General features: G+C 58.2%; 46 protein-coding genes (1 of these 46 running past the window's edge). 25 read left to right on the plus strand and 21 right to left on the minus strand.

Translation table 11 applies throughout. The features are described from left to right. A protein-coding gene (locus tag DX909_RS22965; RefSeq protein ID WP_128547571.1) for a TonB-dependent receptor crosses the window boundary here: on the minus strand, positions 1-2,363 show its 5' portion. 61 nt of this gene lie to the left of the window's left edge; 2,363 of the gene's 2,424 nt are visible here — the first part of the coding sequence; its start codon is at positions 2,361-2,363; its stop codon lies off the left edge, out of view. Between the two features lie 206 nt (positions 2,364-2,569). On the opposite strand from DX909_RS22965, the gene DX909_RS22970 reads away from it, so the two are divergent. The 5 genes from DX909_RS22970 (at position 2,570) to DX909_RS22990 (ending at position 10,031) form a co-directional block, all read left to right on the plus strand. Next, the gene (locus DX909_RS22970; protein ID WP_128547572.1) at positions 2,570-3,916 is read left to right on the plus strand and encodes an NAD(P)/FAD-dependent oxidoreductase; all 1,347 of its coding nucleotides are present in this window, start codon (positions 2,570-2,572) and stop codon (positions 3,914-3,916) included. A gap of 38 nt (positions 3,917-3,954) precedes the next feature. After that, a complete protein-coding gene (locus DX909_RS22975) occupies positions 3,955-6,159 on the plus strand; it encodes a S46 family peptidase (protein WP_128547573.1) in 2,205 nt (734 codons plus the stop codon). An 83-nt stretch (positions 6,160-6,242) separates the two neighbouring features. Further along, entirely contained in the window at positions 6,243-6,935 is a 693-nt protein-coding gene (locus DX909_RS22980) for a cytochrome b/b6 domain-containing protein (RefSeq protein WP_128547574.1), read from the plus strand. Further along, positions 6,932-7,738, plus strand: coding sequence for a molybdopterin-dependent oxidoreductase (locus tag DX909_RS22985; protein ID WP_128547575.1), 807 nt, complete (start codon positions 6,932-6,934; stop codon positions 7,736-7,738). The genes DX909_RS22980 and DX909_RS22985 overlap by 4 nt, the downstream gene beginning before the upstream one ends. A 46-nt stretch (positions 7,739-7,784) precedes the next feature. After that, the gene (locus DX909_RS22990; RefSeq protein ID WP_128547576.1) at positions 7,785-10,031 is read left to right on the plus strand and encodes a S9 family peptidase; all 2,247 of its coding nucleotides are present in this window, start codon (positions 7,785-7,787) and stop codon (positions 10,029-10,031) included. Between the two features lie 38 nt (positions 10,032-10,069). On the opposite strand, the gene DX909_RS22995 is transcribed toward DX909_RS22990, so the two are convergent. Both DX909_RS22995 and DX909_RS29630 read right to left on the minus strand, forming a co-directional pair. Further along, positions 10,070-10,501 carry a hypothetical protein gene (locus tag DX909_RS22995; RefSeq protein WP_128547577.1) on the minus strand — a complete coding sequence of 144 codons (432 nt, stop codon included), beginning with the start codon at positions 10,499-10,501 and terminating at the stop codon, positions 10,070-10,072. Positions 10,502-11,016: 515 nt separating this feature from the next. Then, complete coding sequence (locus DX909_RS29630; RefSeq protein WP_164851372.1) at positions 11,017-11,178, minus strand: hypothetical protein; 162 nt, start codon at positions 11,176-11,178, stop codon at positions 11,017-11,019. Positions 11,179-11,432: 254 nt separating this feature from the next. Between DX909_RS29630 and aroB the strand changes: the two genes are divergently transcribed. Beyond that, entirely contained in the window at positions 11,433-12,458 is a 1,026-nt protein-coding gene (aroB, locus tag DX909_RS23005) for a 3-dehydroquinate synthase (RefSeq protein ID WP_128547579.1), read from the plus strand. Positions 12,459-12,822: 364 nt separating this feature from the next. After that, a complete protein-coding gene (locus tag DX909_RS23010; protein WP_206513036.1) occupies positions 12,823-13,359 on the plus strand; it encodes a DUF4136 domain-containing protein in 537 nt (178 codons plus the stop codon). A 102-nt stretch (positions 13,360-13,461) separates the two neighbouring features. On the opposite strand, the gene gldA is transcribed toward DX909_RS23010, so the two are convergent. After that, positions 13,462-14,400 carry a gliding motility-associated ABC transporter ATP-binding subunit GldA gene (gene gldA / locus DX909_RS23015; protein WP_128547580.1) on the minus strand — a complete coding sequence of 313 codons (939 nt, stop codon included), beginning with the start codon at positions 14,398-14,400 and terminating at the stop codon, positions 13,462-13,464. Positions 14,401-14,567: 167 nt separating this feature from the next. Here gldA and DX909_RS23020 point away from each other — a divergent pair, with 167 nt between their 5' ends. From DX909_RS23020 to DX909_RS23035, 4 genes are read left to right on the plus strand one after another with little or no spacing between them, the layout of a single operon-like run. Beyond that, the gene (locus DX909_RS23020; protein WP_128547581.1) at positions 14,568-15,020 is read left to right on the plus strand and encodes a lysozyme inhibitor LprI family protein; all 453 of its coding nucleotides are present in this window, start codon (positions 14,568-14,570) and stop codon (positions 15,018-15,020) included. A gap of 10 nt (positions 15,021-15,030) precedes the next feature. Further along, positions 15,031-16,707, plus strand: a complete 1,677-nt coding sequence (locus tag DX909_RS23025; protein ID WP_128547582.1) for an amino acid permease — start codon at positions 15,031-15,033, stop codon at positions 16,705-16,707. Positions 16,708-16,714: 7 nt separating this feature from the next. After that, positions 16,715-17,467 (plus strand): ABC transporter ATP-binding protein, encoded by a 753-nt coding sequence (locus DX909_RS23030; RefSeq protein WP_128547583.1) that lies wholly within the window; start codon positions 16,715-16,717, stop codon positions 17,465-17,467. A gap of 15 nt (positions 17,468-17,482) precedes the next feature. Beyond that, positions 17,483-19,048: an ABC transporter permease/substrate-binding protein gene (locus DX909_RS23035; protein WP_128547584.1), complete on the plus strand. Its 1,566-nt coding sequence runs from the start codon at positions 17,483-17,485 to the stop codon at positions 19,046-19,048. 55 nt (positions 19,049-19,103) lie between these two features. Here DX909_RS23035 and DX909_RS23040 read toward each other — a convergent pair whose 3' ends face one another. Next, on the minus strand, positions 19,104-19,847 hold the full coding sequence (locus tag DX909_RS23040) for a class I SAM-dependent methyltransferase (protein WP_128547585.1): 744 nt from the start codon (positions 19,845-19,847) through the stop codon (positions 19,104-19,106). A gap of 86 nt (positions 19,848-19,933) precedes the next feature. On the opposite strand from DX909_RS23040, the gene DX909_RS23045 reads away from it, so the two are divergent. Further along, positions 19,934-20,323, plus strand: coding sequence for a phage holin family protein (locus tag DX909_RS23045; RefSeq protein ID WP_128547586.1), 390 nt, complete (start codon positions 19,934-19,936; stop codon positions 20,321-20,323). 127 nt (positions 20,324-20,450) lie between these two features. On the opposite strand, the gene DX909_RS23050 is transcribed toward DX909_RS23045, so the two are convergent. From DX909_RS23050 to panC, 5 genes are all read right to left on the minus strand, one after another. Next, positions 20,451-21,137, minus strand: coding sequence for a zinc metallopeptidase (locus tag DX909_RS23050; protein WP_206513037.1), 687 nt, complete (start codon positions 21,135-21,137; stop codon positions 20,451-20,453). 107 nt (positions 21,138-21,244) lie between these two features. After that, complete coding sequence (gene rfaE2 / locus DX909_RS23055; protein ID WP_128547587.1) at positions 21,245-21,772, minus strand: D-glycero-beta-D-manno-heptose 1-phosphate adenylyltransferase; 528 nt, start codon at positions 21,770-21,772, stop codon at positions 21,245-21,247. Positions 21,773-21,783: 11 nt separating this feature from the next. Beyond that, positions 21,784-22,833, minus strand: a complete 1,050-nt coding sequence (locus tag DX909_RS23060; protein ID WP_128547588.1) for a lysylphosphatidylglycerol synthase transmembrane domain-containing protein — start codon at positions 22,831-22,833, stop codon at positions 21,784-21,786. Between the two features lie 154 nt (positions 22,834-22,987). After that, positions 22,988-23,338: an aspartate 1-decarboxylase gene (gene panD / locus DX909_RS23065; RefSeq protein ID WP_128547589.1), complete on the minus strand. Its 351-nt coding sequence runs from the start codon at positions 23,336-23,338 to the stop codon at positions 22,988-22,990. Between the two features lie 216 nt (positions 23,339-23,554). Next, entirely contained in the window at positions 23,555-24,397 is an 843-nt protein-coding gene (gene panC / locus DX909_RS23070; RefSeq protein ID WP_128547590.1) for a pantoate--beta-alanine ligase, read from the minus strand. Positions 24,398-24,610: 213 nt separating this feature from the next. Here panC and DX909_RS23075 point away from each other — a divergent pair, with 213 nt between their 5' ends. From DX909_RS23075 to DX909_RS23120, 10 genes are all read left to right on the plus strand, one after another. Beyond that, complete coding sequence (locus DX909_RS23075; RefSeq protein WP_128547591.1) at positions 24,611-25,420, plus strand: glycogen/starch synthase; 810 nt, start codon at positions 24,611-24,613, stop codon at positions 25,418-25,420. Then, entirely contained in the window at positions 25,377-26,756 is a 1,380-nt protein-coding gene (locus DX909_RS23080) for a DUF4270 family protein (protein WP_164851377.1), read from the plus strand. The genes DX909_RS23075 and DX909_RS23080 overlap by 44 nt, the downstream gene beginning before the upstream one ends. A gap of 215 nt (positions 26,757-26,971) precedes the next feature. Further along, positions 26,972-28,810 (plus strand): glutamine--fructose-6-phosphate transaminase (isomerizing), encoded by a 1,839-nt coding sequence (gene glmS, locus DX909_RS23085; protein WP_128547593.1) that lies wholly within the window; start codon positions 26,972-26,974, stop codon positions 28,808-28,810. 157 nt (positions 28,811-28,967) lie between these two features. Then, positions 28,968-29,339 (plus strand): Rid family detoxifying hydrolase, encoded by a 372-nt coding sequence (locus tag DX909_RS23090; RefSeq protein ID WP_128547594.1) that lies wholly within the window; start codon positions 28,968-28,970, stop codon positions 29,337-29,339. Further along, positions 29,339-30,895 (plus strand): glutamate--tRNA ligase, encoded by a 1,557-nt coding sequence (gltX, locus tag DX909_RS23095; RefSeq protein ID WP_128547622.1) that lies wholly within the window; start codon positions 29,339-29,341, stop codon positions 30,893-30,895. Before DX909_RS23090 ends, gltX begins: the two co-directional genes overlap by 1 nt. Before the next feature lie 54 nt (positions 30,896-30,949). Beyond that, a complete protein-coding gene (locus DX909_RS23100; RefSeq protein WP_128547595.1) occupies positions 30,950-31,195 on the plus strand; it encodes a hypothetical protein in 246 nt (81 codons plus the stop codon). A gap of 98 nt (positions 31,196-31,293) precedes the next feature. After that, on the plus strand, positions 31,294-32,073 hold the full coding sequence (locus tag DX909_RS23105; RefSeq protein ID WP_128547596.1) for a TIGR00266 family protein: 780 nt from the start codon (positions 31,294-31,296) through the stop codon (positions 32,071-32,073). 14 nt (positions 32,074-32,087) lie between these two features. Next, positions 32,088-32,378: a hypothetical protein gene (locus tag DX909_RS23110; protein WP_128547597.1), complete on the plus strand. Its 291-nt coding sequence runs from the start codon at positions 32,088-32,090 to the stop codon at positions 32,376-32,378. A gap of 123 nt (positions 32,379-32,501) precedes the next feature. Continuing rightward, positions 32,502-33,086 carry a gliding motility lipoprotein GldD gene (gene gldD / locus DX909_RS23115; protein WP_445480462.1) on the plus strand — a complete coding sequence of 195 codons (585 nt, stop codon included), beginning with the start codon at positions 32,502-32,504 and terminating at the stop codon, positions 33,084-33,086. A 143-nt stretch (positions 33,087-33,229) separates the two neighbouring features. Beyond that, complete coding sequence (locus DX909_RS23120; RefSeq protein WP_128547598.1) at positions 33,230-33,904, plus strand: hypothetical protein; 675 nt, start codon at positions 33,230-33,232, stop codon at positions 33,902-33,904. A 231-nt stretch (positions 33,905-34,135) separates the two neighbouring features. Here the strand turns inward: DX909_RS23120 and DX909_RS23125 are convergent, their stop codons facing one another. Beyond that, positions 34,136-35,107, minus strand: a complete 972-nt coding sequence (locus tag DX909_RS23125; RefSeq protein WP_128547599.1) for an aldo/keto reductase — start codon at positions 35,105-35,107, stop codon at positions 34,136-34,138. Positions 35,108-35,192: 85 nt separating this feature from the next. Between DX909_RS23125 and DX909_RS23130 the strand changes: the two genes are divergently transcribed. Then, a complete protein-coding gene (locus DX909_RS23130) occupies positions 35,193-35,504 on the plus strand; it encodes a putative quinol monooxygenase (protein ID WP_128547600.1) in 312 nt (103 codons plus the stop codon). Here DX909_RS23130 and DX909_RS23135 read toward each other — a convergent pair. Together DX909_RS23135 and DX909_RS23140 are read right to left on the minus strand one after the other, a co-directional pair. Then, a complete protein-coding gene (locus tag DX909_RS23135) occupies positions 35,490-36,596 on the minus strand; it encodes a c-type cytochrome (protein ID WP_128547601.1) in 1,107 nt (368 codons plus the stop codon). The genes DX909_RS23130 and DX909_RS23135 overlap by 15 nt on opposite strands. Before the next feature lie 81 nt (positions 36,597-36,677). Then, the gene (locus DX909_RS23140) at positions 36,678-37,232 is read right to left on the minus strand and encodes a Crp/Fnr family transcriptional regulator (RefSeq protein ID WP_164851378.1); all 555 of its coding nucleotides are present in this window, start codon (positions 37,230-37,232) and stop codon (positions 36,678-36,680) included. A gap of 58 nt (positions 37,233-37,290) precedes the next feature. Between DX909_RS23140 and DX909_RS23145 the strand changes: the two genes are divergently transcribed. Beyond that, entirely contained in the window at positions 37,291-40,875 is a 3,585-nt protein-coding gene (locus DX909_RS23145) for a carboxypeptidase-like regulatory domain-containing protein (protein WP_128547603.1), read from the plus strand. A gap of 12 nt (positions 40,876-40,887) precedes the next feature. Here DX909_RS23145 and DX909_RS23150 read toward each other — a convergent pair whose 3' ends face one another. The 8 genes from DX909_RS23150 to DX909_RS23185 form a co-directional block, all read right to left on the minus strand. Next, complete coding sequence (locus DX909_RS23150; RefSeq protein WP_128547604.1) at positions 40,888-41,406, minus strand: acyl-CoA thioesterase; 519 nt, start codon at positions 41,404-41,406, stop codon at positions 40,888-40,890. Between the two features lie 71 nt (positions 41,407-41,477). Next, positions 41,478-42,974 carry a capsule assembly Wzi family protein gene (locus DX909_RS23155; protein ID WP_128547605.1) on the minus strand — a complete coding sequence of 499 codons (1,497 nt, stop codon included), beginning with the start codon at positions 42,972-42,974 and terminating at the stop codon, positions 41,478-41,480. A 30-nt stretch (positions 42,975-43,004) separates the two neighbouring features. After that, positions 43,005-43,340, minus strand: a complete 336-nt coding sequence (locus tag DX909_RS23160; protein ID WP_128547606.1) for a hypothetical protein — start codon at positions 43,338-43,340, stop codon at positions 43,005-43,007. A 120-nt stretch (positions 43,341-43,460) separates the two neighbouring features. Beyond that, positions 43,461-44,651, minus strand: a complete 1,191-nt coding sequence (locus DX909_RS23165) for a DUF748 domain-containing protein (protein WP_128547607.1) — start codon at positions 44,649-44,651, stop codon at positions 43,461-43,463. A gap of 143 nt (positions 44,652-44,794) precedes the next feature. Next, positions 44,795-45,559 (minus strand): pentapeptide repeat-containing protein, encoded by a 765-nt coding sequence (locus DX909_RS23170; protein ID WP_128547608.1) that lies wholly within the window; start codon positions 45,557-45,559, stop codon positions 44,795-44,797. Between the two features lie 97 nt (positions 45,560-45,656). Further along, a complete protein-coding gene (locus tag DX909_RS23175) occupies positions 45,657-46,004 on the minus strand; it encodes a hypothetical protein (protein WP_128547609.1) in 348 nt (115 codons plus the stop codon). A 124-nt stretch (positions 46,005-46,128) separates the two neighbouring features. Beyond that, on the minus strand, positions 46,129-46,848 hold the full coding sequence (locus DX909_RS23180; RefSeq protein WP_229311158.1) for a PD-(D/E)XK nuclease-like domain-containing protein: 720 nt from the start codon (positions 46,846-46,848) through the stop codon (positions 46,129-46,131). Positions 46,849-46,859: 11 nt separating this feature from the next. After that, positions 46,860-47,528 carry a hypothetical protein gene (locus DX909_RS23185; protein ID WP_128547611.1) on the minus strand — a complete coding sequence of 223 codons (669 nt, stop codon included), beginning with the start codon at positions 47,526-47,528 and terminating at the stop codon, positions 46,860-46,862. A 281-nt stretch (positions 47,529-47,809) separates the two neighbouring features. On the opposite strand from DX909_RS23185, the gene DX909_RS23190 reads away from it, so the two are divergent. After that, positions 47,810-48,550 carry a tyrosine-protein phosphatase gene (locus DX909_RS23190; protein WP_128547612.1) on the plus strand — a complete coding sequence of 247 codons (741 nt, stop codon included), beginning with the start codon at positions 47,810-47,812 and terminating at the stop codon, positions 48,548-48,550. Positions 48,551-48,855 lie beyond the last annotated feature (305 nt).

Here is a 48,855-nt window from a genome sequence, read left to right on the forward strand (position 1 = left end):
ACGGTTTTCGTCGGCTGGCCCTGGCCCTGTTCCTTGGCATCCAGATCATAGAAGAACGGGTTACGCCGGTTGTAAAGGTTATATACGCTGAACTCCCAGGTCCGTTCGTGGTGCTTTTTCTTCTTGTGAAACTGAATGCTCAGGTCCATCCGGTGGTAAGGCTCGGCCCGGAAGGTATTCTTTTGGGAGCCGTATTCGTTCACCTCCTCCCCAAACGCGAGATAGGGAAGACTGCCTCCAAAATAAGGGTCTTTGATGGGAAGGTGCCGGTTGGCCTGATAACGGCCCGTCGGAACGGTCAGGGCCTGCCCGGTGCCGTATACCCAGGCGCCCGAGAGCGTAATCCGGGGGCTGAGTTCGTAGATGCCGACGATGGAAGCGTCGTGCCGCCGGTCGTAGCGCGGGTAGAACTTCTTCCCGAAGTTCAGTTCGGCAAACTGCCACTGCGTCCAGGAAAGCGTGTAACCGATCCAGCCCGAAAACCGCCCGACCTTCTTCTGAAGCAGCACCTCGGCGCCATATGACCAGCCTTTGCCGCTGGTTACGTTGTCTTCCCAGCGCACCTTGTCGGCCGAAGTGGGGTCGTTCACGAGCAGAAAGCTGGCTCCTTCGCGGTAGTTGATGATGTTTTTCATCGTTTTGTAGTAGCCCTCTACGGTCAGCGACAGCCCTTTTTCCGCAAAGTCCTTCGCTACCCCGACGGCCACCTGTTCGGACTGCTGCGGTTTGACGCGGTCGGTGGTCGGCACCCAAAGGTCGGTCGGCAGGCCGATGCCGGTATTGGACAGCAGGTGTACGTACTGGTTCATGAGGGCGTAGGAAGCCTTCAGCGAGAGGTTGGGCTTCAGCACAAAGGCCGCCGACAGCCGGGGTTCGGGCCGCAGGTAGTTCACCTGATCGTGCATGAAATGGCTTAGCCGGATGCCCCCGTTGATGCGCCAGCGGGCCGTGGGTCGCCAGATGTCCTCGGCATACAGGCCGGATTCCAGCACGTTGATCGCATCGACCTCCTGTTTGTACTGGTTGATGATCGTACTTTTCAGCACCACCGCGCTGGGCGTAAAGCGGTGCATCGTCGTCTGGGCCCCGAACCGGAGCGAATGCTGCGGAGACGGGTAGAAATCAAGATCGTATTTGAGGGAGTAATCGCGGATGCCGGAGTTGTACCGGAGCGAAAAGGCGTCGTCTCCCTCAAAGCTCTCCTCATCGGAGGAAATCTGAAATTTGTAATTGCTGAAAATGAGCGACGTATTGGCGAAGAGCTTATCCGAAAAAAGGTGGTTCCAGCGCAGCGTTCCGGTGGCGTTGCCCCAGTTCAGGCCGATGTTGACGCCTTCCTTCCGGTCGCGGGCGTAAAAGCGGTCCTGGCCGAAATACCCGCTGAGATACAGCTTGTTCTTCGGACCGAAGTCGTAATTCACCTTGGCGTTGAGATCATAAAAATAATACCCGGCAATGGTTTCCCCGCCCGACTGCTGTTTGATGATGGGCCGGGCTACGAAGTCGAGGTAGGTGCGCCGGGCCGATACCAGAAACGACGATTTGCCTTTCTGAATCGGCCCTTCGAGCGTCAGCCGCGAAGCGATCAGCCCGATGCCGCCCTCTCCGTGAAGCTGTTCCTTGTTTCCCTCCTTCATGTTCATCTCGATTACGGAGGAAAGCCGCCCGCCGTAGCGGGCCGGAAAACCGCCTTTGATCAGCTCGACGCTCTTGAGCGCATCGCCGTTGAACACCGAGAAAAAGCCGAACAGGTGGTTGGCGTTGTAGACCACGGCATCGTCCAGGATGATCAGATTCTGGTCGGGGCCGCCCCCGCGGACGTAGATGCCGGTGCTGCCCTCGGACCCTTTCTGGACGCCCGGCATCAGCTGCAGTACTTTCAACACGTCTTTCTCGCCCAGAAAAGCCGGTATTTTCTTGATCTGAGCCACCGGCACGTCGATGGCGCTCATCTGCGGACTTTCGCTGACCTTCTCCTCGCCGGTCCGGCTGCCCGTGACGGTCACTTCCGAGAGGACGCGCCCGGGCGTCAGCAGCACGTTCAGTTCGGTGTTTTTCCGGAAGGCGACGGTTTGCTGCACCGGCTCGTAGCCGACAAAGGAAAAAACCAGCCGGAGGCTGTCCTGCGCCGGGAGGGTGAGCGAATAAAAACCGTAGGTGTTGGTGGTGGTTCCGGTGGAGGTGCCGGGCAGATACACACTGACGCCGATCAGGGCCTCGCGGCTGCCCCGTTCATGAACGTAGCCGCTGACCGTGACCACGGATCGGGAAGCCTCCGGTCTTCGACCCGGAGCGGTCGGCTGGCCAAAGGCGGCCCCAGTCAGCAATAAACCAAGAGAAACGAGAAGGAAAGAATGCTTCATAAACGCGCAGGCCATTGGTAACGCGCAGGCCGGTGTGGTCCGCATGTATTACGAATAACAGACTCGGATTAGTATGCGGAAGTTGGAAAAGAGAGAATACTACTTCCCGCTTTCATTAACTTTTCCGGCAGGGAAAAAACAAATTTCAGCAAAATCATGTCATTGAAGGAAGAGACTGATCAAGACACGCTTGTCTTCATACTCCTATGCTGAAATTTGATAAACTTTCGCTCAATATACCTGAAACGACCAAACCCCGGGTGGTGGTAATCGGAGGGGGATTTGGTGGTATCAACCTGGTCAAGAAGTTGAAAAACAAAGGTTTTCAGATCGTGATGTTCGATAAGCAGAACTATCACGGGTTCTGGCCGCTGCTGTATCAGGTCGCCACGGCCGGGCTGGAACCGGACGCCATTGCCGAGCCGCTCCGCAAGCTGTTCGATGAGGATTATGACGACTTCCATTTCCGGCTCGTTCGGGTAACGGGCGTGGATCCCGCCCGGAAAGTGGTTACGACGCTGATCGGTGAACTGCACTACGACTATCTGGTCATCAGCACCGGCACCAAGGCCAACTTTTTCGGCAATGAGCAGGTGCAGAAATTTTCCTTTCCGCTGAAAACCATCCCGGAAGCGCTCAACCTGCGCAGCCAGCTGCTCCAGTCGTTCGAGCAGGCCAGCATCACCCGCGACCCCGTCGCACAGGAGAGCCTGCTGAATTTCGTTATCGTCGGGGGCGGGCCGACGGGCGTCGAGGTGGCGGGTTCCATCGCCGAGATGCGGAAACACGTCCTGCCGGGGGATTACCCGGGCCTGGATTTCAGCCGGATGAAGATCTACCTTATCGAAGGGCTCGACCGCGTGCTGCCCCCGATGTCGCCCGAGGCCAGTAAAAAAACGCACGAATACCTCGAAAAAATGGGGATTCTGATCCGGCTCAACACCCTGGTCGAGAACTACGACGGCGAAACCGTGACGCTGAAAGGCGGGGAGCAGATCCGTACGCAGACGGTGATCTGGGCCGCCGGCGTAACCGGCGCACTCATCGACGGCCTGCCGAAAGAGGTAGTCGCCCGCGGGGGCAGGCTCCTGGTCGACCGGTATAACCAGGTCGAGGGTTTCCCCGGCCTTTTCGCCATCGGTGACATCGCGCTGATGAAAACCGACAAATACCCGAACGGGCACCCCGGTCTCGCCCAGCCGGCCATCCAGCAGGGCCAGCACCTGGCGAAAAACCTCGTCCGGATGGTTCGCAACGAAAAGCCGGAGGAGTTCGAGTATTTCGACAAAGGCTCTCTGGCCATCATCGGCCGCAGCCGCGCCGTGGCCGACCTGCCCGGCAACGTCCACATGGGCGGTTTTCTCGCCTGGGTCACCTGGCTTTTCGTCCATATTTACTACCTCGTCGGCTTCCGGAGCAAACTCATCGTCCTGAGCAACTGGGCCTACCGACTTTTTACCTACGAACGCGGAACCCGTCTGATTATCCGGCCTTTCGTGCGGAAAGACGATAAAGAGGCTCAGGAGTTTGTAATGAAGAACGAATTAGGTTAATCTTGAACCACAGACCCTGTTCAAGACCTATTACTGGTATGATAAAACTGACCTTCCGGCCCTTCCTGACCACCCTCCTGCTGGGAGCCTGGCTGGTGGCGCCTGCCCAGCCTCCGCAGGCCGCCTTCAATCCCGACACCGTCAAAGCCGGCCCATTCGATATGGGCAAGATGTGGACGTTCGACACGCCCCCGAAAGACTATTTTCAGAAAACTTACGGCTTTACCCCCGACGACAAGTGGTTCGAGGAGGTCCGGCTGGCGTCACTGCGTTTCGCCGATTACTGCTCGGCCTCTTTCGTGTCGGCCGACGGGCTGGTCATGACCAACCACCACTGCGCCCGCGAGTCGGGAACGGGGGTGCAGCGGAGAGGCGAAAACCTGAACGACAACGGCTTTTTTGCCAAAACGCCGGCGGAAGAACGGAAAGTGCCTAATCTCTATGTGGATCAGCTGCTGAAGCTGGAGGACATCACCAAACGGGTGCAGACGGCCATGGCCGCCGGGAAATCCGAAGCCGAACAGCTTCAGCTCCGGGAACGGGAATTTGCCGCCATCAAGCAGGAGTATCAGTCCCGGCAGGGCTGGCAGGGGCTTGAACTGCAAACCGTTACGTTTTACAACGGCGGGCGGTATTCGCTGTACGGCTTCAAGCGGTATAACGATGTCCGGCTGGTGTTCATGCCTGAACTGCAACTGGGCTTCTTCGGGGGCGATCCCGACAACTTCACCTATCCGCGCTACGTGCTCGACTGCTCGTTCTTCCGGGTATACGACAACGGCAAGCCGCTGAAAACGACCCACTTCTTCAAGTTCAATCCGAACGGTATCCGGGAAAACGAGCCGGTATTCGTAACCGGTAATCCGGGCAGCACCGAGCGCCTGAAAACCGTCGCCGAACTGGAATACGACCGCGATCTCCGGATTCCCTACATCCTCCAGCTGCTGAAGAACCGTTCCAGCGCCCTCCAGGCCTACAACGCCACGGCAAAGAGCGACAGCATCACGAACGAAATCTTCAGCTTCGAAAACAGTATCAAGGCCTACGGCGGCCAGCTCGAAGGGCTCCAGGACCCGTATCTGCTCGCCCGGAAAGCCACGTTCGAAAACCAGTTCAAGGCCGATGCCCAGCGGCTGGAAGCCGGGCGGGGCGGCTCACGCGTCAGCACCGGTTCGGGCAACGGGTCCGGCTCGGCCACGAACACCAACGGAGCCGGCACCCCCAGCCCGGACAACCTCGCTTCGAAGATCGACATCAACCTGAAACTCTGGGAAAACATCGCTTCCAATGTGAGTGACCTCCGTAAGGTGTATAAGGACAATAATTATTTCAGCCCCAGCGGACTGGTCCGGGGCGACCTGCTGACCTTCGCGCATCTGCTGGTAACCTATGCGGCTGCCGCCCGCCAGAACCCGGCGCGGGCCGAGCAGATCAAAGGGATGCTCCAGACGCCGAAACTGACCGACCGCAAGCTGGAAGAAGCCTATCTGGCGGCTCACCTCGGCGAAGCGCAGACGGGCCTGGGCAGCGACGACCCCTACGTCAAAGCCGCCCTGAACGGAAAACCGCCCAAAGAAGCGGCCGCCTACCTGGTAAGCAATACTAAACTGACCGACCAGGGCTTCATCAACGACCTGATCACCAAAGGCCCGGCGGCCATCAGCGCCGATAATGACCCGCTGCTGGCGCTGGCCCGGATTTCGGTGCCGCGTTATCAGCAGGCTTCGGCCACCGTGAAGGAGGTCAATGCCCGGCAGGCCGTGCTGCGGAGCAACCTGGGCCGCCTGCTGTATGAAGTCTACGGGACCAGCATTCCGCCCGATGCCACCTTCTCGCTGCGCATCAACGACGGCATCGTGAAAGGGTATCCCTATAACGGCACCATCGCCCCGTATCAGACCACGTTTGCCGGGTTGTATGACCGGTATTACTCCTTCAACGGCAAGGATCCTTGGGCGCTGCCGAAACGCTGGCTGACGCCCCCGCCGGCCCTGCTCCGCCAGCCGATGTGCTTCGTTTCGACCAACGACATCATCGGCGGCAATTCGGGCAGCCCGATCATCAACCGCAACCGCGAGGCCGTGGGGCTGGTGTTCGACGGCAATATGGAAAGTCTGCCCGGCAGCTTCATCTTCGTGCCGGACCGCAACCGGGCCATCTCCGTCAATACCGGAGCCATCGTAGCCGCCATGCGGTATATCTACAAGGCCGACCGGCTGGTGAAAGAACTGGTCGGGATGTAAAACCGCTGCCGGCCGTGACGGCGTATATATCGCAGAATCCGTATCTTGCAGGAGGTACACGATTCTGCGATTCTTTTTTCGGAATGAAGAAACTCGTCTACAAACACCCGCCGGCGATCCGCTGGTTTCACTGGATCAACGTCCCGATCCTGTTCGTCATGATCTGGAGCGGTACGCTGATCTACTGGGCCTACGACCCCTATAAAATCCAGATCGGGGATACCGTGCTGATCCAGTTTTTCCCGGATTCGTTCTACCAGTTTTTCAGGCTGCGTCGCCGGCTGGCCGAGGGCATGGCCTGGCATTTCGTGTTCATGTGGCTGTTCATGCTCAACGGCCTGCTGTATGTACTGTACACGCTCATTTTCGGCGAATGGCGGTATCTGGTTCCGAACCGGCACTCGTTCCGGGAAGCCTGGCAGGTCACGCTGCACGACCTCGGCCTGCGGAAAACCGCCCCCCCGCAGGTCAAGTACAACGGCGCTCAGCGCATTGCCTACTCTGCCGTCATCCTGATGGGATTCGGTTCGCTGCTGACCGGCCTCGCCATCTACAAACCGACGCAATTTGCCGGTCTGACCGGCCTGCTCGGGGGGTATGAAACTGCCCGTCTCGAACATTTCATTCTGACCGTCGGGTACGTCCTGTTCTTCTTTGTCCACATCGCCCAGGTAATTCGCGCCGGCTGGAACAACTTCCGGGGCATGGTGGCCGGATTTGAAGTGCAGGAAGACCGTTCCGTCGTTTCCCCTCAACCCGCCGACCCGCAGCCATGACGCCCGAAGAAAACACCGGAGAGCGGCTTCCCGAAAGAAAGACGCATCGCGAAGAACTGACGACCGACCAGCAGATCCGGCGCCGGACTCTGAAGGCGTTTGCCTGGTTCGGGCTGGCGGCCCTGGTTCCGGCCGGAATCTGGAAATGGATCACGACCCGGCCGCGGGCAGGCGGGATTCCGGCTCCGTTCCGGAAAGCGCTTCAGGCCAACGAGGCCGTAGCCGGGAGTTATTTCAGCCCGACCCACCTGGCTCCAACCTTTCCGAAGGAAAGAGCGGCCCGGAAGGTCCGGGTCAACGGATGGGACGGTTTAAAGACCGCCCTGGACCCGGAGGCCTGGCGGCTCCAGGTCGAACAGCCGGGCAAACCGGCCCTGCAACTGACGCTCGACGACCTGAAAACCCTTCCTAAACAGGAGATTATCTTTCAGTTCAAGTGCATTGAAGGCTGGAGCCAGATCCAGCACTGGGGTGGGGTGCGGTTCGCGGATTTTGTCGAAAAATACGACCTGGGCCGTCGGCCCGGTTCCGGCGAACGGTTCGGTTATGTCGGCATGAAAACACCGGACGGCGGCTATTATGTGGGCATTGATATGCCCAGCGCCCTGCACCCGCAGACGCTGCTGGCCTATGAGATGAACGGCGAGCCGCTGACCGTTCCGCACGGCGCCCCGCTGCGGCTGATCATTCCGGTCAAATACGGCGTCAAGAACCTCAAGCGCATCGGCCATATCTGGTTCAGCGACGACCGCCCCCGGGATTTCTGGGCCGAACGCGGCTACGATTATCACGTCGGTTTATAAAAAGGATTCGTTATCTTCGAAGTGGATTGATCGAATCAACAACTTCATGAAGAAACTACTCCTCCTTGGAGCGGGCCTGTGGCTCCTGGGGCCGACCGGCTTTGCACAAATCAACAAACAGAAGATCGTTGTAACGGACCTGACACGCATCCGGCAGGTAGGCGGCATCGACGTTTCCCCGAACGGGCAGCAGGCCGTATATACGCTGACGACCATCGAGCCGAATGCCGAAAACAAAGCGGAAGGGAAGGCGGAGGAATATGACTACAAAACCCATCTCTGGCTGACCGGCCTCAAAGCCGACGACACCCGGGCGCTGACCCACGGAGCCGAAAGCGCCCGCCAGCCCGATTGGTCGCCCGACGGTAAATCCATCGCGTTTGCCCGGACGGTGAAAGGGAAATCGCAGATTTTCGTGATGCCGCTCGGCGGGGGAGAAGCCTGGCAGCTGACGAATCTGAAATACGGAGCCTCGGCACCCCGCTGGTCGCCCGACGGCAAACGCATTCTCTTCACGGCCAGTGCGTCCCTTTCCGAAATCCTGAAAGACTCTCTGCTGAACCCCGGCAAACGCGTACCGGCCTGGTCGCTGGAAAAGCCGGGTTTTGCCGGCAACGACTTTATCCGGCCCGACAAGGGGGTCAAACCCAACCCCGACGGCTCCCTGGCCGAAATCCGGGCTTACCTCAACAAAGACGTCGAAGACAAGAAGGCCAAAGTCATCAACCGGCTGAATTTTCAGGGCGAAGCCACTACCGAACCGGAACTGAGTTTTACCCACCTGTATGTGGTGGACGTAAGGGAAGGAGCCGCTCCCCAGGCCCTGACGCGTGGTTTTTACTCCTTCCAGGCTCCCGAGTGGATGCCCGACGGCAAGGGCTTGCTGACCGTGACGGACCGCGATACGCTGAAACATCCTGACCGTGAGCAGGATGCGGCCCTTTTCTGGCTGGCTGCCGACGGTTCTGGCCGGCGGGTGCCGATCCTGGCCGAACCGGGCCGGACGTATTTTTCGCCCGCCGTATCCCCCGACGGCCGCTGGCTCGTACTGCTGACCAGCTCGGCCCAGGGCGTCAATGCCGGCCAGATGGCCGTGGCCCGACTGAACGGCACCACCGTTTCGGACCTGCAGACGGTTTCGTTCGACCGTGCGGCTTCCGGAATGAAATGGGCCGTGACCACCGTGGCCGGAGGGAAGGGAAAGAAGCCTTCCACCGCTTATGCGGTGTATTTCACGGCGGCTTCGAACGGCGGTTTTCCGCTGTACCGGCTGGACCCGGTCACGAAGCAGGTGGCTCAGCTGTCGGACTTTGACAGTGGGGTGAGTGCCTTCGACGTATCCGGCGACCTGGTGGTTTTTGCCAAAACCGAGGTTGCCAACCCGTCGGAACTCTACCGGGCCGATGGATCGATGAAAAACGCCGTCCGGCTCAGTAAACACAACGAGTGGGTGGCGGCCAAAGCCCTTAGCATCCCGGAGAAACGGACCTACAAAAACTCGAAGGGACAGACCGTCGATTACTGGATTATGAAACCAACGAACCCCGTGGCCGGGAAGAAATACCCGCTGCTGCTCAATATGCACGGCGGCCCGACGGCCATGTGGGGTCCGGGCGAACCCTCGATGTGGCACGAGTTTCAGTATTTCTGCTCGCAGGGCTACGGGATCGTGTATGCCAACCCCCGCGGCTCGGGCGGCTACGGCATCGATTTTCAGCGGGCCAACATCAAAGACTGGGGCACCGGCCCGGCCGAGGACGTGCTGGCCGCGGCTACCGATGCCGCCCGGGAAGCCTGGGCGGATACCAGCCGGCAGGTCATAACGGGTGGTTCCTACGCCGGGTATCTGACGGCCTGGATCATCGGGCACGACAACCGTTTCAAGGCGGCTTTTTCCCAGCGCGGGGTGTATGAACTCAGCACGTTCATGGGGGAAGGCAATGCCTGGCGGCTCGTGCCGAACTATTTCGGCGGGTATCCCTGGCAGAAGTCCGCGCAGGAGGTGCTGGATGCCAATTCGCCCTATACCTTCGTCGAAAATATCAAAACTCCCTTGCTCATCAAACACGGCGAGAACGACCTGCGGACGGGAGTGATTCAGAGCGAGATGCTGTACAAGAGCCTGAAGATTCTGGGCCGGCCGGTTGAGTATGTCCGAATGCCGGGCGCCACGCATGAACTGAGCCGCTCGGGCAACGTCCGGCAGCGGATCGACCGGATGCTGCGGATTTATGAATTCTTTGAGCGGTATGTGGGAGAGAAGACCGACGGCCGGCTCGGAAGCAAGCAATAGCCGAAACAGAGAAGGCGCCCTGCAGGGCGCCTTCTCTGTTAAACATAGCCTTTGTCTTTCAGAACCTGATGATGCGCCATCAGGAGGTCGGTCATGGCACGGTAAGCCTTCTGCTGTTCGAGAGCCGAGTCATGCAGGTATTCCGTGCGGTTGTTTACCCCGACCAGAATATCCGTCTGTTTGGTCAGAACTTTGAAGTGTTTGTCGAGCGCTTTCGAATGCTTTTCAAGTACTTTCGAGTGTTTATCAAGTACTTTCGAGTGTTTATCAAGTATTTTCGAGTGAATATCAAGTATCACCGAATGTCGATCCAGTTCGACCTGCTGCTGTTTTACGGTTTCGTAAAGCTGCTGGATGTTCTCCTGGTTCATGGCCAGGATAGCGCTGTGCTGATCCAGGCGTTCGTTATGCTTATCGATGCGTTGAAGGGCCTCTACGAGCAGTTCGATGATGCGGTCCTCATTCTTCATAAAGTAAATATAGGCAACGGTTCTCAGTTCTTCTTCCCTTGAGACGATGAAAGCAGCCTGAAGCCACGAAATCGGCTCCAATTACTTTCCATTCCTTCGGATAGCGGCTTCGTCCTCGGTAGTCGGCCGTCTTTTTGTATTTTCCAGAGATTTTATTAAAGCCTGTAAAGGAATTATTTGGCAAAATGCTAATCCGTAAAAATTTTGTACGTATATATTCAAAATCTTAGCAATTAAATTTGGCTGATTGCTTGTTTTTCTTACTTTTGAAATGTCAACAAACCACAGCTTAATCATCTTCTGAAAAAGGCTGTTCGCCAGCCGTACCAAAGGACGGCCCCTACCGGGTAAAGACTCTTCCGACAAAGCGGGAGCGACCCGGTCCCTGCCCGATAAAAGCGGAGCAGGCCTATCATTCAGCACATAATTTATCCGAAAATACCACCGGTAAACCGACCGGCCCGGTCGTCCATTGCGTGTAGGGCTTCTGCGAAGGCCGCTGCCCGGAAAAGAGATCATCTGCCCTGAATCCGGATTACTCTGGATTCGGTCATTGCCATGCCCCCGGTTGCGAAGGGCGGTTCGGCGAAGCGGCCAGTGTCCGGCCGCCCGACGCGCCGGGGTTGCAGGGCAATGGCTTCATTTCCGGAAGAGATGGAGAAGCGGTTTTTCGACAAAACCAGTCTGGTCTATCTCTGCCCCCGAACGGTGTTCTCCTCAATCGTCAATGGAAGTTCGACGGGCAGTTCTGGTGCCGCGCCGGCCTCGGCACCATGCGGCAGATGAAGTATTTCGCCGACGCTCTGAAGGTGATATCCTGATTGTTGCCTATAGTGAACGCTATGCTTGTGGAGCCGGAGGGAATGACGGCCGGCCCGAAGGAAATCGCTCCTGAAGTTTTACCTTTGGGGGCGATTTTCCTTTAACGAACATGTCCGTTTCTATTTCACCCCTCTCAGAAAGTCTGCCGGCTTTCCTGAATGCCCATCAATATTCGGCCGTTGCCGTTCTGGTCGATTCAAACACGAAGCGTTTCTGCTATCCGGCTCTAAAAAATTTGTTACCGAAACATAAATTAATTTCGGTTCCGGCCGGGGAGGAACATAAGAATCTGACCACCTGCGAAACCGTCTGGCAGGCCCTGACGGACGCCCATTTTGACCGTCACGCGCTGCTGATCAACCTCGGTGGTGGCGTAATCGGCGATATGGGCGGTTTTTGCGCGTCTACCTATAAGCGCGGCATCGATTTTATTCAGGTCCCGACCACCCTCCTGGCCCAGGTAGACGCCAGCGTGGGCGGCAAGTTGGGTATTGACTTTCACGGATTTAAAAACCATATTGGGGTCTTCAAACAACCCGAAGCGGTCCTGGTCGACACCCATTTCCTTAGTACGTTACCGGAACGCGAATTACGGTCGGGATTTGCCGAAATTATCAAGCATTGCCTGATTGCGGATGCGGCCAAATGGGACATCGTTCGGCGTACGGACCTGCATGAGCAGAACTGGACTGACCTGGTGGCGCATTCGGTCGAAGTGAAAAAAAAGGTGGTGGCGCAAGATCCAACCGAGAAAGGGATTCGTAAGATTCTCAACTTCGGTCATACGCTTGGTCATGCACTGGAAACGCATTTTCTGGCGGATGCCAAACACCGGCTGCTTCACGGCGAAGCGATCGCGGCCGGGATGGTGGCCGAGGCTTTCATCGCCCACCGCAGGAAGATGATCGACGAAAGCCTGCTGGAACAGATCGAGGAGTACATTTTCTCGGTGTACGGGCGGGTCGCTCTGGCGGAGGCCGACATCGAACCGGTGATCCGGCTGACCCTTCAGGACAAGAAAAACCGGAACGGGCAGGTGCGGATGGCCCTGCCGGACGGGCCGGGAAGCTGCGCCTTCGATGTGGCGGCAACGGCCTCCGAGATGCGGAAGGCCCTGGCATATTACCGGGCCTGACCGGCCGGCAGCGCCGTTGGAGATCCGTCGCTTCGGCCAACCGGGAAGCCGGAAATTATTTTTCGGTCCGGAGTGGCCCGGAAGCAACCGGAAGGCGGTCCTTTCCGTATTGCAGCCGGTAACTGTTGTCGAACCGGTGAGGTTTCGGTCCGGACCATCAAAGAAAAAGTAAATCAGTTGCGCGGAATTCTGAAAAAATGTCAGGCTTGAGTAGAAATATTTCAACTTTATCTTAATCCTGTGCTGTTTGTCGGAATGGGTCCCGGGATTTGGGGGATTTTGAAAAAGATAGCAAAACATTCAATTTTTTAACCAGTTTGTCACTATAGATTCAATTTGTACAACCCTGTTAAACAGTATGTTTATGAAACATTTTTTCGGCGTTATCGTGCTGCTGGCTGTGGTTTCATTGGCCGGTTGTATGCCTGGTAAGTTATTCGTGGAACATGATTACAGCTACGAAGGGCACTTTAAAGATTACGAGTCATTCAATTTCCTGGAATGTGAATACGTCGACTCGACCCTGCTTTGTTCCGATATTCAGGAAGCGATTCGTCACCAGATGGAAGCCCGCGGCTACAAGGTCGCCAACCGGAGCCCCAATCTGTTGATTTCCTACAACATTTTCCGAAACGACCTCCGTTTCCGGGGCTATCAGCAGCCGGTCATCAAGGATTGGGTGGTTACGGAAGACGGCGACGCGACCTACAAGCGGATCGACTATAATCTCGACGAAGGAACCCTGATGATTTCGCTGATCGACGCCGAAACCTATCAGGTCATCTGGAAAGGCTATGCCTCCCGCGTGACCCGAAATCCGAATTTTAAGAACAACTACTTCAAAGGCATCGTCCGGTCGATCTTCGATCAGTATCCGCTGATGGCGACGGCCCGAAAGTAGCGGAAAAGCATTGAGTAAAACCGCGAATAGCGAATAACGAATTTTGTTTGAGGTGGCTCCGCCGTGCTGAATAGGCAACGCCATTTCGATATTTGTTATTCGCTATTCGTTATTTTTAGTCAGTTCCCGGAATATCCCCTCCAGACTGTTTTCTTCCTGCTTGAGTCCGACCAGCGTCAGGTTGCGGTCGGCGGCCTGCCGGAATATGGCGGCCCGAAGCTCCGTCTGCCGGTTGGTGGTTAGCCGGTAACGACCCTGTCCGAGCGCTTCGACCCGTTGCACGCCCGGCAGCCCGCCGAGGAGCAGAGGATCGGTCAGTTCCTGCTCGAATTCCGCCACGACCGTAATCAGGCCGTCGGTGCCGGCCCGCAGATGGTTCAGGTCGCCGTCGGCCACGATCCGGCCCCGGTTGATGATGACCACCCGGTCGCAGAGCGCTTCTACTTCCTGCATGATGTGGGTCGAAAACAGCACGGTTTTTTCACGCCCGGCCTGCCGGATCACTTCCCGGATTTCGGAAAGCTGGTTGGGATCGAGACCGGTGGTCGGTTCGTCGAGAATCAGCACCGGCGGGTTGTGGATCAGCGACTGGGCCAGCCCGACCCGCTGCCGGTAGCCTTTTGACAGTTGCCCGATCTTTTTTCCCTGTTCCACCTCCAGCCCGACCAGGGCGATCATCTCCTGCACCCGGCGGTTCAGGCCGGCCCCCCGAAGCCCGTGCAGCGAACCCGCAAACTGCAGAAACTCCTTCACGTACAGGTCGAGGTAGAGCGGATTGTGTTCGGGCAGATAGCCCAGGCTCCGGCGGACGTCCAGCGACTGCGTCCGGACGTCGAAACCGTTCACTTCGACGGTGCCTTCCGTGGGCGGCAGGTAGCCGGTGGCAATCTTCATGGTCGTGGATTTTCCGGCGCCGTTCGGCCCCAGAAAGCCGACGATTTCGCCCGGACGGACTTCGAACGAGACGGCATCGACCGCCCGCTGGCTTCCGCTGCCGGGGCGGGAATAGACTTTGGTCAGGTTTTGTACGCGAATCGACATTTCAATACAAACGAAGGAGGGGCCGAAAATTGCCGGTAATTCGATGTAAATGTAACGATTGCGGCCGCAGTCGGGCGCAGACCCGGGAGAAAACCGCTTTTAATCCCGAAAACAATGTTTATTTTTAGCATTCAAAATCGCCGTAAATACCGGCAAATCCATCTGAAATGAATGCAAAACCGGCAGGGATCTTATTGGGCGTCCTGTGGGCCGCCACCGCCCTCGGCCAGCAGGCCGACCGGCAGGGGGTCCGGCCGACCGGACGCGAAAGGGTGACGACTTCGGGCCACCCTCCCGAGTTGTTTATCAACTGCGACAGCGCCCAGACCCAGTCGGAGCTGAACCTTTGTGCCCAGATGCGTTTCCAGAAAGCCGACGACGAGCTGAACTCGATTTACAAACAGCTGATGGCGCTACTGCCGAAAGAAGACAGAACCATGCTGGTGCAGGCGCAACGGCAGTGGATCGTGTACCGGGATGCGCACAGCAAAATCTACGAGAAGATGTACGAGGGCGGTTCGATGATGCCCATGGCCGTTCTGAATTGCAAAGAGGAAACCACCCAGAGCCGCATCGGGGAGCTGAAAACCTTATTGACGGAACTTAAACTAAGACAATAATTTCGAACGCATGAGTGATTCGGTATTCCGGAAAAAGTCGGTTGTGAAAGCCGTGGCCGATGCCACCGAGGGCGAATCGTCGCACATGATCAAAGTCCTGGGGGTCCGGGATCTCACCTCCTTCGGGATTGCGGCCATCATCGGCGCCGGAATCTTCAGCACCATCGGCCGGGCCAGCGTAGCGGGCGGGCCGGCGGTGTCGCTGCTGTTCGTGTTCACGGCCATCGCCTGCGTGTTTACGGCCCTGAGCTACGCCCAGTTTGCCTCTACGGTGCCCGTCAGCGGCAGTGCCTATACCTACGCCTACGTATCCTTCGGGGAGATTTTTGCCTGGATCATCGGCTGGGCGCTGATTCTGGAATATGCCGTCAGCAACATGGTGGTGGCTATTTCGTGGTCCGAATACTTTACGTCCATGCTCAGGGGCTTCGGCCTGCAGTGGCCCGAATACCTGGCTACCGATTACGGCTCGGCCGCTAAAGCCTTTGCGGAAGTCCAGGCCACCGCCGACCCGGCCGGATTACCGGCCGGCACGCGGATGCTGGCCCAGGCGTTTCAGGACGCTCCCCGGCTGGGCGGCCTGCGGTTCATCGCGGACCTGCCCGCCGGGGTCATCACGATCCTGATCACCGCCCTCGTTTACATCGGCATCAAGGAGTCCCGGGCCGCCAGTAACCTGCTGGTGGTGCTGAAACTGGCCGTCATTCTGCTGGTCATCGTTGCCGGGGCATTTTACGTCAAACCGGAAAACTGGTCGCCTTTCGCGCCCAACGGCGTCGGCGGGGTGCTGAGTGGGGTGGCTTCGGTCTTCTTTGCCTTCATCGGCTTCGACTCCATCTCCACCACGGCCGAGGAATGCCGCAATCCCCAGCGCGACCTGCCCCGCGCCATGATCTACTGCCTCATCATCTGTACGGTACTGTACGTCCTGATCACGCTCGTGCTGACGGGCATGGTGAATTATAAGGAACTGGGCGTCGACGACCCGCTGGCCTACGTATTTCAGAAAGTGAACCTGGATTTCATTGCCGGGATCATCTCGGTCAGCGCCGTCATCGCCATCACGAGCGCCCTGCTGGTGTATCAGCTCGGACAGCCGCGCATCTGGATGACCATGAGCCGCGACGGGCTGCTGTGGAAGCGGTTTTCCAGGATTCATCCCCGCTACCGGACGCCCTCCTTCGCGACCATCGTCACCGGCGTCATGGTGGCCGTTCCTTCGCTGCTGCTGGATATGCAGTTTTTCATCGACCTGACCAGCGTCGGCACCTTCTTCGCCTTTATTCTGGTTTGCGCAGGGATTTTGTATCTGGACCGGATGGGACTTTCGCAGCACTCGAAATTCAGGGTGCCGTACGTCAACGGGAAATACGTGGTCGGTATCGGTCTGATCGTGACGCTGGTGCTGGTGGCGCAGGCCGGGACGCTGGCAACCAGCATCGGGGAAAAGCCGCTGCTGACGGTTTTCTGGCTGGTCTGGGCGGTGCTGTCCGTCCTGGCGTTCCGCTACAATTTCTCCCTGCTGCCGGTCCTCGGCATCCTGACCAACCTCTACCTGATGACCGAACTGGGCATCAGCAACTGGGCCATTTTTCTGGTCTGGCTGGTGATCGGACTCGTCATTTATTTCTCCTACGGATACCGCAAAAGCCGGCTCGCGACGGAAGAGGTCGTAAGCCGGGTATAGGCCCGCCATGATTGCCGTCCGGAACGTATCCAAACAATTCGGCGACCACCCGGCCGTCCGCGACGTGTCGTTCACGGTCGGGGAGGGCGAAACGGTCGTGCTGCTGGGTACGAGCGGCTGCGGCAAAACCACGACCCTGAAGATGATCAACCGGCTGATCGAGCCGTCGGCCGGGCAGATCGAGGTCGACGGGGTGGACGTTCGCCGGAAGCCCGCCCACGACCTCCGGCGAAAGATCGGTTACGTCATTCAGGAAACCGGTCTGTTTCCGCATTATACCGTTGCCGACAACATCGCCACCGTGCCCCGGCTGCTCGGCTGGGAACCCGACCGCATCGCCGACCGGACCCGGGAACTGCTGGCGATGCTGAAACTACCGGAGAACAGCCTGCGCCGGTATCCGTCCGAACTGAGCGGAGGGCAGCGACAGCGGGTGGGACTGGCCCGGGCGCTGGCGGCCCATCCTTCCATCCTGTTGATGGACGAACCGCTGGGGGCGCTGGACCCGATCACCCGGGCGGCCATCCGCCGGGAGTTTCGCCGGCTGGACGAGCTGCGTCATACCACCACCGTCATGGTCACTCACGACATTCAGGAGGCTTTCGAGCTGGGCGACCGGATCGGCCTGATGGACCAGGGGCGTCTGGTCCAGATCGGCACCCCGGATGAGTTGCTGCACCGGCCGGTCAATGCGTTCGTCGAGTCCTTTTTTGAGGAACAACGGCTGTTTCTGGAGTGGAAAAGCCGCCGGTCCGACTGAATTCTTAACCCGCCGATGGAAACCACCGATTTTTTTCGCTTTCTGGCCGAACAGTCGAGCCAGCTGGTCACGCAGACGCTGACCCATGTCGGGCTGACGTTCCTGTCGCTGGTGCTGGCGCTGCTGATCGGGCTGCCGGTCGGAATGGCGATCAGCCGGCAGAAACGGGTGGCGGCTCTGGTTCTGGGGCTGGCGGGTGTGCTGCAAACCATTCCGAGCATCGCCCTGCTCGGCTTTCTGATCCCCTTCCTCGGCATCGGCGTCGTTCCGGCCCTGCTGGCCCTGTTCCTGTACGCTCTGCTGCCGATCGTCCGCAACACCTACGTCGGCCTTTCAGAGGTCAGCCCAACGTTGAAGGAAGCCGCCTTCGGCATGGGCATGACCAGCCGTCAGGTGCTGATGCGGCTGGAAATACCGCTGGCGCTGCCGGTCATCTTTGCGGGTATCCGTACCGCCACGGTCATCAACGTGGGCGTAGCCACCCTGGCGGCCTACGTGGCCGGGGGTGGTCTGGGAGAGTTCATTTTCGGCGGGATTGCACTCAATAACACCGCCATGATTCTGGCCGGGGCCATTCCGGCGGCCCTGCTGGCGGTGGGGCTGGATGGGCTGCTGGCCCGGCTTCAGCGCCTGCGCGGGATGCGGCTTCGGCGGGCATCGATCCTGTTTCTGGCACTGGCGCCGGTGCTGTCGGCGTTTTACTGGCTACCTCGCAACGACCAGACCCGACTGGTGGCCGGTTTCGCCCACGAATTTTACGGCCGGGCCGACGGCTACCCCCAGTTGCGGAAGACCTACGGACTGCGGCTGACGACCCGCCTGATCGACCAGAACCTGATGTACGAGGCCGTGCGGCACCGGCAGGTGGACGTGATCAGCGGCTACTCGACCGACGGCCGGATTCAGGCGTTCGGGCTTCAGGTGCTGGCGGATGATAAACGGGCTTTCCCGCCCTATCAGGCGGCTTTCGTGGTACGGCAGGCGTTTCTGGACCGGCATCCGGAAGTGGCCCCGCTGCTGAACCGGCTTCGGGGGCTGCTGACGGACTCGGTAATGACGGCGCTGAACTACCGGGCTGATTACCACCATGAGACGCCTGAAACGGTCGCCCGGGAATTTCTGAGGAAAACCGGTCTTGACCGGCCCCGAAAGGCAGGCCCGCGAACCGGCACGCTGACGGTCGGATCGAAGATATTCACGGAGCAGTATATCCTGGTCGAGATCATCCGGCGGCTGGTGGAGGGGCATACGACGCTGGAGGTGGCGGCTAAAACCGGTCTGGGCGGCACGCAGATCTGTTTCAACGCCCTCCGGACCGGCGCCATCGATCTTTATCCCGAATATACCGGCACCGGTCTGCTGGTCATCCTGCAACCCGGCCCGGCGGTTTCCGACTCGCTCCGGGCCGACCCGGCCGCCACCTACCGGTACGTTTCGGATCAGTTTCTGCGGCAGTACGGTCTGGTCTGGCTGCCTCCGCTGGGATTCAACAATGCCTACGCCCTGATGATGCGAAGGGAGCAGGCCCGGCCACTGAAAATCAACACCATCTCGGATTTGCAGCGCTATCTCGAAAAGTAACCGGTCCGGTTGGCTCAGAATCGGACCGTTACAGTGAATTCGGGGGCCGGGGCCCTCAGCGGCCAAAAATCATGACGTGCTGCTGGGGAAGTTGCTTATAGACCTCTTTCAGCTCGAGCCCGACGGCTTTCATTTCCTTCGTCGCCTGAGCCACCGTCATCTTATGGCTGGGCTTGATCATGACGTTCGGGTCCTCGGCCCGGTATTCGACCAGTACCACCCGCCCGCCGGGCTTCAGGGCTTTGACAAGGTGTTCCATCATCTCGCGGGGGTGCGAAAACTCGTGATAGGCGTCGACCATGAGAGCCAGGTCGATGCTGTTGGCCGGGAGTTTCGGATTGGAGATGGTGCCCAGCACCGGAGTAACGTTGGGAGCTTTGTTTGTCTGTTTGTTCCGGTTCAGGTCGTCGATCATCTCCTGCTGAATCTCGATGGCCAGCACCTTTCCCCGCGGCACCTTCGGAGCGATCCGGAAGGTGAAATAGCCGGTTCCGGCCCCGATGTCGGCCACGACGTCCGTCTGCTTCAGACGGAGAGCGTCGAGCAGCAGGTCGGTGCGTTCCTCCTGTTCGCGTTCGGGCCGGTCGAGCCAGGCGGCTCCGAGGTGCCCCATCACCTGGGCGATCTCGCGGCCCATATAGACCTTGCCAATCCCGTCATAACCGGCTTCCCGGTATTGATAAGCCGTTTTTGAGGTGTCGGCCTCCCGGCTGGACCCGGGATTCTGCCGGGTGGTCTGGCCGCAGGACGTGAGGGCGGGGGAGAAGGTCAGGAGCAGGAAAAGAGCGGAAATCTTCATCTTGAAGCGGATTTGGACTCTTCCAAAGAACAAGTGCCGGACCAAACTGTTTATACTGCGACAACTACACCTCACATAACGCACTTATGAATCTGATTCTGCACCTCCTGCTGGACGCGGCCGTAATTTTCGGGCTGGCCTACATCATGCCCCAGGTCGACGTCAAAAGTTTCGGTACGGCTCTGCTGATTGCCGTCATTCTGGCGGTTCTGAACTTCCTGGTCGGCTGGATAGTTCGTTTCCCCCTGAATTTGGTGACGTTCTTCCTGCTGACGGGTCTGGTCCGGATTATAGTGACGGCGCTGCTGCTGAAACTCATCGATAAGATGATGAGCAGCTTCACCATCGTCGGCTTCTGGCCTGCCCTGCTGATTGCCGTGGCCGTGGCCGTCGTCGGCGGGCTGGTCGACGGTGCTCTTGCTCCGTCACCGGCGGTGCAGCAAGCCACTGACTATCAGGCCTTACTTCTCTTTTAAGCCGTACCGCCCGGCCGGAACCAAACCGTGGTTAAGCACCACGGTTTTTTTGTGCCTTCCCACTGGGAGAACATAAAAAAGGTGCCTCCGGCTTCGGAGGCACCCCACAAAGTGCATTTATTTCAGATTAGTCGCTCCGGCGACCCCCCAGCAGCAGACTGGCGTAGTACAGCAGAGTGGCCAGTGAACCCAGGGCCGCAACCACGTAGGTCATGGCCGCCCACCAGAGCGCATCTTTGGCGAAGCCGTATTCGCGCTGGTTGACGATTCCGCGATTCTGAACCCAGGCCAGGGCCCGGCGGCTGGCATCGAACTCAACCGGCAGCGTGACGAAGCTGAACAGGGTCGTGACGGCAAACAGCGCCACCCCGACAGCCAGCGGAATGATCGTCGTGTTGATCATGAAAATACCGATCAGGATGATCCACTGCAAGTAATTCGACGAGATCGTCAGGAACGGCACCATCGCCGAACGGAACCGGAGCGGAGCATAAGACGTAGCGTGTTGCACGGCGTGACCGCATTCGTGGGCCGCCACAGCCGCGGCTGCGACGCTCCGACCGTAATACACGTCGGCGCTTAGGTTGACGGTTTTGTCCTGCGGATTATAGTGGTCGGTCAGCATCCCTTCGACGGAAAGAACACGGACGTCGTGAATACCGTTTTCGGTGAGCATCCGTTCGGCAATGTCCTTACCGCTCATGCCGTTGCCCAGCCCGATCTGCGAATATTCATTAAACTTACTGCGCAGCCTCCAGCTGATGCCGGCGCTAAGCAGTGCGAAAATGATGAAAATAAGCCAATATCCAGGCATAGTCCAAGTTTAGAATTTAAGGTTGTTTTGAAAAGTCAGGGTGAAGTAACTAATCATTAGATAAACAAATATGAGCAAAAAAACGGTTCCCTGTTCATCCTTGTCCGTCACCGCTGGTCAGGGCCGGAGACCCTTTGCCCGGCTCCGTCGTACGCTTTCCGGATCTTCTCGATGAGCGCCGTAGTGGAATAACCCCTGACGAGCGGAATGGTTTGAACCGACCCGCCGTTTTGGATCACGAAGTCGGCTCCGACAATGTCCTTTACCGCATAGTCGTCGCCCTTGACCAGGATGTCGGGCCGGACGGCCTGAATCAGTTCCAGAGGGGTGGATTCGCCGAAGAGCGTCACGGCATCGACGAAGGCAAGGGAAGCCATGATGCGGGCGCGGGCGTATTCGTCGACGACGGGCCGCAGCGGACCCTTGATGCAACTGACCGACGCGTCGGTGTTCAGCCCCAGAATGAGTTTGTCGCCCAGCTGACGGGCTTTTTCGAGGTAATCGATATGCCCGAGGTGCAGGATATCGAAGCAGCCGTTGGTGAAAACGATCCGCAGCCCTTCGGTATGCCATTGGCCGGCCTGCCGGACGGCTTCCTGGCGGGTGAGGATTTTGGTTTCAGCCGGTGAATTCATACGTTTTTCCGTTAGCGTCTGGCGTTGACGGTTTCCTGTGCCCCGACCGGCCGGACAGGCTGCCGGTTCCGGCCTTTCAGCATAACGATCAGGAAGCTGAGCGCCCCCAGAATGACCACATAAAACCACTGCGTAAACAGCATCAGCGTCGCCAGCGTGGCCCCATCCTGGTTGCTCAGGCCATAAAGCGCCAGGGCCGCTCCAACCAGGATATTGAACGTTCCGGCTCCTCCCTGAACGGGGGCGGCCATGCCGAGCGCGCCCATGATCAGAATGGTCAGGCCGGCCCGCCAGCCGAGGTCGGCCGTCTGGGGCATGGCCTGAAACAGCACGAAGGACATGAAGTAATACATCGTCCAGATCAGGACCGTGTGCAGGAAGAACGCCCCCGGGTTTTTCAGCTTCCGGATACTCAGCAGCCCTTCCATCAGGCCGCCGGCGAATTTTTCCACCTTCTGGTAAAACGGTTTCCGGCGCAGCACCTCCTTGTAACGCCCGAACAGAAACCACACCAGCACGGCAGCCCCGGCCAGACAGCCGCCCAGAATGACCAGTGGCCAGGAGTTGTCGCGCAGGCCGGCAACGTTAAATTTCGACGAGAAAAAGTCCGTCAGGAAAGTGCTCAGCCGGTTGAACTCGATCAGAAAGGTGGCTCCGATGAGCAGAAAGAGCATCAGGACGTCGAAGATTCGCTCGGCAACCACCGTCCCGAAGCTGACATTGACCGGAACGCCTTCGAGCCGGTTAAGCGTACCACAGCGGGTCACTTCGCCCATCCGCGGCACCACGAGGTTGGCAAAGTAGCCGGTCAGCACCGCCAGCAGCGTATGGAAGGGAGCCGGGCGATAACCGACCACCGGTTCCATCAGCAACCCCCAGCGGTAGGCGCGGCTCCAGTGGGCCACCACCGTCAGCAGTCCCGACACGACGATCCAGGTGTAGTCGGCTTTCCGGAAGGCGTCGAACATGGCGACCCGGTCGATGTCCTTGAACACATACCATAACAGCCCGGCGGCTATGCCGAGCGAGATCACGTATTTCAGAATGTTTTTTGGATTCATATCAGGGAGATTCAGATCGGCTTTCCGGGGTGGTTTTCTTTAGAAGAAATGGCCGAATCCCGTACAAAGTAACGGAAATCAGCCATTTCTGCGGTATTATTTTCAGGATACCGTCCGGCGGAAGCGGATAAAGGCACCGGGTTCTGAGACCTGTTTACCGAACGAGACGGTTGTTTTCGTCGGGAAAGATAACCTGGGGCTTATGCGTTCTGGCTTCCTCCGTCGTCATCATGCCGTAGGAGATGATGATGATGATGTCGCCTACCTGCGCCCGTCGGGCGGCCGCTCCGTTGAGACAAATGATGCCGGAGCCGCGCGCTCCCTTGATCACATAGGTAATCAGCCGCTCCCCGTTGTTATTGTTCACGACGTGGACCTGCTCGTTTTCCATTAACCCGGCAGCGTCCATCAGATCCTCGTCGATGGTAATACTGCCGACGTAGTTCAGTTCCGCCTGTGTCACCCGGACCCGGTGGATTTTCGATTTTAAAAGATTGACAAACATGGTTGTATGGCGTACCCGGTTCGGATGGGCCGCCAAAATTAATCAATTTGGTCCATCCGTCACCAGTCACTGCAAAAACAGGCCGGCCGGGGAGTTAGTTCGTCTGAGCCTGGGACCACCCCCCGACCCCCTCCTGTTTTAGGAGGGGGAGTGCGCTGCCCGATTCAAACCCTGCGAAGCCTCCCCCTCCTTGCTAAGGTGGGGGTTGGGGGGTGGTCAAAACACCAGGTTGTCGATGAGCCGGACAGGGCCGAGAAAGGCGGCAATGCAGAGCGCGGTCATGCCGGGGGCCTGCGTCTGTCCGACCGGCTGGAGCGTCTCGGCGTTTGCCACTTCGAAGTAGTCGGGCCGGAAAGCCGGGAAGCGGTGCAGATGGCCGGTTACGGCCGCTTTGGCGGCCTCGACGGTGTCCTCGCTGCGCAGCATTTCGCGGGCGATTAGGAGGGCCTGATGGAGCTGCGGGGCCAGCGCCCGGTCTTCCGCACTCAGGTTTCGGTTGCGCGACGACATGGCCAGCCCGTCGGCTTCGCGCAGCGTCGGAACGCGAACCAGTTCGAGCGGAAAGCCCAGGTCCCGGATCAGCCGCCGGACCACCGCTACCTGCTGCAGGTCTTTCTGGCCGAAATAGGCCCGGTCCGGCTGGACGATATGGAACAGTTTCGAAACCACAATGCCGACGCCGTTGAAATGGCCGGGGCGGAACGCACCTTCCATGACGGTCTCCAGTTCACCGAAGTTCAGTTTCAGGACCGGCGCCGTCGGGTACATCTCATCGACGGAGGGCGCAAAGACCAGATCGCAGCCGGCTTCGTCCAGCATCCGGAGGTCTTCCTCCAGCGTCCGCGGATACCGGGCCAAGTCGTCGGGGTTGTTGAACTGGGTCGGGTTAACGAAGATGCTGCAAACCGTGAGGTCGTTGGCGGACCGGCAGGCTTCAATGAGAGAGAGGTGGCCGGCGTGCAGGGCGCCCATGGTCGGTACGAAACCGACGGCCCTTCCGGCCTTCCGGTGAGAATCAAGTATTTGTCGTATATCGGCAACGGTTTCGGAGACGTGCATAGCGGTGTTCGGATTAGGGATCGGCCCGGTTCTGACAGAAGTCCCGGCAGTGTAAGGATCGGTGAATTTCGGGAGGCAAACGAAAAAGTTCAGCAAAACAGGAGTTTTTCCGGCGAAATTCTATTGAATTCCAAAAAAAATTTATATAATTTTGCAGATTTTTAAGATGTTCCGCTACGGCGGTGTGATCCACTCAAGCCCCCTGATTGTGTTATGAGCAAACTTCGGATTCTCTACGTTGCCAGTGAAATTAACCCCTTCCTCCAAACCTCTGACGTAGCTGATTTTGTCCGGAAGCTCCCGCAGGCCATGCAGGAGCGCGGGATGGAAATCCGTATCTTGGTGCCCCGTTTCGGTCTGATCAACGAGCGCAAGAACCGGCTGCATGAGGTTGTCCGTTTATCGGGCATTAACATCACGGTAGGCGACGAAGAAAAGCCGCTGATCATTAAAGTGGCCTCGATTCCGAACGCGAAGCTCCAGGTGTATTTTATTGACAACGAAGACTATTTTCAACGCAAACACGTTTTCTTTGACAAGGATGACCGATTCTACGAGGACAATGACGAGCGGGCGATTTTCTTCTGCAAAGGCGTTCTGGAAACCGTAAAAAAACTGGGCTGGTCGCCCGACATCGTCCATTGTAACGACTGGATGACGGCACTCATTCCGCTGTACCTGAAAACCACCTACAAGAACGATCCGATGTTCAAGGATACCAAATCGGTGTTTTCCGTGTACAATAACTCGTTCTCCTACCGCTTTGATGCCGGTCTGGTTGAAAAGGCTAAAGCCATGGATGTCGACGACGACATGCTGAAGTACCTTAAATCCGCCGATTTTGAAGGGTTTATCCGAATGGGATGTACGTATGCCGATGTCGTTGTGAAGGCCGATGAGGACTACAGCGAAAGTTTAAATACAATTCTGAATGATCTTTCCGACAAAAAAGTTGAACTCACCGAAGAAGACGAACAAGTTGCAGAACGGTATTACAACCTCTACACGGAACTGGCCGGCTAAATTGGGCCTGCTGGCGGGTGTCGTGTCGTTGCTGGCCGCCTGTGAAGAACCCAAGGATATCGGCTTGCCCCCGACGACCCCCGTCGGGGTTCTTTATACCGACACGCTGACCGTCACTTCCAGTACCATCCAGCTGGATTCGGTCGTCACCGACCGCAACAGCCGGCTGCTCGTCGGCCAGTACAATGACCCGGTTTTCGGGAAGGTCCGGGCGCGGAGTTTCGGCCAGCTCTATGTGAACGGCGGCAGCTTCAAGACCGACGGCGAAGTAGTGTTCGACTCGCTGAAGCTCCTGATCGGATACGCCTATTTGTACGGCGATACGTCGAAGGTGCAGGAGCTTTTCGTCCATCGGCTGACGGAGGACCTCGACACGACCAAACAGTATACCAACACCAACTCGGCCCTGTTTGCGGCTGAACCCCTGGCGAAGCTGCAACTGACGCCGACGGCCGCGGGCGGCTCCCAGACCGTCCGGCTGCCGGATGCCCTGGGCCGTGAACTGCTCGAACTCTCGAAGGGCAGCGGGGTGACCCAGGCCGACTTCGCGAAGGTGTTCAAGGGAATCGCCATCCTGCCCGGCGCGGCCAATACCACCGTATTCGGCTTTTCCAACAACGTTTTCTTCGAACTGTTTTACCACAAGGGCACCGAAACCACCTCGACCGAGAAGGATTTCTATACGACGGCCGGGCTGCCGTCGTGGAGCCAGGTCACCTCGGACCGTACCGGCACCAAGCTGGCCGGCCTGAGCCTGACTAAACCCCTGCCTACCTCCGCGACCGGGGGCGAAGCCTACGTGCAGGCGGCAACGGGCGTTACGACGAAACTGACGTTCCCGACGGTCGTCAATCTGCGCCGGGAGAAGGGCCGGATCGCCATCAACCGCGCCGAACTGAACGTTCAGGTGAAAGGAAGCAGCCCCGGCGGGCCGATTTCGCCCCTGATGACGATGGCCGAAGTCAATGCCGATAACCGGATTCAGTACACCTACGAGTCCTCCACGAAGAAGCGGTTGTTCCACTTTCTGCAAACGCAGATCGGGACGTTCCAGACCGTCAACCAGTGGTATTTTCCGCAGGTGACCGGTTACAGCAGTCGTCTGAAAAATTATACGTTCGACGTGACGACGTACCTGCAGGCGCTGCTGGTCGACTTCCGGCCCAACACCGGTCTGGTGCTGGTTCCTGCCTCGAACAGTTCGCTGGTCCAGACGGCAACCACCGGACTGACGACCTATCAGGCACAGGCCTACATGAATAACCAGTTGAACGGCAATATTCTGAACGGACCCATGACGGCCAAGCTGGTGGTTTTTTACACCTACACGCCCTGACGACGGCGTTACCGATTTTAGGAAAGCCGGTTCCGAAAGGGCCGGCTTTCGTGTTTAGCTACCGTTTACTGCCTTTTCCGATTACTGCGCTTCCGGCTTCCTCAAATCTTCGTATCTTTCCCGGCAAATCGACACTTTCCGTGACCGGCTCCGTCTCAATCATAGCAATACGCTGGAAATTGAATTCTTTAATCACGCTTTGACTCCCAACGACTATGTGTGGAATTGTTGCTTATGTAGGCCATCGCGAGGCCTGTCCCCTGATCCTGAAAGGGTTAAGGCGGCTGGAATACCGTGGTTACGACAGCGCCGGACTGGCCCTCCTGAACGGAGACGGATTGAAAATCTATAAAAAGAAAGGCAAGGTTTCAGACCTAGAACAGGAACTGTCCGGCAAAGACCTGCATGCCACGATCGGAATCGGTCATACGCGCTGGGCCACCCACGGCGCGCCCAACGACGTCAACTCGCACCCGCATTATTCAAATGACCGACGGCTGGCCATCATCCACAACGGGATCATCGAGAACTACGCGACCATCAAGCAGAATCTGGTCCGGAAAGGGCATGAATTCCGCTCGGAAACGGATTCCGAAGTGCTGATCCAGTTTATTGAGAACATCCGGAAAGAAACCGGCTGTTCCCTCGAAGAGGCCGTGCGGCTGGCCTTGCAGGAAGTGGTCGGGGCCTATGCCATCGTCGTGATTTCGGCAGACGATCCGACCCAGCTCATTGCCGCCCGCAAGGGCAGCCCGCTGGTGATCGGGGTGGGCGACGACGAGTACTTCTTTGCCTCCGACGCCACGCCGATCATCGAATACACGAAGGACGTCGTTTACCTGAACGACTACGAAATCGCCGTCGTCCGCGACGGAGCACTCCGGATCATCACCCTCGAAAACGCCCAGACGACTCCCTACATCCAGAAGGTGGAACTGGAACTGGAAGCCATCGAAAAAGGCGGTTTCGACCATTTCATGATGAAGGAGATCTTCGAGCAGCCACGTTCCATCGCCGACAGCATGCGCGGCCGCGTCAGGGCGGAGGACGGGCATCTCCAGCTCGGCGGTCTGCGGGACTATCTGGACCAACTGGCGGCTTCGAAGCGCATCGTCATCGTCGGCTGCGGAACGTCCTGGCACGCCGGTCTGGTGGCCGAATACATCTTCGAGGAACTGGCCCGGATCCCGGTGGAAGTGGAATATGCCTCCGAATTCCGGTATCGCAACCCGATCATTCAGGAACGGGACATCGTGATCGCCATCTCGCAGTCGGGCGAGACGGCCGATACGCTGGCGGCCATCGAGCTGGCGAAATCGAAGGGTGCCACGATCTTCGGCGTCTGCAACGTGGTGGGGTCGTCCATTGCCCGCGCCACCCATGCCGGGGCCTACACCCACGCCGGTCCGGAGATCGGAGTAGCCAGCACGAAAGCCTTTACGGCCCAGGTGACGGTGCTGACCCTGATGGCGCTGGCGGCTGCCTTGCGGGCCGGAACCATCTCGGATACCCTGTTCCGGCAATTGCTGGCCGAACTGGAGCGAATTCCCGCGCTGGTTGAAAAGGTGTTGCAGGACGCCGAAAAGGTGAAGGAAATCTCCTATATCTTCACCTACGCCAAAAATTTCATTTATCTGGGCCGGGGCCTCAACTTCCCCGTCGCCCTCGAAGGCGCCCTGAAGCTGAAGGAAATCTCGTACATCCACGCCGAGGGCTATCCGGCCGCCGAGATGAAACACGGCCCGATCGCCCTGATCGACGAGGATATGCCGGTGGTGGTCATCGCTACGAAAGACAGTTCCTACGAGAAGATCGTTTCCAATATTCAGGAAGTGAAAGCCCGGAAGGGCCGCGTCATCGCCGTCGTGACGGAAGGGGATACGCTGCTGCCCGGCATGGTCGACTTCGTGATCGAAATCCCGAAAGTTCATGAGATTCTGGTGCCGCTGATCTCGGTCATTCCGCTGCAGCTGCTTTCCTACTACATCGCCGTCATGCGGGGTCGCAACGTCGATCAGCCCCGGAACCTGGCCAAATCGGTGACCGTCGAGTAATGACCTCACCCGCTTTCCCGGCCCCGGTGGAATCTACCCCGGCCGAAAGCCCGGACCTGTAAGGTTTTAGTGCCTTGCAGGTCTTTTTTGTGCCATCCGTCGGAATTGCTTGTTAACTTGCGGCACGAAAAAACCGACCGAAGCAGCGTCGCAGCCCATGTCAACGAAAAAGATTATTTTTACTCCGAATGCCCCGGCACCCATCGGCCCTTATAACCAGGCGGTTCTGGTCAACGGTACCCTGTTCGTCTCCGGTCAGATCGCCCTCGAACTGGCCCAGTCCGGCGACATTCAGGCCGAAACCCGGAAGGTAATGGACAACCTCGGAGCCATTCTTCAGGCGGCCGGAATGACGTTCGACAACGTCGTGAAAGCCACCATTTTTGTTAAAGACCTCAATCATTTCGGAGCGATCAACGAAGTCTACGGCAGCTTTTTCAAAGCCGATCCGCCGGCGCGGGAGACGGTCGAGGTGGCGCGTCTTCCCAAAGATGTGAATGTAGAGATTTCCGTAATCGCCGTTGAATGATGAATACCGACCAGAGAGAAGTCCGGGTGCGGTTTGCACCCAGCCCGACGGGACCGCTGCACATCGGCGGGGTCCGGACGGCTTTATACAATTACCTGTTTGCCCGCAAATACGGCGGGCAAATGCTCCTGCGCATCGAGGACACGGACCAGAACCGGTTCGTGCCCGGCGCGGAGGATTACATCATCGAGTCGCTGAACTGGCTGGGCATCACCATTGACGAGGGGCCGGTCAACGGCGGTCCGCACGCGCCTTACCGGCAGTCGGAACGCAGCGAAATTTACCGGAAAGAAGCCGAACGGCTGGTAGCCGAAGGAAAGGCCTACTACGCGTTCGATACCGCCGAGGAACTGGAAGCGATGCGGAAGCGCATGGAAGAGGCCAACGCCCCGGCCGCCCAGTATAATGCCATCACCCGGCTCCAGATGAAGAACTCGCTGACGCTGAGCGCCGGCGAGGTGCAGGAGCGAATTGCCTCCGGCGCCCCCTACGTGATCCGGCTGAAAGTGCCGCGGAAGGAAGACGTCCGGCTGAACGATCTCATCCGCGGCTGGGTCGTGGTGCATTCCTCGCAGATCGACGACAAGGTGCTGATCAAGTCCGACGGCCTGCCGACTTACCACCTTGCCAACATCGTCGACGACCATCTGATGGGCATCACGCACGTCATCCGGGGGGAGGAGTGGCTGCCGTCGGCTCCGCTGCACGTACTGCTGTACCGGTTTCTGGGCTGGGAGTCCACCATGCCGCAGTTTGCCCACCTGCCGCTGCTGCTCAAGCCGGACGGCAACGGCAAGCTCAGCAAACGCGACGCCGATCTGGGCGGTTTTCCGGTGTTTCCGCTCCAGTGGAAAGACCCCTTCACCCAGGCCGTGGCGCGCGGCTTCCGGGAAGACGGTTATCTGCCCGAAGCGCTGGTGAACTTTCTGGCCTTTCTGGGCTGGAATCCCGGCACGGAGCAGGAACTGTTCACAATGGACGAACTGATTCAGGCCTTTAGTCTGGAGCAGATTCACAAGGCAGGCGCCCGGTTCGATATTCAGAAGGCGAAGTGGTTCAACCACGAATACCTGCGACGGCAGCCCAACGACCGCCTGGCCGAAGCCGTCGTGCGCCAGGCCGCAGCCGACGGAGTGGACTGCCCGGTAGAGAAGGCCGAAAAAATTACCGGGCTGATGAAGGAGCGCGTCACCTTCGCCCACGAGCTGTACGCCGAATCGGCGATTTTCTTCCGTGCTCCCGAATCGTATGATCCGGCCGTGGTGTCGGGCAAGTGGAACGACGAGGCCGTCCGGGCGCTGACGGCGTTCCGGGATGCGCTGGCGTCGGCGGAAGACCCTCTGACGGCCGAAGCCGCCAAAACCGTTCTGGCGACTTCGCTGGCCGAAGCCGGTATCAAGCAGGGAAAGATCATGCAGGCGCTCCGGCTGGCGATCACCGGCGTCGGAGCCGGTCCGGACCTGATGATCACGCTGGAGATCATTGGCCGGCAGGAGACGATCGACCGGCTGCAGCTGGCACTGGATAAACTGGCCGTAGGAAGTAGTCCATCCTGAAGAGGTTTTCCCGTTTTTTTAGTTTCTCAACCATAACCTTTGCAAAAAACAAACATGGCAAAGAAAGGAAACAAGCCGGAAAGTGAGTCGGACGAGAAACCCCGGGTTCATAAGGAACTGGAAGGGTTCGACATCAAAATCAATACGTTTGGTGAAATCACCACCAGCTACGATATTGACAAGATCAACGAATTTCTCAACAAAACCGTCGACGACAAAAAGCTCCGCCACCGGAAAGACCTGAAGGGCAAGGCCAAAGAGGGAGAAGAAAACGAGAATTCGGAGGAGGAGGAGGAATAGTGAGAAATAGCGAATATTGAGTATCGAATATTGAATATCGAACCGTGCCGTTTCGTTAGTTCAACTGCGGGCGGTACATCCTGACCAAAAACTACGCTATGCGTTCCCACGAAATCGACTACAAAATCATCGGCGAGGACATCCAGGTCGTCGAGATCGAACTGGACCCGAACGAAACCGTGATCGCCGAAGCCGGCGCCATGCTGTACATGGAAGACGGTATTCAGTTTGAAACGAAAATGGGCGACGGCTCCCAGGCCACCCAGAGCATCATGGGCAAGCTGTTTCAGGCCGGTACGCGGCTGCTGACGGGCGAGTCGCTGTTCATGACGCACTTCACTAACCGCGGCTACGGCAAACGGAAGGTGGCTTTCTCGGCTCCCTACCCGGGTACGGTCATGCCGATCAACCTGGCGAACATTTACGGCAACCAGCTGATCGTTCAGAAGGACGCCTTTCTGTGCGCGGCCCTCGGCACGCAGATGTCCATCCACTTCAACCAGCGGATCGGGTCAGGCCTGTTCGGCGGGGAGGGCTTCATTCTTCAGAAGATCCAGGGCGACGGGCTGGCGTTCATCCACGCGGGCGGAGTCGTGATGGAGCGGCAACTGAACAACGAATCACTGCGGGTCGACACGGGCTGCGTTGTGGGTTTCGAACCGTCCATCAGCTTCGACATCCAGCGGTCGGGCGGTCTGAAGTCGATGATCTTCGGCGGTGAAGGCATGTTTCTGGCTACCCTGCGCGGTACGGGGCGGGTCTGGATCCAGTCGATGCCGATTTCCAAACTGGTGGATCGGCTGTCCGCCGGCGGGGCGCAGTCGCGCAAGGAAAGCGGCTCGGTTCTGGGCGGTCTGGGGAATTTATTCGAGGATTAATTTGTCAAGGGAGTATGGAAATTATTTGCGTAAACGACAATTTTCCGGCCCCGGTTCTGGCTTTTTATGCCGAGTTCGGCGTTCAGATTCCGAAGCATGAACAGATGTATACGGTCCGGCAGGTGAAGCGGCATACGAACGGGGAAACGGGGGTTTTATTGAATGAGATCCAGAACCCCGAAGTTCCGGTGAAGCACCCGGTTCTGGGCGAGGTCTGGTTTGAACCAACGTTCAATATCAACCGGTTCCGTACGCTGATGGGCCTGCCCGTCCGCCAGGAAGAACTCGAAATGGCCAACTCCTGACTTCCAAAAATCAATAGATAAACCTGCGGTGTCCCCGGGGCGCTGCAGGTTTCTTTAATTCTGTCACTTTCCTTGTTCAGCCAACTGAAAGCATTGACCGGCTTCCACGCTACACGGTTTTCAATCCGTTCCGGCTTCGTTTTTATCGTTGCAGCGGTTTACCTGGCAGCCTGCGGCCGGGGCGACAGCTCCGCGTATGTTCCGAAGCCCAAAGGCTATAACCGGATCGATCTGCCGGCGCATGCTTACCGGCCGCTGACGGGACCCTATCCGTATACGTTCGAGTATTCGAAGGAAGCCCGCATCCTGCCCGATACTTTTCCGGGCGCTCAGCCGCACTGGATTTTCGTTCATTATCCGGCTTTCAAGGCGAATGTGCAGCTGACCTACCACGCCGTCCGGAATGACCCCAAACGGTTGGCCGGTATGATTCAGGACGCTTACAAACTGGCGGCCCGGCACAACGAGAAGGCGTTCGCCTTCAGGGAGGAGGTCGTCCGGCTGCCGAATGGGCTGAAGGCCGATGTAATTTCCATAGCCGGGGAAGTGCCGAGCCAGGTCCAGTTCTATACCACCGACACGACGACGCATTTCCTGCGGGGTGCGCTGTATTTCAACATAGCGACCAAAAACGATTCGCTGGCTCCGGTGATCGATTACCTCCGCAAGGACATCATGCATATGCTGACGACCCTTCGCTGGAAATAAGGAACGGTTTCCGACAATTTCTTCATAAATCGCTTTAATGCGTTATTTATGAATTATTTGTATCTTTATCTCCCTTTTGAAAATTCATAACCTTGACACGAACGAAGTCGGCAACCAGGCGCCCGACCGATGGGACATCCGCTATGAAACGCACGAAATTTAACCCGAATCAACTTCAGATCGATTTTCTGGCTGCGTTTCGGCGTATGCTGGTCAGCCTGGGCAACTCCCAGAATCTGCCCGTCAACGAGGCCATCTTCGTTAAACTGACCGATCAGTGGGAAAGTACCCATGAACTGCCGGCCGACCTGCTGTTTCAGAAAAGCCCGGTCGAAGCGGTGGTCTACCGGCTGTCGAAATTCGACGAACGCCTTCAGTTTCCGGACGAACTGATCGCCGGCGACCTGCGGGGCGTTCAGGGCCTGACCGGTTTTGCGGCCAAATTCCGGGAGCAGGGCTGGGTGATTCTGCCCAGCGAGCTGTCCGGCGCCTACCGGCAGCTGTTTCTGCACATCCTGGCTGCAGCCATCGGGCTGGACCATCTGTATTCCAATCGGGGTGAACTGCTGGCCGAAGCCGAGCGCGTGGCGCTGGCGGCCCTGCTGCCCGAAGCCGAAGTGCGCAGCTTCTTCGGTGTCCGGCTTTCCCGCTTCCCCGACAGCTTCCGGATGGACGTCGCCAACTATTTCAACCTGCCTTTCGAGTCGGTGTTGAAACGGGCGCACCAGCTGGGCATCATCTCCGACGACGTACTCGAAACCGCCAAAAGCGGCACCGTCCGCTCGACCCGCCGTCCGCAATCCAGCCGGGCAGCCTGAGCAGATTCTGTCCGATTTTTAATACCAAATGCCGGTCCGCAAAGTGCCATTCAAATTTGCGGACCGGCATTTTTGTCTTTCTTCCGAAGTCTTCCAACCCGTTGAGCCGTGGCTGGACCACCCCCCGGCCCCCTCCTTGGCAAGGAGGGGGTGGCTCCGCTGGGCATTGAAAATAGCGAAGCACTCCCCCTCCTTACCAAGGAGGGGGCCGGGGGGTGGTTTAATCCTATCCTACTGCGACCATTCGGTCGGTTGGCGGTCCCAGCGGTGGGCGCGGAGTTCCTCCAGCAGGCCGTCGGGCAGGCCCTGCCCGTCGCTGGTGCCGATGTTGGCTTCCACGTTCCGCACCTTGGTCATGCCGGGAATGGTGGTCGAAACGTCGGGGTGGCTCAGAATAAACCGCAGGGCCATTTCGGGCATGTTCGACCCTTCCGGAATCAGCGGGCGCAGGGCTTCGGCGCGGTCGACGCTGGCGTTCAGGTTCTCCGGCACGAAATAGGTCGAGCGCCAGTCGTTTTTCGGAAAGGTGGTTTCCTTCGTCAGCCGGCCGGTCAGCGTACCTTCATCGAACGGCACCCGTGCGATGACGCCCACGTTCAGCTCCCGGCAAAGCGGGAACAGATTATCCTCCGGTGCCTGATCGAAGATGTTGTAGATCACCTGAACGCCGTCAATCAGGCCGGTCCGCAGGGTATCGAGGCAATTGTCCGGCTCCCAGCGGTTGACGCTGACGCCCCAGGCCCGCACTTTTCCTTCCTTCGTCAGTTTCGTAACGGCTTCCTTCCACTCGTCATGGTCGGCCCAGCCGTCTTCCCAGACGTGAAACTGCTGGAGGTCGATGGTGTCCACCCCCAGGTTCTTCATGCTTTTCTCGGTGTATTCCACGATGTAGTCGGCCGGAAAGACATCGGCGAGGGCATAGTCCGGCCGGGAAGGCCACCGGCGGTTTTTGGGAGGAATTTTGGTTGCCACGTAAAGCCGTTTACCCGCGTGCCTTTTGACGAGCTCGTTGAGAATCCGCTCACTAAGCCCGTTGCCGTATGCCCAGGCGGTGTCGAAGAAATTACAGCCCAGTTCGACGGAGCGTTCGAGCGCCCGTTCGACTTCTTCCTGTTCGTGGCCGGTCCAGCCGGCAAGTCCCCACATGCCGTAGCCGATCTCGCTGACCTGCCAGCCGGTGCGGCCAAAAGTGCGGTATTGCATACTTTGTTAAGAGTTATGAGTTAGGCTTTAAAAGTAACTTTGAATTCCGTTACTTTCCGCGCTGACCCACTAACTTTCCATTAAAATGCTTATACGGATTGTGCGTATGGTTTTTCAGGAGGCCCATGTCACGGACTTTCGGTCCATTTTCGACTCGTCGAAGCGGCAGATCCGGGCGTTTCCTGGCTGCCGCCACCTCGAACTCCTCCGCGACCCCGACCAGCCCGCTACCTTCGTCACCTACAGCCACTGGGATAGCCCCGAGGCTCTGGAGCAATACCGCCGTTCGGACCTGTTCAGAACCACCTGGGCGGCCACCAAACCGCTGTTTGCACAGCGGGCCACGGCTTTTTCGGTGGAAACGGTCGAGGTCGTCGGGCCATCAGCGGGGGGCTGAAAACCGCTCGACGGGGTGCTCGATGGGCTTCAGGGTCCGAAGGTAGCGGTAGATATTCCGGAGGTCTTCATCGGTCATGCGGGCATAGAGGGTCCAGGGCATGACGGAGTTGAACCCGCCGGCTTCTACACGATGGATGCGGGTGGTGTCCCGGTAGGCTTTGAACCGGCTTAGAAACGCTTCCTCTGTCCAGGTGCCGAGTCCGGTGCGGGCCGGGGTCAGGTTGGGCGAACGAACGATCCCGCCGGTGGGGGGCGTAAACTCGTGGCCGCCGGCGAAGGCCATTTCCTCCACTTCCTGCCCGTTTTTTACCGGCGTATGGCAGTAGGCGCAGTGAGCGATCGTTACTAAATATTCTCCTTTCTGCTCGGGTGTATTCAGGGTGTTCAGCGGGATCGGCTCCACAGCCCTTGGAAAAGCGCGCATGATCAGGTTCAGCGGGAAGGAAATCCGGCTTTCCGGCATCGCATGGGTTACTGGCCGCAGGGTGCGGAGGTAGGCGATCACCGCCCGGACATCCGCGGGGTCCATGCGCGAAAAGGCCGGGTAAGACATGATCGGAAATACCGGCTCGCCGTTTTTCCGGATGCCGGTCGTCAGCAGGCGGTAGAGTTCGCCGTCCGACCAGGTGCCGAGGTGAGCCGGGGTGAGATTGGCGCCGAACAGAACGCCGGGAAGCCCCTTTTCAATGGCCGGAAAACGGGTGCCTTCCCAGGCCCGGCCGGGGATGACCGGGCCCGAAAACCGGCTGAAGTCCCTCGGCGCGTGACATTGGTTACAGGCCAGCACGGCTTCGGCGAGGTATCTCCCCCGGGCGATCAGGGCGGTGTCGTGCCGGGCAACGATTCCCTCAGGAACCGGCGTACGGAGCGGAAAAAAGGCGTAGAGTACCAGCAAAGCGGCCATCAGCAGCCCAAACAGACCCCTAAGGACGAGCAGCACCCCTTTCAGGATCTTCCCCCGGCGAACCGTGTTCCGGAACAAAGCGGGGCGGAAGGCCCAGCCCGGATCGAGTGTTTTTTTGAGGGTGAGAACGACGGCAGCCGAAAGCAGGAGGGTAATGAACGAAAAGACAAACACGAGCGAAGTCATTGGGCGGTATGGTGTTGATTATCAGCAAAAGTAGCTGCGCCTGCAACGCTCAAAATTGCCAAATGACAATAAAACCGGCGCTCATTTCCGGTTCCTCCGAAGCCGGCTGAGTGAGGAGGGCGTAATGCCGAGAAAGGTAGCCAGGTGCTTCAACGGCACTTTTTGAAGCAGTCCCGGTTCGGCCAGAAGGCGTTCATAGCGCTCCTCGGCCGTCTCGGTCTGGTAGGAGACGATCATGTTCAGGACACTGACGAAGGCTTCCTCCCAGAGTTTGCGGCCCAGTTCCTGCCATTTGGGGATGGTGTCGTACAGATGCTGCATATCCTGATGCGAAATCAGGTACAGCCGGGAGCTTTCCAGCGCCTGAATGTTGAACACGCTGGGCTGCCGGCTGAGGAGGCTGCTCAGGTCCGTGAAAATCAGGTTCCGGCAGGTGGCCCAACCCGTTATTTCCTGCTCGTCGCGGTGATAATAAATGCGCAGGCAACCTTCCTCGATGAAGACGTAACCTGAAGCAATCTGGCCCCTGCGCAGCAGGTGGCGGTTTCGACCGAGCTGCATCGGGCGGAAATAGCGCAGAATTCGGCTCATTTCGTCCTCGTCGACGGAAACGCGGTCCAGAATATATCTTTTCAAATTTTCCATTATATTTTAGCAGGGTAATCCGTAAAATTACAAATCTCTCCTGACCCGAATGAAAACCCGGTTTTTCCACCGATGCCTGCTCCTGGCCGCGCTGCTGGGTTTTGTCGTCCGGACGGCATCGGCGCAAACCGGTTCCGTAACGCTCACGGGGAGGGTGACGGATGCCGCCACGGGCAAACCGCTGCCGTTTGCCAGCGTCTACCTCAACAGTACCACCCAGGGAACTACTACCAACGAACAGGGCCGCTTCCGGCTGACGGGTGTTCCGCTCGGGACCGTCGAGCTGGTAGCTTCCTACCTCGGCTACCAGCCCGTCCGGCAATCGCTGCGGCTCGATAACGACCAGACGCGGGAGGTGAATCTAAGGCTGAAAAGTACCGGTCTGACGCTCGCCGACGTGACCGTGACGGCCAAAAAGAATAAGTCCTGGCTGAGGCAGTTCCGGGAGTTCGAGCGGCAACTGCTGGGCGATACGCCTTTCCGGAGTCAGTGCGGGATTTTGAACCCGAACGTCCTTCGGTTCACGGAGGAAAACCACCATCTGAAAGCCGAGGCCGCCGAGCCGGTCGTGGTCGAGAACCGGGCGCTGGGCTACCGGATCATCTATGACCTTCAGTATTTCGATCTGGAGAAGGGCGGAGTGCTGTATTATGCGGGGGCGACCCGCTTCGAGGAGCTGAAACCGGCCGATGCCCGGCAAACCGACCGCTGGGCCGCCAACCGACGGCGGGCGTATCTGGGTTCGCTGCGGCATCTGCTCGCCAGCCTCATTGCCGGTACCTGGGAGCAGGAGGGATTCATGGTGTACAGCGTCAATCCGGCCTTTCCGCAGGTTACCAACGGCGGCAGTCTGTTGTTCGACGTCAACCGCCACCTGCTTCCCATCGACCCGAAAACCCTGTTCCGGCCCGGACGGCTTTCCTTCGAACGAAAACTGGTGACGACGACTCCGCTGAAAGTGTTCTACACCCGGCTCTATTCCAGCTCACGATCCACGTTCTCGCCCTACCGCGACGCTCCCTACGCCTATACCGAGTTGAGGTTTCCGCAGGGCGGCTGCGAAGTGACCGTCGACGGGCGGGTGACGCTGCCGATGGGAATGCTGGCGATCGGTTATCTGGGCAACGACCGCCTTTCTACGCTGCTTCCCGAAAACTGGACCCACACGCCCGGCGGAGAAGCCGCTCCCGGAACTGCCCCGACGCTGATGGAGGGACAGATTCTGGCGTCGGATTACCGGCTCGATTCCCTGACCAAACGCTGGCGGGAGAAGCATCCCTACCAGGCTCCGGCGGTATTCGCCCACATCGACAAACCGTTTTATTTTACCGGCGATCAGCTCTGGCTCAGCGCCTACGTACTGGATGCCGCCACCTCCCAGATGCTTTTCGGTGAAGGCGCCCTGCACGTCGACCTGCTCACTCCGGGCGGAAAAATGGTTCAGCATCAGTGGCTTCGCATTACCGAGGGCCGGGCTGCCGGCCAATTCCGCTTCTCCGACTCGCTGGCGACCGGCCTCTACCGGCTTCGGGCCTATACCGACGAAGATTTTGCCTCCGCCCGGCCGGCGTTCGAGCGGTCGGTAACGGTTTACAATCTGGCCCGCGGCACCGATTCGGCACCCCTGACGACCGACACGCTCGATCTTCAGTTCCTGCCCGAAGGCGGGCGCTGGATTGCGGGTCTGCCGAACCGGCTCGGTTTCAAGGCCCTCGGACCTGACGGGCGCGGGCGATCCGTTTCCGGGCGGGTGGTCGATGAAGGCGGTCGGGAAGTGGCCCGGTTTACCGGCAACCGGTTCGGGATGGGTAGCGTCGTTCTGAACCCGGAAGCCGGAAAAGCCTACTTTGCCGAAGTGCCGTATGCCGGCAGAACGCAGCGCCGGGCGTTACCGGCCGTGGAGCCGGCCGGCTTTGTCCTGACCGCCGATGCCGTCAGCGATACCGCTTTCCTGACGGTTCGCGTGCTGGCTGCGGGGCAAAAACCCGATGCGGTGGTCTACCTGACTTTGCAGAGTTACGGGCAACTGATTCAGCGGACGAAAATGCAGCTGAAAGACGGCAAAGCCCGGCTGAGTCTAACGACGGCGGTGCTGCCGGCCGGTTTATGTGCGGTGACGCTCTATGACGGCAACGGGCAGGCCCGGGCCGAGCGGCTGGTGTTCATTCCGGACCGGGTCGAACCGGTAAAAGTGCTGGCTCTGACCGACAAGCCGGGTTACAAACCACGGGAGCAGGTGCTGCTGAACCTTCACCTGGATGACCGTACCACCCCCTCCCGGGTGTCGGTTCTGTCGGTTTCGGTAACTGACGCCGACCAGGTGCCCGAAGATTCAACGGAAGCCGACATTCGTACCCATCTGCTGCTGACGGGCGACCTGCGCGGGCGGGTAGAAAACCCCGGCTTTTACTTCCGGGACACGACGGCGGCCACCCGCCGGGCCCTCGACGATCTGCTCCTGACCCAGGGCTGGCGCCGGATCGGCCTGCGGACGCCCGTCACCCCGACCGATACCCTGGGTGGCATTGTCCTGAGCGGTCGTGTGCTGGACGAAAAACGGCGCCCGATCCCCAACGCTCAGCTGCTGTTTGCTTCTCCGAACGCGAAACAGGCATTTTCCTATTCCATCAGCGCCAATGAGCGCGGGCAGTTCCGGCTGGCGGGCCTGGGCGTTTCCGACACGCTTCAGATGCTGGTGCAGGTCATGGACATCTATTTCAAAGCCGTGAAAGCCACCCTGGAGATCGACACCGTGGGGAGTGTCTGGGCGCAGCGACGGGTCGTTCCCGAACCTTCGCCCGACTGGAAGGCGTTTCAGCAGCAGCTGGAAGCCGCCCGAAGCCGCCAGGAGGCCGATCCGGACCTCTATCGGGACAAAAAGGTAAAGGTGCTGAAGGAGGTGACCGTGAAAGGCTACCGCCCGCCCGAGCGCCCGGAGCATATCAAGCGGATGAGCATCCACGGCGATCCCGATGCCGTGATCGAATTTGACGAAAACGCACCGCCGTTTGCGAACGTCTACGAGATGATGCGGGGCCGGGTGCCGGGCGTTCTCGTGTCGGGCGGAGTCGACGGCTATCAGGTCAACATCCGGGGTTCTTTTTCCTTCGGCGGCAATAATCGGCCGCAGGCCAACCAGCCGTTGTATCTGCTGGACGGAACCTACATTACCGAAAACGAGGAGGGAACGACCCTGTTTTCCATCAGTCCGAACGACGTCGAGCGCATCGAGGTGCTGAAAAATGCCGGTACGGCGGCTATTTACGGTTCAAGGGCGGCCAACGGCGTCATTGCCATTTATACGAAACGGGGCATGACGGGCCGGAACCGGGCGAAGGCCAACAACCCCTATGCCAACGTCGGCCTGAGTCGGCTGTCGCTTATCGGGTTTCCGCCCCGACGCGAATTTTACGTTCCCCGTTATGAAGATACGGCCGCTCCCTCTGAAGCCACCACCCGCATCGACCGGCGGGATGTATTGTACTGGAAACCGTTCGTCGAGACCGATTCGAAAGGCAACTCCATCCTGGCTTTTCCGCTTTCGGACGTGGTCCGGACGCTGCGGGTCGTGGTGCAGGGCGTCACCCGGGAAGGGCGGCCGGTGGTTGGGGTTTCACTGCTGCGGGTTCAGTAAGCGGGTTTCCGTTCACGACATCGAGAACAGGGCGCTCAGTTCCTTGGCGTCCTGCGGTTTCATCCGGCCGGCCAGGACCAGGCGTAATTGCCGCCGACGTAAGGCACTGTCAAACAGATTCTTCTCTTCTTCCGTTTCCGGCATGACCGGCGGGACTTCAATCGGACGGCCGTTCTGATCGACCGCCACGAAGGTGTAGAAGGCCCGGTTGGTGCTGACGCGCGTGCCGGCCGGAATGTCCTCCGCCCAGGCTTCAATATTCACTTCCATCGACGAGTTGAAGGCCCGGGTCACTTTGGCCTGCATCGTGACGATGTGGCCCAGCTTGATCGGTTCCGAAAAGGAAACGTTGTCGACCGAAGCCGTCACGACGATGCGGTTCGAGTGTTTCTGGGCCGATATGGCCGCGCAGATATCCATCCAGTGGAGGAGTCGCCCGCCCATGAGGTTGTTAAGGGTGTTGGTGTCGTTGGGAAGCACCATTTCGGTCATGGTTACCAGGGACTCGCGGGCGTGTTTGGCTTGGGGCATGGTTGGATGCAGGACCGGCCGGCCGGTCCGTATCGGATTTTTATGGCTGAACGAAGTTACTTCTTTCCTGATTAACCGCTATTCCGGCCCCATGTTTTTCGAAGGCCCAGGTAGGTTCCCGCTGAATTCGTATAAAGCCGCCCCTGATCGAGGGCCAGAGCGCCGGTCAGGACCGAACCGCCCAGCCAGCGGACGGGCAGCGTGGCCCTCAGCAGCGAGGAAAACTGACCCGGCGAGCCGGGAAGGGCCTGGTCGTAGGTGCCGTAGTTGAGGCTGTACGAGAACCGGCCCTCTATCTCAACCCGCCGGCCGACGGCGGCCCGGAACCCCAGGTGGTAGACCTGAACCCGGTTGTTGATGATGCGCCAGCCGGACTGGTTCCACCATTCCCGCCGGAGATCCGACTGAAGGGTAATGAAGGGCGTTCCGAGCACCTGGCCCCGATACGTCCAGGCTTCCCGGTATTGCGAATGGTTAAAGTAATTGTCGCGCCCTTCCGTCCGGCGCAGGGTTCCGAGGCCGTACAGATCGAGAAACGAGCCGCTCTGGCTCCGGGTCAGCAGCACTTCAAGCAGCAGGGTATTCAGCCGAAAGCCGGTTCCGGCGGCCGGACGGCGTTGCAGCCGGATGCCGCTCAGGCCGTCGGGCAGGTTGGCGAAGATCAGGCCGGAGGAGTCTTCGTAGGGATGTTGGTGGTAGAACAGGAGGGAGGTGGTTTTCCCCGGCAACTCAAGACCGAAATCGTAACTGCCGAGGTGGTTGCCGAAGCGGTTGAAGCCGTCGAAGTACGTATAACGCGGGTTCTGGCGGTCGCGGGGAATGAGGGTTAAAAAAACGTTGCCGAAGTCCCTGAGCCTGCCCGGCAACTGTCCGTCGACGGCCAGGTTCCGGTCCAGGTAGTCGGAGCGGCCGCCCCACTGCGCGTGGTGGTTGATGCCGGCATACAGCCGGAAGCCCCAGGCGGGTTTTCCGAGCCGCCAGAGGGTCGATTTTTCGTGCAGGAACGAATGCTGCATGAACCAGGTATCGGCAAACCAGCCGTGGGCGATGAAGGCGTTGACGCCCAGCCAGCCGTTTCGCCAGAGGGGCGTAAAACCGGCGGTTCCGAACCGGATTTTCGGCATTGGCAGCGCATTCCCCGACCAGGCGAAACTTCCGCTCGACAGCGTGCTGTCGACCAGCCCGATAATTTCACGACGGCGTCCGGCGACGAGTTCAAGGCTGCGGTGCGCCACCCGCACATAGGCTTCAGGGAGAAGAACCGTACTTTGTTTCCCGGCATTGCCGACGATTTCGGCCCGGTAGGTCAGGGTCCAGGGTCGACGGCCGGTGCTGGCCTGTGTATCCCGAAGGGCGACGGAACCGAAGACCCCCAGCCGGAGCGTGGCGGCCGGACTTCGGGCCGGAACGATCCCGAACTGGTTGGCCCGCAGCCAGAAAGGTGTTCGTTCGGCGGAGGCTGCCAGCAGGCCCGCTTCCGCAAAGGGAGTGATCCGGGAGGAAGCTGGCCGCTGGGCAGCGGAATAATGAAACAGAAACAGCAGGAAGAAACCGTACAAATGCTTCATATGGTAAATGAAGTCATTTTTTCGATACGGTCACCGGCTTTTGATGATCCGGTTCAGGAGCCGTCCGGTAGCCAGCCCGAACAGCGCCGGAAAGGGGGATATGACCGTACAGAAGCTCAGAATTTCGGGCACTTTATGTCTCTGGCTTTCTACGAAAAAATAGGCGGCTGCCATGACGAGGCAAAACAGCGGGACATAGGCCCAGGGCCAGCGGTCGGCCCAGTAACCCACGGCGACGTTCAGCAGCACCATGAACAGCAGCGGCTGATGAACGACGTCCGCATAATAGCTGAGAATCGAGGCCACCACCGCCCCGCCGACCGAGAGCGAAGTGACACCAATATTTCGTAACAGAGTTGTATTCATTAATTTATGCGAGGAGAACCGCTGTAAAGGTAACAGCAAATCGGGGCCGGCCGGCTCGTCTTTTCAGCCAAATGGCGAATTTTAACCACGAAGCCGAAAAACCGGCCGGCCAGACCGGTTTCAGTCCTTTTTGCGTTCTTCTTTGCGTTCCTCGCGTTTTTGCCGGCGTTCTTCCTTACGCTCCTCGCGTCGCTCCTTTCGCTCGGCTTTTTTCTCTTCCCGTTTGGCCTTAAAGTCGGCCTTGATGTTCTTCAGGGCATCCTGGAAGGTGACGGTATTGTCAAACTCCTTGTTGAAAGCCTCCACATACGCATTTCGCAGTACCCCGAGAATGATCGGCCAGACCTCGGTATCGGTATTCTCCACGGTACCCCGAATCGGAATCCGGGTCGCTACCTGGTCCCGTTTCTGGTTCTCCAGCAGCTCGGACCCGCCCTCAGCCAGCAGTTCCTTGAAAAACCGGCCCACTGTCCGCTTTTCGCCCTCCTCCTTCAGCTTGAAAATCTTCATGTCCTTGGTGAGCGGCTTGAAGTAACCCACCATCCGGCCGTTGTACATGGCCATTTCACTGATGACGCTGACGGTGCCCTTTTCAAAGTCGATGTCGGCGTATTCGCGGGCCAGCGGGTTGAGTTTGGTCAGCTGGAGGTCATCGAAACTCAGGTTATAGTTGAAGTCGGGGATCTGTTTGAGCAGCATCATGTCGGCGTTGAACTTCATGGTGCCGCCCCAGCCCGGCACGTCGGCCGTAGCGACGACGGGCGAGGGAAGCCGCCCTGCTTTTTCCTCCACGTTTCGGATATTCCGGATCTCGACGTTGATTTTTTCCATCGAAAGGCCGGTTTTGGTCGCGCTGAACAGGTTGACCAGATCGACCTTCCCGGAGTAGGCGGCAAACCGGTTGATCTGAATCGGCAGCAGGTCTTTGACCAGCGCCGTCCAGTCGACCTCTTTCCCTGTCTGGCTGGCCGCTTCGTCTTCGCTGAAGGCGAAGTTCAGTTCCGGCTCATAGCATTCGACTTCGCCGACGAGTTTGCCTTTCCACAAGGCTCTCCATTCCACGGACAGGTCGGATTTCGGGATATACAGGAACGGCTCTTTCACTTTGCCGTTAATCTTCCGGATGCGCAGATCATCGATCTGGTAGGCACCCCGGATCAGGGCAATATCGACATCTTCGATGTGACCGGTGTAGGAGCCCATATCCGCCAGCATTTTATTGACATACCGGAGGACGATATACGGTAGTAACAGCCGGGCAATGATCAGCAGGACCACCAGGGCCAGGATTATCTTCGTTGAGCGTTTCAAAGCAACAATTCATTGGTGTTGCCTATAAAACCGAAAAACCGGCAAACAGTTGGGAAAGAGGGCCGGACCGGAGCGCCTGACCCGCTTTCCTTTAGGGAATGGAATCCTATCCGGTGGTCCGGCGCCCCGTCGGTTCGGTTTAGTTATCGCCCCGGTGAAAATTTACGGCCGTCCAGCGTGGCGTATTTGAAATCGACATTGCCATCGAAGACGGCCTCCGCGAAGGAAGAACCCTGCGGGAGATGGGTGTATTTGAAATCGGCGTACTCGCCGAAGCGGCTGCCGCGGAAGTTTACCCCTTCGTCGAATTTGGTGTATTTAAAGTCGGCATACTGGTCGAAGCGGGCTTTCTGGAAGGTGATGGCTTCGTCGAAATGGGTGTATTTGAAATTGGCATAACCACCGAACCGGACGGTGTTGAAGTCGGCCGCAGCCCGGAACTTGCTGTATTTGAAGTTGGCTTCTTTCCGGAAGGCCGTGTTATTGAAGAGAGCCCGTTGACGGAAATCCGAATATTTGAAGGCCGACTCGTCCTCGAAGGTGCAGCCCTCGAAGGTGACGGCTTCGGAAAAGTGGGCGGAATAGGCCACGCCGTTCCAGGGGCGACCCTGCTTTTCGAGGCTCTTATAGGCCAGGAATTTGCCTTTGAAGGTGCAGTCGCGGAAGGAGAGAGGCACTTCGACGGTACTTTCATAAGCCTCTCCGTCGGCCCAGCGGCCGTCCTTTACCTGCCTTTTGTTGGATAATTCGGTCAGGTCGAGATCGCCGGTGATGGTGACGCCGGTCAGGAAGACGGCTTCTTTCCGGTTGATGCGGTCGAAGAGTTCTTTGGCGTCGATGGTCCGCTGCGCCAGGGCGGCCGGGACCAAAATGAGCGTCAGCAGAAGGGCGGTAAGGTAAGGTTTCATCGTGGAAAATAGGGAATGTTTTCCCAAAGATGAAAAAAGCCCGCCGGAGGTTGCTTCAGGCCGCAACGAATTCATGTTTCGTTGCGGCCTGTCTTTGCTATTCGAGCCAGATGGCTTTATCGTAGGCAATCTCGTAATCGAACTCTTCCAGAGGAATATAACCGGCAAACTTACCGGCTTCATCCACCCGGATGGCATACCATAGGCCGGTCGCGTCGCGCAGCAGCAGCCGGTAGCCGTAGAGCGGATGGAAGGTGTGGCCGTCGGTCCGGTGGTCCCAGCCCGTCTGGAGTTCGATGGCGAAGGCGACCTGGGCCAGGGCTTCGTCGATATAGGCCATCAGACTACCGAAGCCGTCCAGTTCCTCCATCCACACTACCAGTCCGTCGCTCCCCCAGTCGAAAAGCGGCCGGGAGGAGGGAATGAGCAAATCCGTTTTAGTCATTTTCGGCAAAGGATTGAATCATGAACATCGAATACTGAATAACGAATTTCGAGGGGATTTTGTCCCCGGTTTTCATAATTCAATTTCAATATTCTTTCTTCATTAGGCATTGATCATCAATCGGTTAGGAAGCCTGCCGCAGATACGGGCCGAACACTTCCCGACTCTGCTGTTCTTTCCATTTTCGCAGCCAGAAACGATACTTTTTACGGCCGTAGTCCACGAAGTTCGGGATGGAGGTCGCATCGACGACGAACAGCCGGTGCGGCTTCTGTTTCCGGACTCCGATCAGCAGAAACCGGAACCGGCGGGTTTCGGCCCATTCTTCGCCGTCGGCATGGCGCAGGCTGTCCAGATAGAAAGCCGCCTGGCGGTCGTAATCGTAATCGTAGCAGCTCTGGAGAAACTGACTCTGGGTGCGGGCCGAGGTAGTTTTGAAGTCCAGGATCAGCGCGCTCCGTTTCTTCGGGCTGGTATAGACGACGTCCAGACGGGACTTGCAGTCGATCCCGGTGAGGGGGTCCGTAAACAGCACGACCCGTTCCCGTTCCGATTTCCGAAGATACCGGGCACAGAACGAATCCTGACGAATCTGGTCGGTGAGGGTTTCCAGGCGGCCGGCTTCCACGGGCTTCATGTCGGGCAGCAGCTGATCGATGATTCCGGCAACGCTTTCCGGTTCCAGCAGGTGGGAGTGAAAAGCCCGCCCGAACTGCATGGCCCGTTCCGGAATGAACCGCGCCGAGGGCACGGTGCTGAATCCCAGCCATTCTTCCTTCAGGCGAGTCAGGTCGGAGTTCGATACCCTGGGAATCGAGCGGTAATCGGTAAGTTCGGTGATCATGTTTTCTCGCATTAATTCACTAAATTAACATCGGTTCCGTCCAGCATCTCCTGTTCGTTCAGGTGGTGAAACGGGTTGTAGTAATTGAAGGCCGTTTTGACGTTGGCGATGTCGGTCAGCGTTTCCTGCCGGAAAATTTTGTGTTCCTGCACAAAGGCTTTCAGTTCGGCCGTCCGGGCGGGGTCCGCCGGCTGGTAACTGAAGTTAGCGATATAGTATACGCCCTTCGGCTGGATGCGGGTGTTTTCCTTTTTCTGGGCGACGGCCGTCACCACGACATCGGCCAGGGTCAGGTCGTCGTAGAAGAGCGGTTCGATGAGCCGGAAGATATTGTCGACCGAATAGCCGTGGAACAGGAGGGCCGACACACAATTTTTTTCGTCGATAAAGAAAATTTCGGCCCAGTTTTTGGTACCCATGTTCAGGATGTTGTCCGTGAAGATGCGCCATGCAATCGGCTGGAACGTCAGGCTGGAGTCCAGCTTATCGGTTCCGTTGATGTTAAACAGGCCTTCTTTGGCGTCAAAACGGTATTGACGGGGATGTCCTTCCAGGTATTTGAACCGGCTGCCCGTCTGATCGCCAACCACCTCATCCGAAGTTTCGTTAACTGGTTGATAAGGTTTAACTTCCAAAGAATTTTGATTTCTTGTCTCCATATTGTTGTTTTGTGTGTTCATTAGTATTTGTTGTTTACTGTTCGGACAGGGGGACCGCTATGCGATCCCTTTTGCCTTTTTATGGGGTTTTGAAATATAAACTATATTTGAGTTTAAATATACACACATTGAAGTGAAATACAAAGCGGTATTTTGCTTAAGTTTTCTCCCAAAATGGGGCTGAGGGCGGTTTCTTAGGCAAAGGCCCGGTCGGTATGGAGAGGTAGCCCCAGGAAATCCGCCGTTTCTTTTGTTTGGGAGCGCTGAACGTGTAGTTTTGTTGAAGCCGTAAGTCAAAATCTATGTTCTCATTCTTCAGCCGTAAGCAGGAGCGTTCTTCGATCACCGATTTCGGGTTTCTGGGGGTGGACATTCACTCGCACCTGATTCCGGCCATCGACGACGGCGTACCCGGGTATGCAGCCGCTCTGGAATGCCTGCAGGGTTTACAGGATCTCGGCTATAAGAAAGTAATAACGACCCCGCACGTTCTTCAGGATTATTACCCCAACACCAGCTTCACGATCCGCCACGGCCTGAGTGAATTGCAGGATGCCGTCCGGGAAGCCGGTCTGACGATCCAGGTGGATGCGGCCGCCGAGTATCTGGTCGACGATCATTTTCTGTCGCTGCTCCGGTCCGGCGACCTGCTGACCTGGGGTCCTAATTATCTGCTCATCGAACTGCCGTTTGCGGTGCCTCCCCTGAACCTGGAAGACATTATTTTTCAGATCATGACCCGGGGCTATCAACCCGTTCTTGCCCACCCGGAGCGGTATTCCTACCTCAAGGAGCATCCCGACCGCCTGCAGAAAATCAAAGAGCAGGGGTGTATGTTCCAGCTGAATCTGCTCTCCCTGATGGGGCAGTACGGCTCCCGGGTTCAGCAGTATGCCAGACAACTGGTGGAGCAGTCGATGATCGATTTTCTGGGGTCGGACGCCCACCGGCCGAAGGACATCGAAAAACTGGGGCAACTGATCAAGTCGGGCGAGTTGTCCATCCTTGAGTCGCACCAGTTTATGAACCGTTCTCTGGCCTGAGGGTTGGCCGTTTTTCTCCCGCTAATTGGAAATTTTCTGTGCTCCTGTCCGTTAACCGCCAAACGGCTCGGTATTATTTTTTGCCTTTTTTGTATTTTGTATACCTTTTTTAAGAAAGTGTATACTTAAGCCCTCCTTTTTTAGATCCCCCTCCGTTTTTTGGTCCGATAATTGGTTGGTTTCCGCGTGAAGCCAATGCCGCAGATCTTGAGGTGCGTTGTCTGGTATCTTTCACTGCTCTTTACTCAACGCTATGAAAATTTCTATTGTCGGGACCGGTTACGTTGGGTTAGTGACCGGCACCT

Source organism: Larkinella soli (assembly GCF_003703975.1).
Taxonomy (GTDB): Bacteria; Bacteroidota; Bacteroidia; order Cytophagales; family Spirosomataceae; genus Larkinella; species Larkinella soli.

Excerpts from the sequence above, each read along its gene's own strand:
- DX909_RS22970 (WP_128547572.1), top strand. The coding sequence starts at position 2,570 with ATGCTGAAATTTGATAAACTTTCGCTCAATATACCTGAAACGACCAAA.
- DX909_RS22975 (WP_128547573.1), top strand. The coding sequence starts at position 3,955 with ATGATAAAACTGACCTTCCGGCCCTTCCTGACCACCCTCCTGCTGGGA.
- DX909_RS22980 (WP_128547574.1), top strand. The coding sequence starts at position 6,243 with ATGAAGAAACTCGTCTACAAACACCCGCCGGCGATCCGCTGGTTTCAC.
- DX909_RS22985 (WP_128547575.1), top strand. The coding sequence starts at position 6,932 with ATGACGCCCGAAGAAAACACCGGAGAGCGGCTTCCCGAAAGAAAGACG.
- DX909_RS22990 (WP_128547576.1), top strand. The coding sequence starts at position 7,785 with ATGAAGAAACTACTCCTCCTTGGAGCGGGCCTGTGGCTCCTGGGGCCG.
- DX909_RS22995 (WP_128547577.1), bottom strand. The coding sequence starts at position 10,501 with ATGAAGAATGAGGACCGCATCATCGAACTGCTCGTAGAGGCCCTTCAA.
- aroB (WP_128547579.1), top strand. The coding sequence starts at position 11,433 with ATGTCCGTTTCTATTTCACCCCTCTCAGAAAGTCTGCCGGCTTTCCTG.
- DX909_RS23010 (WP_206513036.1), top strand. The coding sequence starts at position 12,823 with ATGAAACATTTTTTCGGCGTTATCGTGCTGCTGGCTGTGGTTTCATTG.
- gldA (WP_128547580.1), bottom strand. The coding sequence starts at position 14,400 with ATGTCGATTCGCGTACAAAACCTGACCAAAGTCTATTCCCGCCCCGGC.
- DX909_RS23020 (WP_128547581.1), top strand. The coding sequence starts at position 14,568 with ATGAATGCAAAACCGGCAGGGATCTTATTGGGCGTCCTGTGGGCCGCC.
- DX909_RS23025 (WP_128547582.1), top strand. The coding sequence starts at position 15,031 with ATGAGTGATTCGGTATTCCGGAAAAAGTCGGTTGTGAAAGCCGTGGCC.
- DX909_RS23030 (WP_128547583.1), top strand. The coding sequence starts at position 16,715 with ATGATTGCCGTCCGGAACGTATCCAAACAATTCGGCGACCACCCGGCC.
- DX909_RS23035 (WP_128547584.1), top strand. The coding sequence starts at position 17,483 with ATGGAAACCACCGATTTTTTTCGCTTTCTGGCCGAACAGTCGAGCCAG.
- DX909_RS23040 (WP_128547585.1), bottom strand. The coding sequence starts at position 19,847 with ATGAAGATTTCCGCTCTTTTCCTGCTCCTGACCTTCTCCCCCGCCCTC.
- DX909_RS23045 (WP_128547586.1), top strand. The coding sequence starts at position 19,934 with ATGAATCTGATTCTGCACCTCCTGCTGGACGCGGCCGTAATTTTCGGG.
- DX909_RS23050 (WP_206513037.1), bottom strand. The coding sequence starts at position 21,137 with ATGCCTGGATATTGGCTTATTTTCATCATTTTCGCACTGCTTAGCGCC.
- rfaE2 (WP_128547587.1), bottom strand. The coding sequence starts at position 21,772 with ATGAATTCACCGGCTGAAACCAAAATCCTCACCCGCCAGGAAGCCGTC.
- DX909_RS23060 (WP_128547588.1), bottom strand. The coding sequence starts at position 22,833 with ATGAATCCAAAAAACATTCTGAAATACGTGATCTCGCTCGGCATAGCC.
- panD (WP_128547589.1), bottom strand. The coding sequence starts at position 23,338 with ATGTTTGTCAATCTTTTAAAATCGAAAATCCACCGGGTCCGGGTGACA.
- panC (WP_128547590.1), bottom strand. The coding sequence starts at position 24,397 with ATGCACGTCTCCGAAACCGTTGCCGATATACGACAAATACTTGATTCT.
- DX909_RS23075 (WP_128547591.1), top strand. The coding sequence starts at position 24,611 with ATGAGCAAACTTCGGATTCTCTACGTTGCCAGTGAAATTAACCCCTTC.
- glmS (WP_128547593.1), top strand. The coding sequence starts at position 26,972 with ATGTGTGGAATTGTTGCTTATGTAGGCCATCGCGAGGCCTGTCCCCTG.
- DX909_RS23090 (WP_128547594.1), top strand. The coding sequence starts at position 28,968 with ATGTCAACGAAAAAGATTATTTTTACTCCGAATGCCCCGGCACCCATC.
- gltX (WP_128547622.1), top strand. The coding sequence starts at position 29,339 with ATGAATACCGACCAGAGAGAAGTCCGGGTGCGGTTTGCACCCAGCCCG.
- DX909_RS23100 (WP_128547595.1), top strand. The coding sequence starts at position 30,950 with ATGGCAAAGAAAGGAAACAAGCCGGAAAGTGAGTCGGACGAGAAACCC.
- DX909_RS23105 (WP_128547596.1), top strand. The coding sequence starts at position 31,294 with ATGCGTTCCCACGAAATCGACTACAAAATCATCGGCGAGGACATCCAG.
- DX909_RS23110 (WP_128547597.1), top strand. The coding sequence starts at position 32,088 with ATGGAAATTATTTGCGTAAACGACAATTTTCCGGCCCCGGTTCTGGCT.
- DX909_RS23120 (WP_128547598.1), top strand. The coding sequence starts at position 33,230 with ATGAAACGCACGAAATTTAACCCGAATCAACTTCAGATCGATTTTCTG.
- DX909_RS23125 (WP_128547599.1), bottom strand. The coding sequence starts at position 35,107 with ATGCAATACCGCACTTTTGGCCGCACCGGCTGGCAGGTCAGCGAGATC.
- DX909_RS23130 (WP_128547600.1), top strand. The coding sequence starts at position 35,193 with ATGCTTATACGGATTGTGCGTATGGTTTTTCAGGAGGCCCATGTCACG.
- DX909_RS23135 (WP_128547601.1), bottom strand. The coding sequence starts at position 36,596 with ATGACTTCGCTCGTGTTTGTCTTTTCGTTCATTACCCTCCTGCTTTCG.
- DX909_RS23145 (WP_128547603.1), top strand. The coding sequence starts at position 37,291 with ATGAAAACCCGGTTTTTCCACCGATGCCTGCTCCTGGCCGCGCTGCTG.
- DX909_RS23150 (WP_128547604.1), bottom strand. The coding sequence starts at position 41,406 with ATGCCCCAAGCCAAACACGCCCGCGAGTCCCTGGTAACCATGACCGAA.
- DX909_RS23155 (WP_128547605.1), bottom strand. The coding sequence starts at position 42,974 with ATGAAGCATTTGTACGGTTTCTTCCTGCTGTTTCTGTTTCATTATTCC.
- DX909_RS23160 (WP_128547606.1), bottom strand. The coding sequence starts at position 43,340 with ATGAATACAACTCTGTTACGAAATATTGGTGTCACTTCGCTCTCGGTC.
- DX909_RS23170 (WP_128547608.1), bottom strand. The coding sequence starts at position 45,559 with ATGAAACCTTACCTTACCGCCCTTCTGCTGACGCTCATTTTGGTCCCG.
- DX909_RS23175 (WP_128547609.1), bottom strand. The coding sequence starts at position 46,004 with ATGACTAAAACGGATTTGCTCATTCCCTCCTCCCGGCCGCTTTTCGAC.
- DX909_RS23180 (WP_229311158.1), bottom strand. The coding sequence starts at position 46,848 with ATGATCACCGAACTTACCGATTACCGCTCGATTCCCAGGGTATCGAAC.
- DX909_RS23185 (WP_128547611.1), bottom strand. The coding sequence starts at position 47,528 with ATGAACACACAAAACAACAATATGGAGACAAGAAATCAAAATTCTTTG.
- DX909_RS23190 (WP_128547612.1), top strand. The coding sequence starts at position 47,810 with ATGTTCTCATTCTTCAGCCGTAAGCAGGAGCGTTCTTCGATCACCGAT.